Here is a 57,262-nt window from a genome sequence, read left to right on the forward strand (position 1 = left end):
GCTCGGCGCCGCCGGCCCGGCGCCCGTCGGCAGTCCCGCGCTGGTCGCGCGGCTGGCCCGGCTGGGCGGGGAGATGGCCGCCGCGGTGCCCGGCACCGCCCGCGTCGCCACCCACCCCGTCCCGGTACGCCTCGGCGAGGCCCGGACGGTCGACGGCGCGTTCCCGGTCCTCGTGCCGGTGGGGGCCGGCGCCCACCTCGCGGTCGACGCGGACGCCCGCGACCCGCGCGTCGGCGAGCTGCTGCGCGCCGTGGTGGTGCGGCTGCTCACCGCCGCCCCGGCCGGCGCCGTCCGGGTCGTCGGCATCGACCAGGCCGCCTTCGGCGCGGCCTTCCTGCCGCTGCGCCCGCTGCACGACGCCGGCGTGCTCGGTCCGGCGGCGACCACCGAGGCGGAGACGACCGCGCTGCTGGAGGCGGCGGAACGGCACGCCCGCGCCGCCCAGCGCAGCGCGCCGGAGGACCGTGAGCTGCTGGTGGTGGTCGCCGCGTCCGCGCCCGCGCCCCGGGAACTGGCCCGGCTGGCCGCGCTGACCCACGCCGGCCCGGCCGCGGCCGTGTGCGTCCTGCTGGCCGGGCATCCGCCGGCCGGGGCGACCACGGCGCCACCGCTGGGCGCCACCACCCAGCTGCGGCTCACCGAGCGCTACACCCTCGTGGGCGATCCGCCCGGGCGCCCGTTCAGCACCGACGGCAGTGGACTGGCCGCGCCGGTGGTGCTCGACGGCGACCCGTCGCACGCCGCGGTGACCGCGCTGGCCCGCCGCTACGCCGAGGCGGTCGACCAGGGCGCCGTCACCTTCGCCGACCTGCTCCCGGCCGAGCGCTGGACGTCCTCCGCCGCCGCCGGCCTGCGGACCACGCTCGGCCGGGCCGGCCGTCGGCCGCTGGCCGTCGCGTTCGACGACGCCACCCCGCACTGGCTGGTCGGCGGGCGCACCGGCGCCGGCAAGACGGTGCTGCTGCTCGACGTGCTCTACGGGCTGGCGGCCCGCTACTCCCCGGCCGAGCTGCGGCTGATGCTGCTCGACTTCAAGGAGGGGGTCAGCTTCACCGAGTTCGTGCCCACCGACCGCGACCCGTCCTGGCTGCCGCACGCCCGCGCGGTGGGCATCGAGTCCGACCGGGAGTACGGCGTGGCCGTCCTGCGCGAGCTGCGCGCCGAGCTGGGCCGCCGCGCCGACCTGCTCAAGCGCCACGGGGTCAGCCGGCTCGCCGACCTGCCGCCGAACGCCCGGCCGCCCCGGATCGTCACCGTCGTCGACGAGTTCCACGTGCTGTTCGCCGGCAACGACGCGCTGGCCCGGCAGGCCGTCGACCTGATCGAGGAGCTGGCCCGCAAGGGCCGCTCGTACGGCCTGCACCTGGTGCTGGCCAGCCAGAGCACCACCGGCATCGAGGCGCTCTACGGCCGGGCCGAGGCCATCTTCGGCCAGTTCCCGTTGCGCGTCGCGCTGCCCGGCGGGGACGCCGTGCTGGACCCGCGCAACGACGCGGCGCGCGGGCTCACCGTCGGCACCGCCGTGGTGAACACCTCCGCCGGCGCGCCCGGCGCGGACGTCGAGGTGCGGTTCCCCGACGCGCACGCCGCCTCGGCCGAGCTGGCGGCGCTGCGCCACGAGCTGCACGCGGCCCGACCCGACGGCTCCCACCCACCGGCGGTCTTCCGTGGCCACGAGACGCCCCGGCTCGCCGACGACCCCGCCTGGGCCGCGCTGGCGCCCGGCGCCGACCCGCCGTACGCGCTGGTGGGCCGCGTCGTCGACGTCGCCGGCAGCGCCGCCGGGTTCGCCCTCGACGCGAGCCCGGGCCGGCACCTGGCGGTGGTGGGCACCGCCGCCGGCGGCGCGGACGTGCTCCGGTCGGCGGCCCTCTCGCTGGCCCGGCAGCACGCTGCCGGCAGCGCCCGGTTCCTGTTCGCCCCGCTGGCGCCGGGCACCACCGACGTCGCCGACGACCTGGCCATGACGCTGGCCGCGGCCGGCCACCCGGTACGCCGGCTGGACGTCGACGGGTTGCGCGCCCACCTCGCCGAGGCGGCCGGCGGCGAGGCCCCGACGGCGGGCCGCACCTACCTGGTCGGGTTCGGGATGGACGCCGCCGCCGGCGTGCTGGGCGCGACCGACCCGGGCACGTTCCGCTCCGGGTACGACGACCTGCGCGCGGTGCTGCGCCACGGCCCGGCGCGCGGGGTGCACGTGCTCGGCTGGTGGCGCGGGCTGCGCCGGCTCGCCGACGACCTCGGCGGCAGCGGCCACCGCGACGACGTGACCGCCCTGGTCGCGCTGAACGTGCCGGCCGCCGACCTGGGCCTGCACCTCGGCACGCACGACCTCGCCTACACCCCACGGGAGGGCCGCGCCCTGCTGGTCGACCGGCACGAGCACCGCACCGCCCTGATCGTGCCGTTCGCCGGCGAGAGCGAACAACCATGACCGGGTTCGACGACTACGCGGCGCTGATCCGGGAGTTGTCCGGCCGGCAGCGCGGCGGGGAACGGGCGATCGCCGCCGAGGCGGAGCGCCGGCGAGGGCTGCAGGCCGGGGTGGACACGCTCGGGCAGCGGCTCGCCGCGCAGGGGCAGCGCCTGGAGCGGTTCGGGCAGGCGATCGGGGTGCCGATGAGTGCGGTTCCGGCCGAGGCGCCGGCCCCGGCGGTGCCGGCCGGTGGCGTGTCGGCGGGGCCGCCGACCGGCGCCGGACCGGGGGACGGGGTGACCGGCGGCGCAGCCGCCGCGCCGGGGCGGGCGGAGGTCGGGGCGTATCCCGCAGGGAGCGTGCCGGAGCCGCGGGCCGGTGACCCGGCGACGGAGCTGGCGGCGGCCGGCCGCCTCGCCGACGAGGCCGACCGGCACGGGCAGGAGGCCGAGGCGCTGGCCCGCACGCCGGTGCTGTTGCCCACCTGGTCGGCGCCCGCACGTGCGGTGGCGGTCTACGGCGGCTGCGCGCTGGTCGGCTCGCTGCTCATGCTGGGCGCGCTGGTCGGCTCGCCGCTGCCGGTGTCCGGGATGGACCTGGTGGCGGCGCTGTCCTGCGCGGGCGTGCCGCTGATGTCCTTCGTGGCCGGCCAGCTCGTGCTGGCCCGGTGGGGCCGCCCGGCGCTGGACGACGGCAGCGCCCCGGCCGGCCGCTACGTCCCGCTCGGCTTCGTGATCTGCGCCCTGGTCTCCCCGTCCCTGTTCTGCCTCTACCTCGTCCTGTTCCGCCTCCTCCGCTGACCCCCGCCGCCCTCGCCTCCCCGCCATCGACGAAGAGGTGGGGCGGACGGAGGGCGGTAGGCTGCGCGGTGGTCGGCAGGGTGGGACGCGGGGAGGGCTTGTGAGCGCGGCGGAGATCATCGCGAGGCTGGCGGCGGCGGCGCAGAAGCTGGACGAGGCCAAGGCCCGCACCGCGGCCGCCGCCCAGGACGCGGCGGAAGCGCGGGCGCTGGTGGCGGGCGCGCTGGAGGGGGCCACGGCCGGCCCGCTGATCGGGGTCATCGACGCGTACCGGCAGGCGCTGGCGCAGGCGGCGCAGGGCGGGGAGCCGGCGCGGCAGCACGTGCAGGAGACCATCGCGAAGGTCCAGGCACTCGGCAACTGAGCGCCGGACTCTGCGATACGGATCAGTGTCGTCAAACTGACCAGCCAGTCGATCGGCGACTTGCCTCGGGCTAGCGTCCACGAGTCCCTTTGGCGTCGATCGATGTGAGTGGCGGGCATGGCGGACATCATGCGAGCGGTGGCAACCCTGGCATGGCCACTTCTGGTGGTCGTGATCCTGATCTACCTTCTGCCCGCGGTGCGCCGGCTGCTGCGGGAGAGCCACTCGGTCGATGTCGAGGTGGGCGGTGCCAGGGTCAGTGTCCAGACCGCCTCGAACGAGACTCGCAAGCTCATCGAAGACCTGCAGGACCGGGTGAACGAACTGTCCGCACTGGTCGACCGCGGGCAGGAGCCGAGTGTCGAGCCCATGGGGAGCCATCCCGCTCCGCGGGGAATCCTCTGGGTCGACGACGAACCCGGCGGAAACCTGTACGAGCGGGCTCGGGCGACGGACGGTGGCTACGAGGTGGTGCAGGCGACCTCCACCGAGACGGCCTTGAAGCTGCTCGAAGGCATGACGCCGACCGTGATCGTCTCGGACGTGGGCCGCACCGAGAGCGGCCGCTTCAACCCAACCGCCGGGCTCGATCTGGTGCGCGAACTGCGTCGGCGTGGTGACCTGACGCCCGTCGTGTTCTACACCTCGCCGCGGGGCGTTGCCCTGGTCCGGCACGATGCGGAACTCCTCACCAATGTCAGTTGCACGGCCTCGCCGACCGAGTTGGCCCGGATCCTCGACATGTAGCCGCGTCGCATCGCCGGGTGCGGAATCCGGCCCGGGATGCCGGTTTGCGCGGAGGGCGCGACAACTGGTTACCGGCGCGTAACTTTCCATTGACGTGTGTGAAATCGGACACGCATCATCGTTCCCACGATCGATCGGATCCCACCCGTCCCTCCCGGGTCCCCCGGGTGCCTCCCCACCGGAGGTGCAGCCCATGCTGCTCCGAACGATCCTGGCCGCCACCACCGCCGCCACCGCCCTGCTCCTGCCGGCCACCGCCGCGCACGCCGCAGCCGAACCCACCACCCCGCCGGCCACGGCGTCCACCTCCACGGCGTCCACCGTGGACACCGTCACCGCCGCCGACCGGGCCGCCGCCGCGGCGGCCGACCCGGTCGTCGTGGTCGGCGGCCTGATCGGAATCTCCATCGCCTACGAGCCGATCGCCGCCCGGCTGCGGGCCGACGGCTACCGGGTCTCCATCTACCAACTGCCGAACCTCGGCTTCGGCGACATCCGCGAGTCCGCCCGGGCACTGTCGTCCTACGTGGACCAGGTCCGTGCCGCCACCGGCGCGAGCCGGGTCGACCTGGTCACCCACTCCGAGGGTGGCCTGGTCAGCCGCTGGTACGTCAAGTTCCTCGGCGGCTCCGCCAAGGTCGACCAGTACGTCAGCCTGGGCAGCCCGCAGTACGGCACCTACGTCGCCAACATCGTCAACTTCCTGGGGCTGGGCAGCTGTGCCGGCATCGTCGCCTGCCAGCAGATGACCATCGGGTCGAGCTTCCTCGCCGACCTCAACGCCGGTGACGACACGCCGGGCCCGGTCCGCTGGACCACGGTGCGCACCTGGCAGGACGAACTGGTCCGGCCGGTCGACAACGCGGCGCTCGCCGACGGCGCGACCAACATCCTGGTGCAGGCGTGGTGCCCGCTGCGGATCGTCGGGCACCTCGGCCTGGTCCTGGACGGCACCACCTACACGGCGGTGCGCCAGACGTTGGCCGGCGCGCAGATCCGGCCGAACTGCTTCGCCGTCTGACCCGTTCCGGGCCCGCCGACGGGCGGGCCCGGACCGGGACGCTCACCCCCGGTCGCGACCGAGGATCAGGTCGGACGCCCGCCAGGCCAGCGCGGTCACGGGGGCGCTGGTCCAGCCCGCCACCATCACCGGCAGCACCGACGCGTCGACCACCCGTAGCCCGTCGACGCCGCGCACCCGCAGCCGCGGATCCACCACGTGGTCGTCGTCCGGGCCCATCGCGCAGGTGCCGATGGCGTGGTAGCCGCAGTAGCCGTGCGCGACGGCCGCCGCGACGATCTCCTCGTCGGTCCGGGTGGCCGGCCCGGGCACCGTCTCCGCCCGGACCCGCCCGGCGATCGGCCCGGCGCCGAAGAACTCCCGCATCCGGCGGAACAGGTCGACCGCCACCCGCCGGTCGTGCGCGGTGGCCAGATAGTTCGCCACGATCGCCGGTGGGATGCGCGGGTCGGCGTCGGTGATCGCGAGGTGGCCCTCGCTGTCCGGCCGGGTCACCGTGCCCAGGCACATCACGCCGGGCTCCCGTTCCAGCTCCAGCGCCCGACCCGGACGCGGCGGGGCGGCGGAGAACGGCGCCATCAGCAGGTGGGCGTCCGGGCGGTCCAGCTCCGGCCGGGACTTCACGTGGGCCGCGACGTCGAGCACCGGCAGCGCGAGCGGGCCGCCCCGGGTGAGCAGCCAGCGCAGCGCCGCGCGGGCCTGCCCGAGCGGACTGCCGAGCCGGGCGTTGTAGCCGCCCGGCCCGGCGAGCCGGTGCTGCATCGCGACGGACCGGTGCTCCCGCAGGCCGGCGCCCACCCGACGCCGGTCGAGCAGCACCGGCACGCCGGCCGCGCGCAGGGTGTCCGCCGGCCCGATGCCGGAGACCTGCAACAGCTGCGGGGTGGCCAGGGCCCCGGCGGCGAGGATCACCTCGCCGGCCGCCCGGTGCTCGACCTCCCGGCCCCGGTGCGCGACCCGTACGCCGACCGCCCGGCCGCCCTCGACCAGCACGCGCAGCACGACCGCCTCGACCACGACGGTCAGGTTGGGTCGGCCGCGGCACGGGTGCAGGAACGCGTCGGCGGCGCTGACCCGGCGTCCGCCGTGGATGGTGGCGGTCGGGTAGCCGATCCGCTCGTCGTCGTCGGCGTCCAGGTCGTCCACCCGGCGCCAGCCCAGCCCGACGCCGGTCGCCACCATCTCCTCGGCGAGCGGGTCGGTGCCGGTGGCGACGGAGAGCCGCACCGGACCGCCGACGCCCCGGTGCGGCGCGGGGCCCAGCGGGTGGTCCTCCAGCCGCTGGAACACCTGTCGCATCGTGGACCAGCCCCAGCCCAGCGGCGCCAGCGCGTCCCAGTCCCGGGCCGCGCCCCGGCTCCAGATCATCCCGTTGACCGAGGTCGAACCACCGATCATCCGGCCGCGCTGCCAGGTCTCCCGCCGGCCGGGCCCGATCGTCGCCGGGTAGTGCCAGGCGGTGCGCGGGTCGTCCATCAACCGGGAGAACGCCTTCGGCACGCGGACGAACGGGCTGCGGTCCCAGCCCCCCGCCTCCAGCAGCAGCACCCGGGTGCCCGGGTCCTCGGAGAGCCGGTTGGCCAGCACGCACCCGGCCGCACCGGCGCCCACGACGACGTAGTCGAACTCGTCCACAGCGGACCCCCACTCATGAGAATCCTTCTGACGGTAGTTGCTCGATCACGCGCCGCAAAGGGCCGACCGGCTCAGGCCGCGTGCGCCAACGCCTCGAACTCGTCGTCGCTCAGCTCCACCTCGGCCGCCGCCACGTTCTCCTCCAGGTGCGCCACCGACGACGTACCCGGAATGGGCAGCATGACCGGCGAGCGCCGCAACAGCCAGGCCAGGGCGAGCTGCGCGGGGCTGGCGCCGTGGCCGGTCGAGATCGCGTCCAGCGGGCCACCGGGGCGGGCCAGGTTGCCGGTGGCGATCGGGAACCACGGGATGAACGCCAGGTCGTTGCGCTCGCAGTGGGTCAGCACGTCCTCGGCGCTGCGGTCGGCCAGGTTGTAGAGGTTCTGCACCGACACGATCGGGGTGACCGCCCGGGCCTGCTCGATCTGCTCGACGCTCACCTCGGAAAGCCCGATGTGCCGGATCTTGCCCTCCTGCTTGAGCAGCGCCAGCTCACCGAGCTGGTCGGCCAGCGGCACCTTCTCGTCGATCCGGTGCAGCTGGTAGAGCGGGATGCAGTCCAGCCCCAGGTGGCGCAGGCTCAGCTCGCACTGCTGGCGCAGGTACTCCGGGCGCCCCACCGGCCGCCAGTCGCCCGGACCGGAGCGGGTCAGCCCGGCCTTCGTCGCGACCACCAGGTCCTCGGCGTACGGGTGCAGCGCCTCCCGGATCAGCATCTCGCTGACGAACGGCCCGTACGAGTCCGCGGTGTCGATGAACGTCACGCCCAGCTCGTACGCGCGGCGCAGCACCCGCACCGCCTCGGCCGGGTCCTTCGGATCGCCCCAGACGCCCGGGCCGGTGAGCTGCATCGCCCCGTAGCCGAGGCGGTCGACCCGCAGGTCACCGCCGATCCGGTAGCTGCCCGACGCCTTCGCCGGCTGGGTGCTGGTGGCCATCACGGTCCTCCTGTGTCGCGGTCGGCGGGCGGTCACGCCGCCCGACCGTTCGACATTCCCCGAAACGGCCCGCCGATGCCCGCTCAGCCGAGGTGCCGCAGCACCACCAGCGCCTGGTCGTCCTCGGAGCCGGCCAGGTCGCGCAGCAACGCGTCCGCGATCGCCTCCGCCGGCTCGTCGCGCACCGCGACCAGCGCCCGGTGCAGCGCCCCGACGCCCTCGTCGTACGGCCGGCCGCGCCGCTCCACCAGCCCGTCCGTGTACGCCACCAGCAGGTCGCCGGGGCCGAACGGGATCGTGGTGACGGTCATCGGCCGGTCCACCATGCCCAGCGGCATCGCGTTCTCGGTCTGCACGGTGCGCGGCGGCGCGCCGGTGGGCAGCACCACCGGGTGCGGGTGGCCGGCGCGGGCCACCCGCGCGGTGCGGGCCCGCGGGTCGACCACCACGACCAGACAGGTGCCGAGGAAGCCGACGCCGAGCAGCTCGGTGAGCCGCAGGAACACCTCCTCCAGCGGCACGCCCAGCCGGATCAGCGTGTTCAGCATGGTGCGCAGCTGCGCCATGTCGGCGGCGGCCTCCACCTGGTGCCCGACCACGTCGCCGAGCACCACGGCCAGCCGGTCGCCCTCCTGCCGGACCAGGTCGTACCAGTCGCCGCCCAGGTGCAGGCCGCTCATCGCGGGCCGGTAGCGGGTGGCCACCTCCAGGCCGCGCGGGGTGGTCAGCGACGAGCTGCGCAGCCGGCCGGCCAGGCGGGTCACCAGGTTGTGCTCGGCGGCGGCCAGCCGGACCCGCTCCAGCGTCTGCTCGCACAGGTCGGCGACGGTGTCCAGCAGCGCCAGGTCGCTGTCGCGCAGCGGCCGTTCCCGTCGCCAACCGAAACCCAGCGCGGCGATCGGGCGGCGACCGGCGCCGAACAGCGGCAGCGCCACGGTGGTGACCAGGCCGTGCCCGCCGACCGGGTCGGCCAGCCCGGGGAACCGGGCGGCGAAGTCGGCCCGGTCGCGCAGCACGATGCGCTCCCCGTCGCGCAGCGCGCGCACGATCGGGCGCGGGTCGTCGACGGTCAGGTCGCGGAACGTGGCGGCCAGCGTGCCCGGCACGTCGCCGTGGTACCAGAGCCGGACCCGGCGGCCCTCGTCCCGCATGGCCAGCCCGGGCAGCTCCGCCCCGAGCGCGGTGGTGGCGGCGTCGAGGATCACCTCGATCGCCTCGGCGGTGGAGCGGGTCACGCTGAGCCGGGCGGCGAAGCCGGCCATCGCCTGTGCCGACCCGGTCAGCTCGGCCCGTTGCAGCGCCTGGCTGCACAACCCGGCCACCGCGTCGAGCAGGTTCCGCAGCGCCTCGTCCTCGGCGACCGGCCCGGCCCAGCGCACCTCCAGGGCGCCCAGCGCGGCACCGTCGCCGTAGCGCAGCGGCAGGCACAGCCCGGTGGTCCGGCCGTCGACGCCGGTCAGCGGCAGGGCCGCGTTGTCGCGTACCGCGCGGGCCAGCGGGGCCTCGGCGTCCACCGGCACCCGCTCGGCGGTGACGTCGCCGCCGGCCACGTCGAGCACGGTACGGCCGGGTCGGGCGAGCGCCACCCGCAGCGCGACCGCGTCCACCACGGCCGGCCCGACCGTGGTCACCACCTCCACGATGGCCTCGTGGCCACGCGCCGAGCTGAGCGCCCCGGCGAGCCGGGCCAGCGCCTCCGCCCGGCGCAGCGCCCGCTGCCGGTCGCTGACGTCGCGCGCCACGGTGGCCACGAACGCGGTGCCGTCCCGCCCGTCGCCGGTGGCGACGGTGAACGTCTGGTGGTCGACGTCGATCGCCTCGCCGGTGTCCCGGCGCACGAGGCGGCTCTCCGCCCGGTGGTGCCCCTCGCGCAACGCGGTCGGGATGAGCTCGGTGCGCCACAGCTCCCGCGCGTCCGGGGCGGCGAAGTCGACCAGGCCCAGCCCGTCCACCCGCTCCCGGTCACCGAGCCCGACCAGCGCCCGTCCGGCCGGGTTGACGTAGACGGTCCGGCCGTCCGGCGTGGCCACCGCGATGAAGTCGCCGGAGCGTTCCACCAGCGCCTGGAACAGCCGCAGCTCGGCCGGCGCGGCGCGGTCCGCCGCCCGCCGGCGCCTCGCCCGGGCCAGCGCCAGCGCCGTGCCGACCTGCCCGGCGACCAGCTCGACGAAGGCGCGGGCGTCGGCGTCGACCGGGCCGCCCGGGGCCAGCGCGGCGACCAGCACCCCGGCCGGGCGGTCGCCGTCCGGGTCGGGCACGGGCAGCAGGGCGACGACCGGCGCGGCCGACCCGCCGTCGGTGGACCGCGGCGGCAGCAGCCGGGGCATGCCGTCGGCCAGCACGGCGGCCACCGGCCACCCGTCGGCCGACGCCGGCGGAACCTCGACCCCGTCCGCGGCGGCCGGTCGTGGACCGTCCGGCCCGGCCAGGTGAAGCCGCACGAAGGGCAGCGCGGGAGTTCCGGCCAGCACCTTGACCGCCCGCCGGGCCACCTCGTCCGGGTCGCTCGCGTCGGACAGCGCCGTGGCCAGCGCGGCGAGCAGCCGCAGCCGCTGATCGCCGCGAACCGCGCCCGCGTCCGCGCCGGTGGCGGCGACGACGTCCGGCGACCGGGCGCCGTCCGGCGGGGTGATGCTCACCCGGGACCTCCGCTCGGGTGTGGGCGTCCGCAGTACCCGGAAACGTACCAGCGGCACGCCGCCGCGGGCGATCGTCGGACCGGTCCCCGTCGCGCGCGCGACGGGACGAACGGCCCGGCGGGTCGGCAACCGTCGCACCGTGGCCGCCAGTTGCCGCGACGCCACCCGGCGGCCGGGGCCGGCGTGCGAGGCTGGGCGGGACGGTGGTCAGGAGGTGCGCATGGGGGCGACGCCACGGCTCGACTTCGCGCTGGACACGTACGAATGCATCGTGCTCTACCCGGGTCCGTCCGGGCGGGCGCTGCCGGAGGAGACCGTGCAGCGGTTGCAGGCCGAGCACGTCCAGCACATGGGGGCGCTGCAGCGACGCGGCATCGTGCTGGTCGACGGCTCGGTGGACGGCCCGGCCCGGGAACCCGACCCGCCGATCGGCTTCGGCCTGGCCCGGACCGGTTCGGTGGACGACGTGCGCAGCGTGATGGAGGCCGATCCCGCGGTGCAGGCCGGGCTCTACCGGGTCGAGGTGCTCACCTTCCTCTGCCCCGCCGGCTCGCTGGAGTTCCCGCTGCTCAAGACCCAGAGCTGAGGGTCGCCGCGCACTGTCGCGCGGGCGACGGCGGCGGCGTCGCGGCGGTGCTACGGTCCGGCGCAGTGAGCCGCCCCGGCCCGTCCGGCGCCGCCGGCCCGGGTCGGTCGAGGAGCCGCCATGACCTCCGCCCCGGACCTGCCGCGCGCCACCGACCTGCTCCGCGAGCTGCTCGGCGACCGCCTGCTCACCCCGGCCGACGCCGGGTACCCCGACGCCGTGCGGCTGTGGAACGGTGCCCCGGCCGCCACGCCCGCCCTGGTGGCCCGCGTCGGCGACGCCGGGGAGGTCGCGCGCGCGGTTCGCGTCGCCGGGCGTTGCCACGTGCCGCTGTCGGTGCGTGCCGGCGGCCACGACTGGGCCGGCCGGGCCCTGCGCGACGGCGGCCTGGTCCTCGACCTCACCGCGCTGCGCCGGGTGGACCTCGACCCCGGGACCGGGGAGGTCACCGTGGGTGGCGGGGCGACGGCCGCCGACGTGCTCGCCGCCCTGCGACCGTACGACCGGGTCGTCGCCACCGGTGTGGTGCGCGCGGTCGGGCTGGCCGGGCTGACCCTGGCCGGCGGGTACGGCCCGCTCTGCGGCCGGTTCGGGTTGGCGCTGGACAACCTGCTCGGGGCCGAGGTGGTGCTCGCCGACGGCCGCCGGGTGACCGCCGACGCCACGCACGAGCCCGAGCTGTACTGGGCGTTGCGCGGCGGAGGCGGCAACTTCGGCGTGGTCACCGCGCTGCGCTACCGCACCCACCCGCTGGCCGCCGCGCTCGCCGGCATGCTGCTGTTCCCGCTGGACCAGGCGGCGGCGGTACTGCGCGGCTACGGCGAGGAGGTCCGCCGGGCGCCGGACGAGTTGACCGTGATGGCCGGCTTCCTGCCCGGCCCGGCGGGGGAGCCGGTGGTCTTCCTCGCCCCGGTGTTCACCGGCGCCGACGAGGCGGCGGGCCGGGCCGCGGTGGACCGGCTGCGGGCGCTCGGCACCCCGCTGGTCGACCAGGTCGCACCGCTGCCGTACGAGGACGTGCTGCGCATGTTCGACGGCGGGATGGCCGACGGCAACCACTACCTGCTGCGTACCCGGTGGTTGCCCCGGGTGGACGAGCCGGTGGTGGCCGCGCTGACCGCGGCGGCCGGCGCGGTCAGCTCGCCGTTCTCCGCGATCGCGCTGCACCACTTCCACGGCGCGGCGGCCCGGGTGGGGGTGGGGGAGACCGCGTTCGGGCTGCGCGCCGACCACCTGCTCGCCGAGATCATCGCGGTCTGGGCGCCGGGCGGCGACCCGGCGCCGCACCGGGCGTGGGCCGAGCACACCAGCGCGGCCCTGGCCCCGCACGCGTTGCCCGGCGGCTACCCGAACCTGCTCGCGCCGGAGGAGACCGACCGGGTCCGGCTGGCCTACGGGCCGAACTGGGACCGGCTGCGCCGGGCCAAGCGCCGCTACGACCCGCGTGGCGTCTTCTCGGCCGTGCCCACGCTGCCGCCGGCCGGCCCGCCCGCGCCCCGGGCCGGACAGGGGCGGCCGGATCCCCGGGAGCACCCGGCCGGACGGTGACGGCGAGCGGTACGATTTCCGCCGCGCGGTCGCCGATGCCCGCCACTCACGACGTCGCGGTGCGGTGCATCCACCGCCCGCCCGCGCGGGTTTCGCGCGTCGTTGGACAACTGTTCCTCAGTCCGCAAGGGGTCGGCCGGCAGGTCGACCCGGAGGAGAGACTAGCCTGATGGGCGTGACACGCCGCGCGAAGATCGTCTGCACTCTCGGCCCCGCCACCTCGTCCCCGGAGCGCATCCGGGGGCTCGTCGAGGCGGGCATGAACGTGGCGAGGCTCAACTTCAGCCACGGCAGTCACGCCGACCACGAGTCGGTCTACCGGATGGTCCGGGAGGCCGCCGAGGCCTCCGGCAAGCCGGTCGCCGTCCTCGCCGACCTCCAGGGTCCCAAGATCCGCCTCGGCCGCTTCGCCGACGGGCCGCACGAGTGGCGCACCGGCGACTCCGTCGTGATCACCAGTGACGAGATCGTCGGCACCAAGGAGCGGGTCTCCTGCACCTACCGCAAGCTGCCGCAGGAGGTGAAGCCGGGCGACCGGCTGCTGATCGACGACGGCCGGGTCGCGGTCGAGGTCAGCGACGTCACCGGCAACGACATCCGCTGCCTGGTCACCGAGGGCGGCCCGGTCTCCAACAACAAGGGCGTCTCGCTGCCCAACGTGGCGGTCAGCGTCCCGGCCATGTCCGACAAGGACGCCGAGGACCTGCGCTTCGCCCTCGGCCTCGGCGTCGACCTGGTCGCGCTGTCGTTCGTCCGCTCGGCGGAGGACATCAAGCTGGTCCACTCGATCATGGACGAGGAGGGTGTGCGCCGCCCGGTCCTCGCCAAGGTCGAGAAGCCGGAGGCGGTCGACCACCTGGAGGCGATCGTGCTCGCCTTCGACGGCGTCATGGTCGCCCGCGGCGACCTCGGCGTCGAGCTGCCGCTGGACCAGGTCCCGCTGGTGCAGAAGCGCGCCGTGCAGCTCTGCCGGGAGAACGCCAAGCCGGTCATCGTGGCCACCCAGATGCTCGACTCGATGATCGAGAACTCCCGACCCACCCGTGCCGAGGCCTCCGACGTGGCCAACGCGGTGCTCGACGGCGCGGACGCGGTGATGCTCTCCGGCGAGACCAGCGTCGGCAAGTACCCGGTGCTCACCGTCAGCACCATGGCGAAGATCGTCACCACCACCGAGGCCGGCTCGATCGCCGTCCCCCGGTTGCAGCACGACCCGCGTACGCACGGCGGCGCGCTGACCGTCGCCGCGTCCTCCATCGCCCGCGCCATCGGCGCCAAGGCCATGGTCGCGTTCTCGCAGACCGGCGACACCGTCAAGCGACTCAGCCGGCTGCACTGCGACCTGCCGCTGCTGGCCTTCACCCCGGTGCCGGAGGTGCGCAACCAGCTCGCGCTCTGCTGGGGCGTGGAGACGTTCCTGATGCCGTTCGTCGAGCACACGGACGACATGTTCCGCCAGGTCGACCAGGCGCTGCTCGGCCTCAACCGGGCCAACCCGGGCGACTACGTGGTGATCGTGGCGGGCAGCCCGCCCGGCACCCCCGGTTCCACCAACACGCTGCGGGTGCACCAGCTCGGTTCGCTCGTCGACGCGGCCTCGGCCCGGGCGCTCCAGTGAGCGCGAGGAGTGAGCCGGGTTTGCGAGCCCCGCAGTCGCGAACGAAGGTGGCGCAGTGAGTGACGCTCCGGTGGCGACCGGGCAGGCGGCGGTCGACCAGCTGCTGGAGGTGCTGGACCTGGCACAGACCGGCGAGATGGCCTTCCGCGGGATGAGCCCGCCGGTGGGCCCGCAGCGGGTCTACGGCGGTCAGGTCGCCGGCCAGGCGTTGGTCGCGGCCGGCCGCACGGTCGACCCGGAGCGGGCCGTGCACTCGCTGCACGGCTACTTCGTCCGGCCCGGCGACCCGGCCGAGCCGATCGACTACCAGGTGGAGAACGTCCGCGACGGCCGCTCCTTCTCGGTGCGCCGCTCGGTGGCGTTGCAGCACGACAAGCCGATCTTCTTCATGTCGGCGTCGTTCCAGCGGCAGGAGGAGGGGCTGGACCACCACGCCCCGCTCCCGCCCGACGTGCCCGCGCCGGACGACGTGCCGACCATGACCGACCGGCTGTCCCGCTACCCGGAACGGCTCGGCATCTGGGGTCAGATCCCGCGCCCGATCGACGTGCGCTACGTCGGCGAGCCCGGCTGGGTACGCCCCGGCGACCGGCCGGCGGAGCCGCACCAGCGGGTCTGGATGCGCATCGACGGCAAGCTGCCGGACGATCCGCTGCTGCACGCCTGCGCCCTCACGTACGCGTCCGACCTGACGCTGCTCGACTCGGTGCTGTCGGTGCACGGCGAGGTGTGGGGGCCGGGTGGTGTGGTGGGCGCCAGCCTCGACCACGCGCTCTGGTTCCACCGGCCGTTCCGTGCCGACGAGTGGTTCCTCTACGACTGCTGGAGCCCGTCGGCGTCGGGGGCCCGTGGCCTGGCCACCGGCCGGATGTTCACCACCGACGGCCGGCACATCGCCAGCGCCGTGCAGGAGGGGCTGCTGCGTCGGGTCGGCGGCTGAGCCGGCAACCGTGACCGATCGGCCGAGGGTCGGGAGTCCGGGCGGCTGAACCGGCGACTAACCTTGCCGGCATGCGTCTCTCCGCCCGGGTCGACTACGCCCTCCGTGCGGCCGCCGAGCTGGCCTCGGTCGCCGACGGCGCGGCCGTCGGGCGGAGTCGGCCGGTGACCGCCGAGCAGATCGCCCGCTCCCAGGACATCCCGCCGAAGTTCCTCGAGAGCATCCTGCTCCAGCTGCGCCGGGGCGGCATCGTGCACGCGCAGCGCGGCCCGGAGGGCGGCTACTGGCTGGCCCGGCCGGCGTCCGAGATCTCCCTGGCCGAGGTGATCCGCGTGATCGACGGCCCGCTCGCGCACGTGCGCGGGCAGCGTCCGGAGCAGCTCGGCTACCAGGGCGCGGCCCGTGCGCTGCAGGACGTCTGGATCGCGCTGCGGGCCAGCGAGCGGGAGATCCTGGAGCTGGTCACCATCGCCGACGTGGCCGCCGGCACGCTGCCCGGCCGGGTCAACGAGCTGGCCGCCGACCCGCGCGCCTGGAGCTGACGCCCGCCGCTGCGCTCCCGACCGCCCGCCCTCGGGGCCGTCCGGCGTGTTCCCACCAACCGGATGGGGGACTTGACCGGGACCCCCTCCGTGCCGCATTGTCGACCAAGTCGATAGGAGATACCGAAAAGTCAGGGGGCGCTCGTGCGCAAGCTGCTGGTCCTCGCCCTCGTCGGGCTCGCCGCGCAACTGGTCGACGGCGCTCTCGGCATGGCGTACGGGCTGACCTCCTCGACCCTGCTGCTCTTCGCCGGGGTCGCGCCGGCCGCCGCCTCCGCCTCGGTGCACCTGGCCGAGATCGGCACCACGCTCGCCGCCGGCGTCTCGCACTGGCGCTTCGGCAACGTCGACTGGAAGGTGGTCGGGCGCATCGCCCTGCCGGGCGCGCTCGGCGCGTTCGCCGGCGCCACCTTCCTCAGCTCCATCTCCACCGAGTCGGCCGCCCCCTGGATGGCCGCCATCCTGTTCACCCTCGGCGCGTACCTGCTGGTCCGCTTCTCCCGGCCGCTGCGCGCCAACCGCGCCGCCGGCCGGCTGCGCAGCCGCTTCCTGGCCCCGCTCGGGCTGGTCGCCGGCTTCGTCGACGCCACCGGCGGTGGCGGCTGGGGTCCGGTCGCCACCCCGGCGCTGCTGGTCTCCGGCCGGATGGAGCCGCGCAAGGTCATCGGCTCGGTGGACACCTCCGAGTTCGTGGTGGCGGGCGCGGCCAGCCTCGGCTTCCTGATCGGGCTCGGCTCCGAGGGCTTCCTGCTGCCCACCGTGGCCGCGCTGCTGGTCGGCGGCCTGATCGCCGCGCCGATCGCGGCCTGGCTGGTCCGCATCGTGCCCGCCCAGGTGCTCGGCGCCGTCATCGGCGGCGTGATCGTGCTGACCAACGCCCGCACCCTGCTGCGCGCCGGCGAGCTGGGCGGCCCGGTGCCGGCCCTGGTCTACGCGGCGCTCGGCGCCGGCTGGCTGGTCGCCGTGGTGCTGGCGGTACGCGCGCTGCGCCGTGCCCGCCGTGCCCGCGCCACGGTCGACGCGGCGCTCGCCGCCACTCCGGCCGCTCCGGCCGCTTCAGCCGTTCCCGCCGCTCCGGCCGTTCCCGTCGCCCCCGAGGCTGCCACCTCGCTCGACGAGCCGGGGGAGTCCCGCCGGCTCGCTGCCGCCGTCGAGAGCTGACGCGGCCGGCTCCGGCCCGCGCCTGGTGATCCGGGCCGGGCGGGAGCGGCGTCTCCCGGGGCGATCCCGCCACGACAAGCTCCCGGCTGAACACCCGCCGGCGCGGCCTCCGTCGGCGCGTCGCCGGTCGAGACCTCAATCCCTTTCGAGCGATATACCGCTGGGACATATTCATGACTCAGCGGTATATCGCCTCTCCATCGTCGGCCGTGGACGGCGGTTACCGCGAGTGACGGACCGCCAGCCGGCAATCCGACCCGTGGCCGGGGCGGACGGCGGACGGGACGCGTTCACCGTCACCGGCCAGCGGCCGGCGGGAGTCAGCGGCCGGCGGGAGTCAGCGGCCGGCGGTCTCCGCCTCCGGCGAGGGGCCGGGGGCGCCGGCCTTGTCGGGAGAGCGGCTTGTCGGGTGTGCGGCGATGCCCTAACCTGACGGAACGCGGAGCCTAGTTACCGACGTCGATGTCCGGCGTCGGCCGTCGCGTCAGCGCGCGTAGTCTCTCGCCGGCCCGGGCAGGTCGGCGCCCTCGCGTGCCTGACCTCCGCGAAAGGCATCCCCGTGCATCCCACCACCCCACGCCGTCGGCTCGCGCTGCTCGCCGCGGCCTCGGCGCTCACCCTGACGGCCGGCGCGCTCACCACGGTGACCGCCGCCGCGGCGGCCCTTGCCTGCCGGATCGACTACCGGATCACCAACCAGTGGAGCGGCGGCTTCGGCGCCGACGTCACCGTGACCAACCTCGGCGACCCGGTGAACGGCTGGACGCTCGCCTGGAGCTTCGCCGCCGGCCAGCAGGTCGTCCAGGCCTGGAACGCCACGGTCAGCCAGTCCGGCGCCCAGGTCACCGCCCGCGACGCCGGCTACAACGCGGCGATCGGCACCGGCGGCACCGCGAGCTTCGGCTTCAACGGCTCGTGGAACAACGCCGCCAACCCCGTGCCGAGCGCGTTCACGCTCAACGGCACCACCTGCACCGGCGCGACCCCGACCACACCTCCGCCCACCACACCACCCCCCACCACGACGCCTCCACCGACCACGCCACCGGCCGGCGCCAAGCAGATGGAGAAGCTCGACCGAGGGCTGATCAGCGTCCGCTCCGGCAGCGGGAACCTGGTCTCCTGGCGGCTGCTCGGCACCGAGACCACTGGCGTGTCGTTCAACCTCTACCGGGGCGGCACGAAGGTCAACGGCAGCCCGATCACCGGCGCCACCACCTACCTGGACGCCGGCGCGGCCGCCGGGTCCGCGTACACCGTGCGGGCCGTGGTGGACGGCGCCGAGCAGGCGGCGTCCGCCCCGGCGCTGCAGTTCGCCAACGGCTATCTCGACGTGCCGATCCAGCCGCCGCCCGGCGGCACCACGCCGGGCGGCGAGGCGTACACCTACTCCGCCAACGACGCGAGCGTGGGCGACCTCGACGGCGACGGCCGCTACGAGTTCGTGCTCAAGTGGGACCCGTCGAACAGCAAGGACAACTCGCAGTCCGGCTACACCGGCACCGTCTACGTCGACGCGTACACCCTCACCGGCGCCCGGCTGTGGCGCCTCGACCTGGGCCGAAACATCCGCGCCGGCGCCCACTACACCCAGTTCCAGGTGTACGACTACGACGGCGACGGGGACGCCGAGGTGGCCATGAAGACCGCCGACGGCACCCGCTCCGGCACCGGCCAGGTGATCGGGAACGCCTCCGCCGACCACCGCAACTCCAGCGGCTACGTGCTCGCCGGCCCCGAGTACCTGACCATGTTCGACGGCCGCACCGGCGCCGCCCTGTCCACAGTCGACTACGACCCGCCGCGCGGCACCGTCTCGTCCTGGGGTGACTCCTACGGCAACCGGGTGGACCGGTTCCTCGCCGCCACCGCCTACCTGGACGGGCAGCGCCCCTCGCTGGTCATGGCGCGCGGCTACTACACCCGGGCGGTGATCGCCGCCTGGGACTTCCGCGACGGCACGCTGCGCGGGCGGTGGACGTTCGACTCCAACGCGTCCGGCAACGGCGCCGCCGCCGGTCAGGGCAACCACAACCTGTCCGTCGCCGACGTGGACGGCGACGGCCGCCAGGAGATCGTGTACGGCGCTGCCACGATCGACGACAACGGCCGGCTGCTCTACTCCACCGGCAACGGTCACGGCGACGCGCTGCACGTCGGCGACCTCGACCCGGCCCGCGCCGGCCTGGAGGTGTTCAAGGTCGACGAGGACGCCAGCAAGCCCAGCTCGTGGATGGCCGACGCGCGTACCGGGCAGATCCTCTGGCAGACCGCGCCCGACGGCGACAACGGCCGGGGTGTCTCCGACGACGTCTGGGCCGGCAGCCCCGGCGCGGAGTCCTGGTCGTCGGCGGTCGACGGCCTGCTCAACACCCGGGGTCAGAACGTCGGCCGCAAGCCGTCGTCGGCGAACTTCCTGATCTGGTGGGACGGCGATCCGGTCCGCGAGCTGCTCGACGGCACCAAGGTCGACAAGTACGGCACCGGCGGCGAGACCCGCCTGCTCACCGGCGGCAACGTCGCGTCGAACAACGGCACCAAGTCCACCCCGGCACTCTCCGGTGACATCCTCGGCGACTGGCGCGAGGAGGTGGTCTGGCGCACCGCCGACAGCACCGCGCTGCGGATCTACAGCACACCGGTCACCACCGGTCTGCGGCTGCCCACCCTGATGCACGACCCGCAGTATCGGGTGGCCGTGGCCTGGCAGAACACCGCCTACAACCAACCGCCGCACCCGGGATTCCACCTCGGCGACGGCATGAGCACACCGGCCGCGCCGGACATCTACCTGCGCTGACGGAAAAGCAGGCACCGGGCCGCCGGCCGCGGAATCCGCTCGGCCGGCGACCCGGTGCACCACACCGCGGCATTCCCGACCCGTCCCGACCGGGAATGCCGTACCACCACCGGGGACAAAGCTATGCGTCCCACGCGACGGGGCGGTGACGTGGCTATGAAGAGCGTGTTTCAGCCCTCCCGGCGCAGGCCACCCGCGACCTTCTCCGCGATCAACTCGAACGAGCGGACCCGGTCCGCCACGTCGTAGACCATCGTGGTCAGCATCAACTCGTCCGCGCCGGTGCGCTCCACCAGCGCACCGAGCTGCCCGGCCACCGTCTCCGGCGAGCCGGTCGCCTGGCCGTCGCGGCGCTGCGCCACGAACTCCCGCTCGAACTCCGAGTACGGGTAGGCCGCCGCCTCCTCCGGCGTGACCAGCGGCTCCGGCCGCCCCGACCGCAGCTTCAGGAACGACAGCCCGGCCGGCCCGGCCAGCCACTCGGCCCGCTCGTCGGTCTCCGCGCAGACCGCGTTGACCGCCACCATCGCGTACGGCCGGTCCAGCCACTGCGACGGCCGGAAGTGCTGCCGGTAGAGCTGCAACGCCGGGATCGTGTTCTGCGCGCTGAAGTGGTGCGCGAACGAGAACGGCAACCCGAGCAGGCCGGCGAGCTGGGCGCTGAACCCGCTGGACCCGAGCAGCCACACCTGCGGCGACTGCCCCCGACCCGGCGTCGCGGTGATCGGCCCCGGCTCGGCGCCGGAGAAGTAGTTCATCAGGTCGGCCAGCTCACGCGGGAAGTGCTCCGCGGACAGGCCCTCCATGGTGCGGCGCAGCGCCAGCGCGGTCACCTGGTCGGTACCGGGCGCCCGGCCGATGCCCAGGTCGATCCGGCCCGGGTGCAGCGCCTCCAGGGTGCCGAACTGCTCGGCCACCACCAGCGGCGCGTGGTTGGGCAGCATCACCCCGCCCGAACCCAGCCGGATCGTGCTGGTGTTCGCGGCCAGGTGCGCGAGCAGCACCGCCGGCGCCGAACTCGCGATCGCCGGCATGTTGTGGTGCTCCGCCACCCAGAACCGGCGGTAGCCCAGCTCCTCGGTGCGGCGGGCCAGCTCGGTGGTGTGCCGCAGCGCCTCACCGGCGCTGCCGGTCGCGGCCACCGGGGCAAGGTCAAGGACAGACATCGGTACGTCGATCACGGGTGGGTGCAACCTGCCGAGTGCCGGAATTGTTCCCTCGGGTGCGCTACCCCATACCCCGGGCCTGCTCGAAGATCAGACTGGTCTGGGTGTGCTGCACCACCGGGTCCACCGCCAGGTGGTCGAGCACGAAGTCGCGCAGCGCGTCACCCGAGGCCGCCCGCACGTGCAGCACGTAGTCCTCCGCGCCCGCGACGTGGAACACCGACACCACCCCCGGCAGCCGCACCGACCGGGCCCGGAACGCGTCCACCGCGGCCCGCTCGTGCGCCGTCAGCCGCACCGACACCAGCGCCTGCAACGGCAGGCCCACCGCCGCCGGGTCGACCTCGGCGTGGAACCCGCGGATCGCCCCGCACTCGCGCAGCGCCCGGGTCCGCGTCAGGCACGTCGAGGGCGCCACCCCCACCCGCTCCGCGAGCGCGTTGTTGGGCAGCCGCCCGTCGGTCGCCAGTTCGGTGAGGATCGCGCGGTCGACGTCGTCCAGGCCGGCGAACGGCCGTACATCATTCGGTGCGGCAGGCATGCCGCCATCTTTCACCGAACTCAGGCGAGACGAAAGCGTGATTCGCAGAATCTTGTTCGCTCCTCTTGCCTCGAAGCGTCGTCATGTTCGACGCTTCCCGCCATGACTTCCGTGGACACCGCAGCCGTGCACGCCGGACGCGACGACCTCGCCGGGCTCGGCGTCCACGTCCCGCCCATCGACCTCTCCACCACCAACCCGCTGCCCTCCGTCGCCGGCGGCGGCGACGACTACGAGACGCTCGCCACCGGCGGCACCCTCCCGGCCGGCGGCAGCGCCGTCTACCAGCGCCTCTGGAACCCCACGGTGGCCCGCTTCGAGACCGCGCTCGCCCAGCTCGAGGGCACCGCCGAGGCGGTCGCGTTCGCCAGCGGCATGGCCGCGCTCACCGCCACGCTGCTGGCCGCCACCCGCGACGGGAACCGCCACGTCGTCGCCGTCCGCCCCCTCTACGGCGGCACCGACCACGTCCTCGCCACCGGCCTGCTCGGCACCGAGGTCACCTGGGCCCGCGCGGGCGAGGTCGCCGCCGCGATCCGCCCCGACACCGCAGTGGTCGTCGTCGAGACCCCCGCCAACCCCACCCTCGACCTGGTCGACATCGCCGCGCTCGCCACCGCCGCCGGCGACGTCCCGCTGCTGGTCGACAACACCGTCGCCACCCCGGTGCTCCAGCGACCCGCCCGCCACGGCGCCGCCCTCGTGCTGCACAGCGCCACCAAGAGCATCGGTGGACACGGCGACGTCCTCGCCGGCGTCGTCGCCTGCGCGCCCGAGTGGGCCGCCCGGCTGCGCCAGGTCCGCGCCGTCACCGGGGCCGTCCTGCACCCGCTCGGCGCGTACCTGCTGCACCGCGGCCTGCAGACCCTGCCGCTGCGGGTCCGCGCCCAGCAGGCCGGCGCCGAGAAGCTCGCCGCCTGGCTCGCCGGCCACCCCGCCGTCGAGCGCGTGCACCACCCGTCGTTGCACGACCCGGCCGGGCTGGTCGGCCGCCAGATGTCCGGCACCGGCAGCCTGCTCGCCTTCGAGGTACGCGGCGGCGCGCCCGCCGCCGCCGTGGTCGCCGGCGCCTGCGAGCTGATCACCCACGCGGTGTCGCTCGGCGGCGTCGACACGCTGATCCAGCACCCGGCCTCGCTCACCCACCGGCCGGTCGAGGGCGACGCGAAGCCGTGCGGCGGGCTGCTGCGCGTCTCGGTCGGGCTGGAGGACCCGGAGGACCTGCGGGCGGATCTGGCGCGGGCGCTGGCCACGATCTGAGGCCCGGCCGCGTCACCGGCGCCTCGGGTTGACCTGGCGCGGGCGCTGGCTCCAGCTGCGGCCCCAGCCGCATCGCCGGCGCCGTCCGGTCAGGACTTCGGGCCGACGTGGCGGTCCAGGGCGGCGACGGCCTCGCGGCGGGCCACCGACAGGGAGTTGCGGCGGTTCATCCGCCAGGCGATGCCGAGCAGGTCGAGCGCCCACTGGCAGAGGCCCATGATGTCGGTGGACTCGTTGACGAACATGTAGCGCGGATAGACGTATTTCTTGCCGCGCACGGTCACCCGGTTGCTGACCCGGCAGCCGTCGGAGTGGAAAAGACCGCGTAGGAAGTCGCCGGGGTGTGCCTGGATGATGGGTCGCTGCCAGTCAGCCAGGACGATTGGGCGCTCGTGCTTCTTGCCCGGCCCGTGCTGCGGGAACAGGCACGGCCAGTGCGTGCCGTAGCTCTGCACGGCGACGCAGCCCTGTTTCTGCACCCGCTGCACGGACGTGGCCATGACCGCCCGCATCGCGTCCTCGCAGGCGGCGATCAGGTTCGGCCAGTCGTCGGCGCAGAAGACGCGCAGGACCGGTACCCGGCCCACGACGAGGTGGCCGTCGCCCAGGTAGAGGCCGAGGAGATAGGCGTACTGCGCCGGATCTGGCGGATCGTCGACACCTGCTCGGCAGCGGAAACACCGCTCCGCCGTGCTCCGCTGCCTCGGCTCGGGGCGGTCCACGCACCAGTGCCGGACGGTGGGGTAGGACAACCCGACCGCACGAGCGGCCTCGGCGACGGTCGCTCCGGCGAGATAGAGACTTCGTGCGCGAGCGCGGATCTCGGGTGGATGCACCAGGCAATCTTCGAACGCCTGTATGACAATTTGTGCCCCCGGTGGGATTCGAACCCACACTGTATGCAGTTTGAGTGCATGGCCTCTGCCGGTTGGGCTACGGGAGCTTCTGTAGTTCGGCTCCAACAGGTTACCCACTAGGCTAGGGGCGGCGACACCCGGCACGGCGGGTGTCAGGTTCGAACCGGTGGGAGTGGCTCGTGGGCGAGATGCAGACGGATGCCGAGCGCAAGCGCGTTCTGATCGCCGAGGACGAGGCGCTCATCCGGCTGGACCTGGCCGAGATGCTGGTCGAGGAGGGCTACGAGGTCGTCGGCGAGGCCGGTGACGGCGAGACCGCCGTCAAGCTCGCCGAGGAGCTGAAGCCGGACCTGGTCATCCTCGACATCAAGATGCCGATCATGGACGGGCTGGCCGCCGCCGAGCGGATCGCCGGCGCGCGCATCGCCCCCGTGATCATCCTGACCGCGTTCAGCCAGCGGGACCTGGTCGAGCGGGCCCGGGCGGCCGGCGCGATGGCCTACCTGGTCAAGCCGTTCCAGAAGAGCGACCTGGTGCCGGCGGTGGAGATCGCGCTGTCCCGCTACTCGGAGATCGCCGCGCTGGAGGCGGAGGTCGCCGGCCTGACCGACCGGCTGGAGATCCGCAAGACCGTCGAGCGGGCCAAGGGCGCGCTGATGACGACGTACGGGATGACCGAGCCGCAGGCGTTCAAGTGGATCCAGCGCACCGCGATGGACCACCGGATGACCATGAAGGAGGTCGCCGAGCGGATCCTCGCCGAGACCGCGGGCGGCGAGGTGGCGCAGCCCGCCTCCTGACCCGTCGTCGGGTTACCGGGGTCGGCGGCGGTCGATACGATCGCCGGCATGCGACGACCGGCGGCGGTGCTCGGCCTGCTCGTGGCGCTGCTGGCCGCGTGTCACGCCGCCGACCGGCCCGCGCCGGAGCCGCTGCGCCCGGCCTGGCAGCAGGTCGACCTGCCGCTGCCGGCCGGCCTCTCCGGTCGGGAGGTGTTGCGTGACGCCGCGGCCTGCGCGGGGCGGTGGTTCGTCGTCGGGGCGGTGCGGGACCCGGACGGGACGCCGCATCCGGCCGCCTGGTCGAGTGTGGACGGCGTCGCCTGGACGCCGCTGCGTCCGGTGCCGCGCAGCGCGTACGGGGCGGAGAACGTGCTGACCGCGGTGGGCTGCCGGGACGGCCGGCCGGTGGCGGTGGGTGGTCGTAGCGGCGGGGTGCACGGCAATCCCCGGATCAGCACCTGGCGCCAGGACCGGGACGGTTCGCTGGTCGAGGTGCCGGCGGAGTTCGAGGTGTTCGGCGGCCCGGACGCGGTGAACGTGGGTCGGGTCGCGGGCGGGCCGGGCGGTTGGTTGATCTCCGGGAACCGGGCCACCGGCGCGGCGGCCTGGGTGTCGCCGGACGCCTCGGAGTTCCGGCTGGTCAGCGGTGTGCCGGGGCTGGTCGCCGACGGTTCGGGCCGGCCCTGGGCGGCCGACGGCGCGGCGACCGGGTCGGGGTGGCTCATGGTGGGCTCGGTGCTGCCGTCGGGGCGTACCGGATCGGACGCGGCGGTCTGGACCTCGCCGGACGGGTCGTCCTGGCGGCGTGCGGTGCTCCCCGGCGGCGGCGTGGACCAGGACCTGCAACGGGTGGTCCGGCTGGGCGACCGGTCGGTGGCGTTGGGCCGGCGGGGCGACGGCGTGGGCGCGTGGGTGGGAGAGGGCGACGCCTGGCGGCCGACCGGCGGTCCGGCGGGCGGGGGCGCGGACCGGCCCGCCCGGGTGTGGGGGTTGGCGGCGCGCGGCGACGGCGTGTTCGCGGTGCTCGCCGGTCCGGCGGAGGGCGCGGGCTGGTTCTCGCCGGACGGTGACCGGTGGTTGCCGGTGGCGCTGCCGGCGGCGGTTCCGGGGGGCAGCGACCGGTCGGTGGCGGTCGCGGCGGCGGGTGACGACGCCCTGCTGCTGGTGGACGACGGTGGCCGGGCGCGGGTGTGGTCCGCGCGGGGCTCGTGGCACCCCGCGTGACGTTCTCACCAGCGTGTTTCCGGTCGGTGTCGGATGTCCGATCGTCCCACCCCGTGATCCGGTGTGTTACACCACAGCTGTGAATCCGGCCACTCAACGTAACGGTTAGGTCAACCCCGCTTCTCAGGTCTACCTTCGCCCCCCGCTGGTGGGATAACGTCCCGGCCCAGACCGGGATCGCGGTCGGTCCGGCCAGCCCTCGCAAGGTCCAATTCGCGCTGGGTGGTTTCCGGGCCTTCGGACGGAGGAGGGTACGAGCCGTGAGGCAGAAGCTCGCACGGGTGCTCGGTGGTGTGGCCATCGGCGCGCTCGTTTTCAGTGGCGCGGCCTGCAAGGCTGACAGTGGTAGCGATGCGGGGGGCAGCAAGGCCGCCTGCGACCTGAAGATCGGCTTCTTCGGCCCGCTGACCGGCGACGCCGCGGGTCTCGGTATCCACATGCGCAACGGCACCAAGCTGGCCATCGACCAGTACAACAAGGACAACGCGGACTGCAAGGTCAACCTGGAGGAGTACGACTCCCAGGGTGACCCGGCCAAGGCTCCGGCCCTGGCCCAGAAGGCGGCCGGCGACACCAAGGTCGTCGGCGTGGTCGGTCCGGCGTTCTCGGGTGAGTCGGAGGTGGCCGACCCGATCTTCGACGAGGCCGGTCTGCCGATCATCACGCCGTCGGCCACCCGGCCGAGCCTGAGCACCAAGGGCTGGAAGATCTTCCACCGGGGCGTCGGCAACGACACCTCGCAGGGTCCGGCGGCCGGCCGGTACATCAAGGACGTCCTGAAGGCCGAGAAGGTCTACGTGGTGGACGACCAGTCCGCGTACGGCGCGGGTCTGGTGGACGAGGTGAAGAAGGTTCTCGGCGCGGTTGCCGGCGAGGACAAGATCCAGGTCAAGCAGACCAACTTCTCCGCCGTGGTCACCAAGATCCAGGCCAGTGGCGCGAACGTCCTCTTCTTCGGTGGCTACTACACCGAGGCCGGCCTGCTGCTCAAGCAGCTCAAGGGCGCGGGCTGGAAGGGCACGATGGTCGCCGGTGACGGTGTCAACGACGCCAACTTCATCAAGGTCGCCGGCCAGCAGGTCGCCGAGGGCACGATCCTCACCTGCCCGTGCGCCCCGGCCACCGCGGCCAAGGGCTCGTTCGTGACCGACTACAAGGCCGCGTTCGACAACGCCGAGCCGGGCACCTACGCCGACGTGTCGTACGACATCACCAAGATCATGCTGGCGGGCATCAAGGACGGCAAGGGCACCCGCGCCGACCTGCTGAGCTTCATCAAGTCCTACAACAAGGCCGGTGACGCCACCGGCGTGACCTACAAGTTCGAGTCCACCGGTGAGCTGGACCCGGCGCAGGTCATCGTGTGGGCGTTCAAGGTGAACGCGGGCAAGGTCGTCCCCGACATCGAGATCCCCAAGAGCTGACCGGTTCATCCGGTCCTGTCACGGGACACCAGGCGTGCGGCCGGGAGTGAGTTTCTCCCGGCCGCACCGCTTGGCCGCACAGTTGGAGCCCCCATTTGAACTTCGATGAGCTCTTCGGGAACTTCCCGGCGCTGACCATCACCGGCCTGGAGCAGGGCGCGATCTACGCGCTCATCGCCCTCGGCTACACCCTGGTGTACGGCGTTCTACGCTTGATCAACTTTGCTCACTCCGAGGTCTTCATGGTCGGTACCTTTTCCGCCCTGTGGACCTGGCAGGCCCTCGGCTACGACCAGAACTCGGCCGCCCCGGCGCTCGGCCCGCTGATCCTGGCGGTCGTCGCCGGTCTCGCGGTGGCGATGGTCGCCGCGGCCGCCACCGCGGTCACCGTCGAGCTGGTGGCCTACCGGCCGCTGCGCAAGCGCAACGCGCCGCCGCTGGCCTTCCTCATCACCGCCATCGGCGCCTCGTTCGTGCTCGCCGAGTCCTTCGGCATCGGCACCAGCCGCGCGCCGTTCGGCATGGCGACGATGATCCCGCAGGAGCCGGTGTTCACCGTCTTCGGCGCCGCGGTGACCAACCTCCAGTTGGTGATCCTCGGCGTCACGCTGGTCATGATGGTGGCGCTGGACCAGTTCGTGAACCGCAGCCGGCTGGGCCGCGGCATCCGCGCGGTGGCCCAGGACGCCGACACCGCCGCTCTGATGGGCGTCAACAAGAACCGGGTCATCCTGCTGGTCTTCGTGCTCGGCGGTCTGATGGCCGGCGTGGGCGCGCTGCTGTGGGATCTGCGGTTCAGCTACACCAAGTTCAACATCGGCTTCCTGATCGGGCTCAAGGCTTTCGCGGCCGCGGTGCTCGGCGGCATCGGCAACCTCCGCGGCGCGCTGCTCGGCGGCCTGCTGCTCGGGGTGGCGGAGAACTACGCCGCCGGCCTGTTCGGCGGCGACTGGAAGGACTTCACCGGCTTCGTGCTGCTGATCGTGCTGCTGATGTTCCGGCCGACCGGTCTGCTCGGCGAATCTCTCGGGAGGGCGCGCGCATGACCGCCACCGTGGACAAGAAGCGGACCGCGGGCTTCAAGACCCGCTGGGCCGCCATGCCCAGGCAGGTGCGCTGGGCGGCGATCGCCGCGCTGATCGTGCTGCTCTACATCCTGCCCAACAAGTGGTTCTACGAGTACCTGGGCTTCCCGATCGGCAGCGAGTACTTCGCCCTCTACACCACCCGCTCGGACTTCGCCGGGGTGCTCTTCGACACCGCCGTGTTCGTGCTGCTCGCCGTGGGCCTCAACGTGGTGGTCGGGTTCGCCGGCCTGCTCGACCTGGGCTACTTCGGCTTCTACGCGCTCGGCGCGTACACGGTGGCGTTGCTCACCTCGCCGGAGAGCCGGTTCGGCACGAACTGGCCGTGGCTGGCGGCGGTGCCGCTGGCGGTGATGGTGGCGATGATCTCCGGCGTGATCCTCGGCGGCCCGACACTGCGGTTGCGCGGTGACTACCTGGCCATCGTGACGCTCGGCTTCGCCGAGATGATCCGGCTGTACGCGGCCCGCCAGGACGGCCTCCTCCAGGGCCAGCGGGGCATCCCGGCGATCCCGCACCCGCCGGGCAACGGCAGCGACGGCAAGGCGCTGTTCGGGGTGGTCGACTCCCGGCCGTACTACTGGCTCATGCTGACGCTGATCCTGGTCGTGCTGGTGCTGATCCGGAACCTGGCCAACAGCCGGGTGGGTCGGGCCTGGGTGGCCATCCGCGAGGACGAGGACGCCGCCGAGGTGATGGGCGTGCCCACGTTCAAGTACAAGCTGTGGGCGTTCGCCATCGGCGCGGCGGTGGCCGGCCTGACCGGCGCGGTCTTCGCCGGCAAGCAGACGTTCATCAACTCGGACCAGTTCGTGCTGGAGAGTTCCATCCTGGTGCTCGCCGCGGTGATCCTCGGCGGCGCCGGCAACATCAAGGGCGCCATCGTCGGCGGCGCGGTCACCTGGTACCTGCCGGAGTGGCTGCGCGGCGTCGGCGACCTCCTCGGGCTGGAGTTCGACGCGGCCGAGTACCGGATCCTGGTGTTCGGCATCGTGGTCATCGTCATGATGATCTTCCGGCCGCAGGGTCTGGTGCCCAACCGGCGGCGGGCGGCCGAGCTCGCCGACCGGCGCAAGGAAGCGGTTCCCCAGGAGACGGTGCCCAATGAGTGAGCCGCAGATGCACAGCGAGCGGGATCAGACCAGCGAGCGGGACATCGCCGACGACGGCCGGAGCACGGTCGGCACCCCGCCCGAGTCCGGGTCGGACACCCCGGTCGAGACCAACCCGGGCGACACCGCCCCGGCGGGCCGGGAGCCGCTGCTGGAGGTCGACCACGTCACGCTCCGCTTCGGCGGCGTGGTGGCGCTCAACGACGTCGCGTTCACCCTGTACAAGGGGGAGATCCTCGGCCTGATCGGCCCGAACGGCGCCGGCAAGACCACCTGCTTCAACGCGATGACCGGCGTCTACCGGCCCACCGAGGGCGAGATCCGGTTCGCCGGGCAGCGGATCAACGGCAAGCGCCGGAGCTGGATCACCAAGGCGGGCATCGCCCGGACGTTCCAGAACATCCGGCTGTTCCCGGAGATGACCGCGCTGGAGAACGTGATGGTGGGCGCGGACGCCCACCACAAGACCAGCGTGATCTCCGCGATGCTGCGGCTGCCGCGGCACTGGCGGGAGGAGCGGGAGGGCCGGGACAAGGCCCACGAGCTGCTGCGCTTCGTCGGTATCGAGCGCCGCGCCGGCGATCTGGCGCGCAACCTCTCGTACGGCGAGCAGCGCCGGCTGGAGATCGCGCGGGCCCTGGCCACCGACCCGAAACTGCTCTGCCTGGACGAGCCGGCAGCCGGCTTCACCCCGGCGGAGAAGGAGGAACTGCTCGGGTTGATCCGGAAGATCCGCGACAATGGCACCACGGTGCTGCTGATCGAGCACGACATGCGACTCGTCATGGGCGTGACCGACCGGATCGTGGTGCTGGAGTTCGGCAAGAAGATCGCCGAGGGCCTGCCGGCCGCGGTCCGCGAGGATCCGAAGGTGATCGCCGCGTACCTGGGGGTGCCGACCGATGCTGCTTGAGATCAACGACCTGACCCTGCTGTACGGGCGGATCCAGGCCCTGCACGGGATCAGCCTGCACGTCGACGAGGGTGAGGTGGTGGCCCTGATCGGCGCGAACGGCGCCGGCAAGACCACCACCATGCGGGCCATCTCCGGGCTGCGCCCGGTGGCCGAGGGCTCGATCGTCTTCAACGGCACCGACGTCACCCGGATGCGGGCCGACCTGCGGGTGATCCGGGGCATCGGGCAGGCGCCCGAGGGTCGGGGAGTCTTCCCCGGCATGACGGTCATCGAGAACCTGGAGATGGGCGCGTACACCCGCCGGGACCGCGCGGGCATCGCCGAGGATCTGAAGATGGTCATGGACCTCTTCCCCCGGCTGCACGAGCGACGCAAGCAGGCCGGCGGCACGCTCTCCGGTGGCGAGCAGCAGATGCTGGCGGTGGGCCGGGCACTGATGGCCCGCCCGAAGCTGCTGCTGCTGGACGAGCCCTCGATGGGTCTCGCGCCGATGCTGATCCAGCAGATCTTCGAGATCATCACCCGGATCAACGAGCAGGGCACCACCATCCTGCTGGTCGAGCAGAACGCCCAGCAGGCGCTCTCCCGCGCCCACCGGGCCTACGTGCTGGAGACCGGCCGGATCGTCAAGGAGGGCACCGGCCAGGATCTCCTGCACGACCAGGCGGTCAAGGACGCGTACCTCGGCGTGGCCTGAGGTCGTACCGGTCGACGGCCGGTCGTCCCCGTGGGGGCGACCGGCCGTCGTGTTCCCGGTGCCGCCGGCCACGGGTTGTCGGGGCCACGGACTAGAGTCGCTGCCGTGACAGCTACGACGCCGCGCCTGCTCCTCGTCGACGGACACTCCCTGGCATACCGGGCCTTCTTCGCCCTGCCGGTGGAAAACTTCTCCACCACGACGGGGCAGCCGACCAACGCCGTCTACGGCTTCACCTCCATGCTGATCAACGTGCTCCGCGACGAGCAGCCGACGCACATCGTGGTCGCCTTCGACGTCTCCCGCCGATCCTTCCGCACCGACCGCTACGCGGAGTACAAGGCCGGCCGCAGTGAGACCCCGACCGACTTCAAGGGCCAGGTCAGCCTGGTCAAGGAGGTGCTCGCCGCGCTGCGCGTGCCGGTGGTCGAGAAGGAGGGCTTCGAGGCCGACGACGTGATCGCCACGCTCGCCTGCCAGGCCCGCGACCAGGGCATGGACGTGCTGATCACCACCGGCGACCGGGACGCGTTCCAGCTCGTCGGCGACCGGGTCACCGTGCTCTACCCGCGCAAGGGCGTCTCCGACCTGGCCCGGATGGACCCGGCCGCGGTCGAGGCGAAGTACGGCGTCACGCCGGACCGCTACCGCGACCTGGCCGCGCTGGTCGGCGAGACCAGTGACAACCTGCCCGGCGTGCCCGGCGTCGGGCCGAAGACCGCGGCCAAGTGGATCAATCTCTACGGCGGCGTCGAGGGCGTGGTGGCCCGGGCCGACGAGATCAAGGGCAAGGCCGGCGACAGCCTGCGCGAGCGCCTGGCCGACGTGATCCGCAACTACGAGATCAACTGCCTGGTCTCCGACCTGGAGCTGCCGGTGCGCCCGGAGGACGCCCGCTGGCAGGGCTGGGACCGGGAGGCCGTGCACCAGGTCTTCGACACGCTCCAGTTCCGCATCCTGCGCGACCGGCTCTACCAGTACCTGGAGGCGGTCGAGCCGGAGGCGGAGGCCGGCTTCGAGCTGGCCGGTGAGGTGCTCACCGAGCCGGGCGCGGTCGCGGGCTGGCTGGACTCGCACGCCGGCGCGGGCGCGCCCGTCGGTCTGGCGGTCACCCTCGACACCGGTCCCAACCGTCGGCACACCGCCACCGTGACCGGGATGGCGCTGGCCACCGCCGGTGGCGCCGCGGCCTGGTTCGACCCGAGCGGCCTGGGCGCCGACGACGAGAGCGCCCTGGCCGGCTGGCTCGCCGACGCGACGCGCCCGAAGGTGCTGCACGACAGCAAGCCGGCGGTGCTGGCGTTCGCCGCGCACGGCTGGGACCTGCAGGGCATCGCCCGCGACACGCAGATCGCGGCCTACCTGGCCCGCCCCGACCAGCGGTCCTACGACCTCACCGACCTGGCGCTGCGCTACCTGCACCGCGAGCTGCGCGTCGACGCCCCGGAGACCGGCCAGCTCACGCTCGACGGGTTCGGCGACGACGGCGCGGCCGAGCAGAACCTGATGCTCCAGGCCCGGGCCACCCTCGACCTGGCCGACGCGATCGACGCCGAGCTGTCCCGCGACGGCGAGCAGTCCGCCCGGCTGATGGCCGGCGTGGAGCTGCCGCTGATGCGGGTCCTCGCCACCATGGAGCGCACCGGCATCGCCGCCGACACCGACTATCTCTCCGAGCTGGAGGCGCACTTCGCCGCCGAGGTGAAGGCCGCCGCCCAGGCCGCCTACGAGGTGGTCGGCCGGGAGTTCAACCTCGGCTCGCCGAAGCAGCTGCAGGAGATCCTCTTCACCGAGCTGGGCCTGCCCAAGACCAAGCGGATCAAGACCGGCTACACCACCGACGCCGACGCGTTGCAGTGGCTCTACGCGCAGACCGAGCACCCGCTGCTGCACCACCTGCTGCGGCACCGCGACGTCGCCAAGCTCAAGTCGACGGTCGACGGGCTGCTCAAGTCGGTCTCCGACGACGGCCGGATCCACACCACGTTCAACCAGACCGTGGCGGCGACCGGGCGGCTCTCCTCGACCGAGCCGAACCTGCAGAACATCCCCATCCGCACCGAGGAGGGCCGGCGGATCCGCCGGGCCTTCGTGGTCGGCGAGGGCTACGAGTCCCTGCTGACCGCCGACTACAGCCAGATCGAGATGCGGATCATGGCGCACCTGTCCTCGGACGACGCGCTGATCGAGGCGTTCAACTCCGGGCACGACTTCCACGCGGCGACCGCCTCGTCGGTCTTCACCGTCGAGGTCGACCAGGTCACCGCCGATCAGCGGCGCAAGATCAAGGCGATGAACTACGGCCTGGCATACGGGCTGAGCGCGTTCGGCCTCTCCCAGCAGCTCGGCATCACCGCCGAGGAGGCGCGCGGGCTGATGGAGAACTACTTCGCCGGGTTCGGCGGGGTCCGCGACTACCTCCAGGAGGTGGTGGCCCGGGCCCGGCAGGACGGCTACACCTCCACCATCCTGGGTCGCCGCCGCTACCTGCCCGACCTGGTCAGCGACAACCGGCAGCGCCGGGAGATGGCCGAGCGGATGGCGCTCAACGCCCCGATCCAGGGCTCGGCCGCCGACATCATCAAGGTCGCCATGCTGCGCGTCGACGCCGCGCTGCGCGAGGCCGGGCTGCGGTCCCGGATGCTGTTGCAGGTGCACGACGAGTTGGTCTTCGAGGTCGCACCGGGGGAGCGCGAGGCGCTGGAGGTGCTGGTGCGCCGGGAGATGGGCCAGGCACACCCGCTCTCGGTCCCGATGGAGGTGTCGGTCGGCGACGGCCGCGACTGGAACAGCGCCGACCACTGACCCCACCGCCCGTGCGATCCGGACACCCACCCCTTGATCACGGCACGTGCGGTGGAGACGGAAGCAGAGGCTGGGGTGTGGGCGCGGCGGCTTGAAGGGCGGCGGCCAGGCGGTCGCGGACGGCCACCTGGGCGGCGATCCGGGCGTCCAGTACGGCCAGACGCTGCCGCCCGACCCGCAGTCCGGCCGGAGACGACGGCGCGGAGGCCAGGTCCCCGTCCAGGCAGGGCAGGAAGACCCGCACGTCGTCCAGCGTCAGCCCGGCGTCGAGCAGGTGACGGATGTTGCGGACCCGGGTGACCACCGCTTCGTCGTACTCGCGGTAGCCGTTCGCCGCCCGGACCGAGGCGATGAGCCCGTGTTCCTCGTAGTGCCGCAGGGCACGCGGCGTGCAGCCCGTCGCTTTCGCCACCGCGCCGATCCGCACCGCCGCCACCGTCCTCTCACGCGACCACCGCGCCCCCGTCCACCGGCAGCACCACGCCGGTGACGAAGTCGGCCTCCGGCTCGCACAGCCGCCGGATCGCCCAGGCTACGTCCTCCGGGCGGCCGATCCGGCCCGCCGGTGTGTGGGCGAGTTGCCAGTCCCGCACCGCCGCGCGCCGCTCGGGGGACAGGCCACTGTGCACCCCGATCGGGGTGTCGATCGCGCCGGGCGCCACGGCCACCACCCGGACGCCGCGCGGCGCGAGTTCCACCGCCCAGCTGCGGGTCAGCGAGTCCAGCGCGGCCTTGCCGGCCGCGTACACCGAACTGCCCGGCCAGGCGCGCAGGCCGACGGACGTGGTGACGTTGACCAGCACGCCGCGTGTCGCGGCGAGCGCCTCGACGGCGGCGTGCGCCAGCCGAATGGGCGCGAGGAGGTTCGTCTCCAGTTGCCGCCGGGCGGCGTCCTCGTCCAGTTCCGCCAGCGGCCCGCCGCCGGCCACGCCCGCGTTGTTGACCAGGACGTCCAGTCGGCCGTACCGGTCGAGCGCGGCGCCGACGATCCGGCCGGGCCCGTCGGGCGCGGTGACGTCGGCGGCCAGCGGTGTGACAGCCGGCCGGCCGGCGGCGGTCTCCGACAGCGGCGCGGCGCGCCGGCCGACGGCGACGACGGCGTACCCGGACGTGGCGAAGGCGTGTGCGGTGGCCCGGCCGATGCCGGTGCCCGCACCGGTGACCACGGCGACGCGTGGCGTGCGGCGTTCCATGCCGGCATCGTCCGACCCTGCCGCCTGCGGCAGGGTCAAGTCAGAGGCCGAGCAGCGCGGGCATCGCGTTGACCGCGCCGTGCACCACGAGAAGCGGCCACATCCGGCGGTACCGGGACCACAGGTAGCCGAGGAACAGCCCCATCACGCCCTGGTTCACGATCACCGATGCCAGGTCGACGCCGGGGCGGCCGCTGCCTTGGATGGCCACGTGCCACGCGGCCCAGACCAGCGACGCGAGCACGATCGCCGGCCAGCGGCCCAGCAGCGACTCCCACCGGGTCTGCAGCCACCGCCGGTAGAACACCTCCTCCAGCACCGCGTTCACCGCGAAGCCCACCAGCAGCACGACGACCAGCTCGACCACGGTGACGGTGCGCCCCCATTCACTGGCCGGCACGGCCAGCGGCGTCGCGTAGCTGAGCACCAGCCACACCGCCACCGGCAGCGCCGGACCCCACCGGTGGGCGGCGTCCGCCGGGGCCGGCCCGGGCCGCCACCGCGGCGGCCGCCGGCGCGCGGCCAGGAACACCCCGACCGGTACGCCGAGCAGCAGCGCGAGCTTCAGCACGGAGTACGCGGGCTCGCCGCCCAGCAGCGGCATGACGGCGGCGAACGCGACGCCGGCCAGCAGCAGCGGCACCGCCTCGCGGTACGGCGCGACCGGGTCCGGCCATCGCGGGTCGGCGGCGGGCGGGATCAGCCGGATCAGGGCGATGCCGACCAGCGCCGGTATCCACCGGTTCCACATGGGCACGGTGCCGTCGTGGTCGGCGCTGTACCTGACGCCGGTGTTGCCGGTCGCCACCAGCACGAGCGCCGCGACGGCGACCAGCCCGAGGCCCGCCACGAGGACCGCCCGTCCGGCACGGGGATGACGGCCGTCGATCGAGGTGCCTGTCGTCATCGCCGGCACGGTACCAACACGCCGCGAGCGACCAGGCGGGCTCAGCCCTTGAGCGGGTCGTGCCCCCAGTTCATCAGCGACCAGCGCCAGCGGGTGTCCCGGACGTCGCCGGAGGGCCGCTGGGCGAGGTGCCGGTGGACGTACCCGATCACCTTGCGCATGTGCTTGTAGTCGGCCGCGGTCAGGTCGGCGCGCTTGCGGCGCAGCAGGTCGACGATCCTGCGGCCGGAGTCGTGCCCGACGGATTCGCCGCCCTGGGTGCCCTTCTTGTGCCAGCCGACGTGCTTGGACTCGTCGCTCTCCAGCCAGCGGGTCAGCTCGGCGGGCTTCATGTTCACCGCGTCGGTGAACTCCCGGTAGGTCTGCTGCGGATCCTCAGCGCGACTCATGGCGCAGCACCTCCGGGCGGTGGGCGACGTCGCGGCCCGAGTCGTCGTTGACGATCCGGTACTGCGGCTGCTCCGGCGAGGCGTCCACCGCGTGCCCGCGGACGTGGGTGCGCTCGGTCAGCTTCTCCTTGACGACCCCGTACGCCCGGCCGCTGTGGCTGGCCCAGGAGACGTGGTCGCCGGCGCGGAACTCCATCTCGGCCATGCCGGCCGGTTACCCGCCGGCACCAGCGGCTAACGGCACGGTCAGGGCCGGATCTCCGCGATCGGCAGCTTGATGGCGAAGGGCTCGTCAGCTCGATCACCTCGCTGCCGTCGGTCACCAGCTCGTACTGGCGCTCGCCGCCCGGGCCGATCCGGTCACCGAGGCGGTAGGCGTAGAGGTGCATCGGATCCTGCTCGATCCGCCAGTAGAACGGGATGCCGGCGGCGGCGTACTCGCCCGGCTTGGCGAACCGGTCGACCCGCCGGGTGCCGGGGGAGACGATCTCGACGGCCAGGACGACGTCCGCCGCTCGCGGCAGGGACCGGTCGCTGCCCAGTCCGGCGTCACACAGCAGCACGTCCGGTTGCCGGCTGGTGTTCGAACTGAGCCCGACACCGACGGACTGGGCAACCCGCAGATGAACCGGGGCGTGCGACCGCAGCCAGAGGCCGCGTCCGCCAGGCGTCAGGTGGCCGGCTTCTCGGCGACGAAGATCGCGGTGCCGGGGAAGAGCCGGCCGCGCAGCGGGCTCCACTGGCCCCAGATCCCCTCGTGCCCGGCCGGCCACTCCGGTTCCACCAGGTCGAGCAGGCGGAAGCCGGCGCCGACCAGCTCCCGGATCCGGTCGCCGAGCGTGCGGTGCTGCTCCACGTACGTGGCCAGGCCGCGCTCGTCCTGCTCGACGTACGGGGACCGGTCGAAGTACGAGTGCACGGCGGTCAGCCCGCCCTCGCCCGGGTCGTCGAGGAAGATCCAGCGCATCGGGTGGGTGACCGAGAAGACCCACCGGCCGCCCGGGCGCAGCACCCGGGCCACCTCGCGCATCGCCGCGGCGGAGTCGTCCACGAACGGGATCGCCCCGAACGCGGTGCAGACGGTGTCGAAGGCGGCGTCGGCGAACGGCAGCGCGAGCGCGTCGGCCTGCACCAGCGGCACGCGTACCCCGGTCCGGTCGGCGGCCTCGGCGGCGTGCCGCAACATGCCGGCGGAGAGGTCCAGGGCGACCGGTCGGGCGCCCTGCGCGGCCAGCCAGCGGGCGGCGGCGGCCGCGCCGGCGCCGAGTTCGAGGATCCGCCGGCCGGCGACGTCGCCGAGCAGCCGCGCGTCGGCCTCGCGCAGCCCCTCCGGGCACCAGACGAAGTCCGTCTCGCCGAGGAACGCGCCGTGCTCGGCCTGGTAGGCGTCGGCGTCGGTGTCCCACCAGCCCCGGTTGGCGCGGCGGATCTCGGCGGCGTCGACCCGCCGGCGGGTCACCCTGTCGTCGTCCACCCGTCCACGCTAGGGCCGAGCGGGGCGCCGGATCCGGTCGGGGTCGGCGTGTTGCGGGTGGGGAAGATGTGACGGACGAGACAGCTGTGGCACCTTACCGCGCGAAATCTCCGCTTTCGCAGCGGATGAGGTCGCACGGACCCGGGAGGGCTTGCACGCTGTGGTAATGCAGCGGGTAGGCTAGACGATGCGCTCGCGGATCGTGTGCCTCGGCAGGGAGCAGGTGCGCGGTCACCGGAGCCACTAATGATCTTCTCGCGTCGATCGTTCGGTGTGCCCCGCGACGGATCCGCTGGCGCGGAAGAGTCACCGCGACACCCATGCCCGCTGTGACAACCCATCCGACCGGAGCAACCGCCCACATGACGAGCAGCATCGAGGCCCCCTCGAGCGCCAACAAGGTCACGCACGACGATCTCGGTTCCGAGGAGGCTTTCCTCGCCGCGATCGACGAGACCATCAAGTACTTCAACGACGGCGACATTGTCGAAGGCACCGTCGTCAAGGTCGATCGGGACGAGGTCCTGCTCGACATCGGCTACAAGACCGAGGGCGTCATCCCCTCTCGGGAGCTGTCGATCAAGCACGACGTGGACCCCGCCGAGGTCGTCTCGGTCGGTGACCACATCGAGGCCCTCGTCCTCCAGAAGGAGGACAAGGAGGGTCGGCTGATCCTCTCCAAGAAGCGGGCGCAGTACGAGCGGGCCTGGGGCACGATCGAGAAGATCAAGGACGAGGACGGCGTCGTCCGCGGCTCGGTCATCGAGGTCGTCAAGGGTGGTCTCATCCTCGACATCGGCCTGCGCGGCTTCCTGCCCGCGTCGCTGGTCGAGATGCGGCGGGTGCGTGACCTGCAGCCGTACGTCGGCCGCGAGCTCGAGGCCAAGATCATCGAGCTGGACAAGAACCGCAACAACGTGGTCCTGTCCCGCCGGGCCTGGCTGGAGCAGACGCAGTCCGAGGTGCGCACCGAGTTCCTCAACAAGCTCCAGAAGGGGCAGGTCCGCAAGGGCGTCGTCTCCTCGATCGTCAACTTCGGCGCGTTCGTCGACCTGGGCGGCGTGGACGGCCTGGTGCACGTCTCCGAGCTGTCCTGGAAGCACATCGACCACCCGTCCGAGGTCGTCGAGGTGGGCCAGGAGGTCGAGGTCGAGGTCCTGGACGTCGACCTGGACCGCGAGCGGGTCTCGCTGTCGCTGAAGGCGACCCAGGAGGACCCGTGGCGTCAGTTCGCCCGCACCCACGCGATCCAGCAGATCGTGCCGGGTAAGGTCACCAAGCTGGTGCCGTTCGGCGCCTTCGTCCGGGTGGACGACGGCATCGAGGGCCTGGTCCACATCTCCGAGCTGGCCGAGCGCCACGTGGAGATCCCCGAGCAGGTCGTGCAGGTCGGCTCCGAGGTCATGGTCAAGGTCATCGACATCGACCTGGAGCGCCGCCGGATCTCGCTGTCGCTCAAGCAGGCCAACGAGGGCTTCGTCGAGGGCGAGGAGCACTTCGACCCGACCCTCTACGGCATGGCCGCGACCTACGACGACCAGGGCAACTACATCTACCCCGAGGGCTTCGACCCGGAGACGGGTGAGTGGCTCGAGGGTTACGACAAGCAGCGCGAGACCTGGGAGCAGCAGTACGCCGAGGCGCGTCAGCGCTGGGAGGCCCACACCAAGCAGGTGCAGACCTCCCGCGCCGCCGACGCCGAGGCCGCCGCCAACCCGGCTCCGGCCACGACCAGCGCCACCACCACCTCGACCTCGGCCCCGAGCCGTCAGGCCGAGGAGCCGGCCGGCACGCTGGCCACCGACGAGGCGCTCGCCGCGCTGCGGGAGAAGCTCGCCGGCGGCAAGTGACCGGTCGCTGACGTCGGTCCACCCTCGGGCGGGTCGGCAGGTCGCCTCCGACGAACGGGCCCCGTCCCCGCGTTCCGCACCAGCGGAGCGCCGGGGGCGGGGTCCGCTCCGTTTCCGGCGACGACCGGATCCGGTCGTCGCCGGCGGGGTCCGGTTGGCACGCGGACGGGCATCCGGTTGACTGTCCGGGTGCTGAGGGTGGGGTTGACGGGCGGAATCGGATCCGGCAAGAGCGCGGTGGCGCGCCGGTTGGCCGCGCTCGGCGCGGTGGTCGTCGACGCGGACCGGATCGCCCGCGAGGTCGTCGCCCCGGGCACCGAGGGGTTGGCCGAGGTGGTCGCCGCCTTCTCCGACCGGGTCCTGGACGCCGACGGGGCGCTGGACCGGGCCGCCCTCGGCGCCGTGGTCTTCGGCGACGAGGCGGCCCGCCGCAGGCTGGAGGCGATCACCCACCCCCGGGTACGGGCGCGGACCGCCGAGCTGGTCGCCGCCGCTCCCGCCGACGCGGTGGTGGTCAACGACGTGCCCCTGCTGGTGGAGGTGGGGCTGGCGCCCACGTACCACCTGGTGCTGGTGGTGCAGACGGCGGTGGCGACCCGGTTGGCGCGGTTGTCCCGCGACCGGGGCATGGACCCGGCCGAGGCCGAGCGGCGGATCGCCGCGCAGGCCGACGACGCCCGCCGGCGGGCGGTGGCGGACGCGCTGCTCACCAATGACGGCACGCTGGCCGAGCTGCACGACGCGGTGGACCGCCTCTGGCACGAGCGCCTGCTGCCCTACGAGCGCAACCTCCGGGCGCGGCACGCGGTGCGGCCCGGTCCGCCGGCGCCGACCGGGCCCGACCCGACCTGGCCCGAGCAGTACGCGCGGCTGGCCGCCCGGATCCGGCACGCGGTCGGCGGCGACGTCCGGGTCGACCACGTCGGCTCCACCGCCGTGCCCGGGCTGGCCGCGCCCGACGTCATCGACATCCAGCTGACGGTGCCGTCGCTGGAGGAGGCGGACGGGCCGCTCGCCGACCGGCTGGCCGAGGCCGGTTTCCCCCGCCTGCCGGGGGAGTGGTGGGACGCGCCGCGCCGGCCCGACCGGGTGCACTGGGCGAAGCGGCTGCACGGCAGCGCGGACCCCGGTCGTCCGGTGCTGCTGCACCTGCGCGCGGCCGGCTCCGCCGGCTGGCGGTACGCGCTGCTGATGCGCGACCACCTTCGCGCCGACCCCGGGCGGCGGGCCGACTACCTCCAGGTCAAGCGGGATCTGGCGGCCACCGCGCCGGCGGGCGCCGAGCAGGGCACGCTCGGCGATCCCTGGTTCGACGAGGAGCACCTGCGGGCCGAGGAGTGGGCCGCGCAGACCGGCTGGCGCCCCTGAGGCGGCGCCTGTCCCGCCCGGCGGTCAGCGTGCGGACGGCGCGGCCGTCGGGCCGGCGCCCGGTCTCCGTCCGGGGGTGAGGTCGAGCCGGACCCAGACGCCCCGGCCGGTACGCAGCTCCACCCGGCGCGGCAGCCCGCCCCGGTCGAGCCACCAGCGCCGGCCGCCCGGGACCTCGACGACGTCCACCACGTGGTCGGCCAGCCGGTCCTCGCGGATCCGGACCGCCGCCGCGGCGGGCGCGCGGGTGGCGGCCCGCAGCGTGGCGTCGACCAGCCGGTCCAGGTCGTCGGCGGCCGGCCGGGCGGTGGCCGTGAGCAGCCCGGTCGGCACCGGCGTCGGTGGCGTGCCCGGACCGTCGGGGGACCCGGGTGTCTGTGCCACCCGCCCCGGCCGGATCCACCGCAGCGACCGGCGGCCGGTGTCCTCGTCGCTCACCGCCAGGTAGGCCGACGGCGCCGCCCAGCTCAGCGTGCCGGCGCCGCCCAGGTTGGCGGACGGGCCGAGCGGGGCGGCCACGGTCACCGCCGCGCCACCGGCGGCACGCAGTCGGGCGGGCAGCCGGGCCAGCCGGTCGGCCTCGTCGTCGGTGAGCGCCCGGGGCTGCCCGGGGGGCCCGCCGAGCGCGTCCACCGGGCGCAGGGTGGGTCGGTCGACGCGAACCAGGTCGACGGTGACGGGGGCGCCGTCGGGCAGCCGGCCGGTCAGCCGGTGCAGGCGGGCGTCCGGGTCGATCCAGAGCGTCGGCGCGGGGGCGCCCGACGGCGTGGCGCCGCCGGCCAGCGGGGCCTGGACCACGTCCACCGGCACGCCCCCGAGGGTCTCCCGGCGCAGCCAGCGACCGTTCGGTCCGGCCGGGTCGACCCGGTCCGCACCGAGTGAGAGCAGGAGGTCGCGTACGGCCGCCAGGCCCCGCCCGGCGGGCGGCTCGCGGAGCCGCCAGCGGTCGACCGGCGGGACCAGCGGCGGGCGCGCGGGTGTGGGCAGCGCGCTCGGGTCGGGGCGGACCAGCAGCGTCGACGCGGTGGCCTGGGCCAGCCCGCGGTCGGCGCCCGCGCCGGGCCCGCCGACGTCCAGGTAGACCAGCGGCCGGGCCCAGTCGACCCAGCCGAGCAGTTCGACGCGGTCGCCGCCGGCGCCGACGGCGACCCGCACGCCGGCGCGGACGTCCCGCAGGTTGCCGACCCGTAGCGCGGCCACCCGATCGGCCTCGTCCGCGCTCAGCGCACGGGCCGCCCCGGGTCGGTCGGCCGGCTCCGGCGAGCCGCCCGGCAGGCCGGCGACGAGGACGGCCGCGGAGGCCGCGGCGGCCGCCACGAGCGCGGCCAACGCGACGCGCCGCCGGCCCGGTGGATCGGGCGGGTCGGCCCTGCCGTCCGTCTCCGGGTCGTCGTCGGGGCCGGCGGACCGGGCAAACAACCGGCCGGTGCCGGCGTCGGTCCGCCGACGGCGACCGGCGACCGTGGCCGGTCGTGCCGGGGCGTTGGTCCGGCCGCGCCGGTGCCCCCGGCCCGGCTCGCGTGGTACGGCCTGGTCGCCGCCGCCGCGTGCGGTGGGCCGGTGGGGGACTCTCTCGGTGCGCGGCCGGCCCGGTTCCGCGGCCGGGGTGGGCGCGCCGGTGTCCGGGGTGTGATCGCCTCGCGGCCGGCGCTCGGGAGAGGTCTCCACACGTGGAGAACGCGGCGGTGGGGTTTCGGTGACGAGCAGGGGCGCTCGCGGCGGCCGGTCAGCGCCGTCGGCGCGACCACCGTGGGCGCGCACGCCGGTCGTCCCGGGTGCTGCGGCCCTGGCGCCGGGGGCGGCCGGGCCCCCGGAGGGGGCGGCCACCGGCCCGGGCGGCCGCCGCGAGCGGCCTACGGTACGAGGGTAGACCGGTGAGATGAGCCACACAATGGGAATATCGAAGCCGATCAGGGACGGTCCGTGGTCGTCGGGGGAAGTGTCGGACCGCGGGCGTACGGTTGGTGTCATGGCGCTCGACATTCCCCGGCTCGACGGCCGCTTCCAGGTCGTCAGCGAGTTCCAGCCGGCCGGCGACCAGCCGGCAGCCATCGACGACCTTGAGCGTCGGGTGCGCCGCGGCGACCGCAACACGGTGCTGCTCGGCGCGACCGGCACCGGCAAGAGCGCCACCACGGCGTGGCTGGTCGAGCGGCTGCAGCGGCCCACCCTGGTGCTCGCCCCGAACAAGACCCTCGCCGCCCAGCTCGCCAAGGAGTTCGGCGAGCTGCTGCCGCACAACGCGGTCGAATACTTCGTCTCCTACTACGACTACTACCAGCCCGAGGCCTACATCCCGCAGACCGACACCTACATCGAGAAGGACTCCTCGATCAACGAGGAGGTCGAGCGGCTGCGGCACTCGGCGACCATGTCGCTGCTCACCCGGCGCGACGTCATCGTCGTCGCCACCGTCTCGGCGATCTACGGCCTGGGCACGCCGGAGGAATACCTCGACCGCGCGGTGCGGGCCAAGGTGGGCCAGGAGCTCGACCGCGACCAGCTGCTGCGGCGGCTGGTCGACATCCAGTACACGCGCAACGACATGGCCTTCCAGCGCGGCACCTTCCGGGTCCGCGGCGACACGCTGGAGATCATCCCGGCCTACGAGGAGCTGGCCGTCCGGATCGAGCTGTTCGGCGACGAGATCGAGAAGCTCTACTACCTCAACCCGTTGACCGGTGACGTGGTCCGTGAGGTGGACAGCCTGGTGATCTTCCCGGCGACGCACTACGCCGCCGGTCCGGAGCGGATGGAGCGGGCCATCCGCGACATCGAGGCCGAGCTGGCCGAGCGGCTGGCCGAGCTGGAGCGCCAGGGCAAGCTGCTGGAGGCGCAGCGGCTGCGCATGCGCACCACCTACGACATCGAGATGATGCGCCAGGTCGGCTTCTGCTCCGGCATCGAGAACTACTCGATGCACATGGACGGCCGGCTGCCCGGCAGCCCGCCGCACTGCCTGCTCGACTACTTCCCCGACGACTTCCTCACCGTGGTCGACGAGTCGCACGTGACCATCCCGCAGATCGGCGGGATGTACGAGGGCGACGCCTCCCGCAAGCGGATGCTGATCGACCACGGCTTCCGGCTGCCCAGCGCCGCCGACAACCGGCCGCTGCGGTTCGACGAATACCTGGAGCGGGTCGGCCAGTCGGTCTTCCTCTCCGCCACCCCCGGCCCGTGGGAGCTGGAGCAGGCCCAGGGCGAGTTCGTCGAGCAGGTGATCCGGCCCACCGGCCTGATCGACCCCGAGGTGGTGGTGAAGCCCACCAAGGGGCAGATCGACGACCTCATGCACGAGATCAAGCTGCGCACCGAGCGCGACGAGCGGGTGCTGGTCACCACGCTGACCAAGAAGATGGCCGAGGATCTCTCCGACTACCTGCTGGAGAACGGCATCCGGGTGCGTTACCTGCACTCCGAGGTCGACACGCTGCGCCGGGTCGAGCTGCTGCGCGAGCTGCGCAAGGGCGACTACGACGTGCTGGTCGGCATCAACCTGCTCCGGGAGGGCCTCGACCTGCCCGAGGTCTCCCTGGTGGCGATCCTCGACGCCGACAAGGAGGGGTTCCTGCGCAGCGGCCGGTCGCTGATCCAGACGATCGGCCGCGCGGCCCGTAACGTCTCCGGCCAGGTCCACATGTACGCCGACAAGATCACCCCGTCGATGGCGAACGCGATCGACGAGACCAACCGCCGCCGGGCCAAGCAGATCGCGCACAACGAGGCCCACGGGATCAGCCCGGAGCCGCTGCGCAAGAAGATCCACGACATCCTCGACGACATCTACCGCGAGGCGGAGGACACCGAGAACGCCACGGTCGGCGGGGCCGCCCGGCAGTTGTCCCGGGGCAAGGCGCCGGTGAAGGAGACGCGCAGCCGTGGGGGTCGGGGCGGTGCGGCGACGCCGTCGCGCGAGGGCATGGCCCGGGCCGACCTGGCCAACCTCATCCAGGAGCTCAACGACCAGATGCTCGCGGCCGCGCGGGAGCTGCAGTTCGAGCTGGCCGCCCGGATCCGGGACGAGGTCTCCGACCTCAAGAAGGAGTTGCGCGGGATGGACGCCGCCGGGGTGCGGTGACCGGCACGCCGGCGCGGGGAGGGGTGCGATGCTGACCGAGGCCGTCGTCGGGCTGCCCGATCCCCGGCTGCGTCCGTGGGTCGACCGCTACCTCGGCTACCGGGAGGTCGCGTCCACCCCGCTGGTGCGCCGGGAGGTCGCGGGCGCCTTCGTGGTGCTGATCCTCGGCTGGGCCGACCCCCTCGACGTCGCCGACCCGCGCGCCGTCGGTCGGGGGGTCTCCGGCAGCGCCTTCCTGGCCGGCCCGTTCGACGGCTGGTGCGTCACCCGCACCACCGGGACCGGCGCGGGCGTGCAGGTGGTGCTGAGCGCGCCGGCCGCCCGGCGGTTCCTCGGGGTGCCCCTGGGTGAGCTGGCCAACCGGGCGGTCCCGGTCGACGGGGTCGGCGGCTGGCTGGTCCGGCTCCGCGACGAGCTGGCCGCCGAGGCGGCCTGGCCGGCGCGTTTCGCCCGGCTCGACGCCGCCCTCGCCGCGCGGCTGGCGGCCACCGACCCGGTCGACGGTCGCCTGCTGAGGGCCTGGCGGCGCCTCGACCGCACCGGCGGAGCGGTGAGCGTCGGCGCTCTGGCCGACGAGGTCGACTGGTCCCGCCGCCATCTGGCGGTGCGGTTCCGGCGCGAGTTCGGGTTGCCGCCGAAGACCGTCGCCCGCCTCCTGCGCTTCGAGCGCGCGTACGCCAGCCTGGGCCGCACCCTGTGCGCGGCGCCGGCCGCCGGCCCGCACGGGACGGGGTGGGCGGAGCGGGCGGCCCGGTGGGGCTACTACGACCAGTCGCACCTGATCCGGGAGTTCCAGGAGTTCGCCGGCGCCACACCCGCGGCGCTGGTCCGGACCGGATCGCATTCGTCCAATCCCGGGTGACCCGGCGGGCGGCAGACTGACCGGCATGCGAAGCATCTATCCGGTCCTGCGCTATCCCGACGTCCGCGCCGGCGTCGACTTCCTCCGGTCGGCGTTCGGCCTCACCGTCCACGAGCTGCACGAGGGGCCTGACGGCACGATCCGCCACGCCCAACTCGGTCACGGCGACGACCTGGTCATGGTCGGGCCGGGGCCCGCGCCGGCGAGCCGGCCGGCCGACGACGACTACCGCGTCTACGTGGCGGTCGACGACGTCGACGCGCACCACGAGCAGGCCCGCGCCGCCGGCGCGGAGATCGTCCGGGCGCCGTTCGACACCGACTACGGCTCCCGCGACTACGCCGCCCGCGACGTGGCCGGCGTGGTCTGGTCCTTCGGCACCTACCGTCCCTGACCGCGTCCCGCACGGTAGCTCTGCGCGAGCGAGGTATTGCCGTGTGTGATGGTCATGCGTACGCTCCCACCCTGGGAGGCGCGCATGCCGTTGTCAGCAAGTCCTGTCGTCCGGAGGGTGCGGCTCGGCGTCGAGCTGCGCCGGCTGCGTCGGCGTGAGTCGATGACGCTGGAGCAGGTGTGCGCCCGGCTCGGCTGGGCGTCCACATCGAAGCTGTCCCGCATCGAGCTGGGTCAGAGCCGGCCCGACCTGGCCGACGTCCTCGACCTGCTCGACGTCTACGCGGTGCCACCGCACCAGCGCGACGAGCTGATCGTCATCGCCCGCGACGCCGCCACCGGCCGCGGCTGGTCCAAGGCGTTGGGCGAGATGGGTGAGCGGCAGCGGGCGTACGCCGAGCTGGAGGCGGGCGCCGAGCGCATCGTCGAGTACCAGCCGGCGCTCGTGCCCGGGCTGTTGCAGACCCCGGCGTACGCCCGGCTGCGGGTGACCGCCGGCGCGCTGCTCGCCGACGGCGTGGACGTGGAGGCCGACGTCCGCGCCCGGGCGGTGCGCCAGGAGCTGCTGGTGCGGTCGGACCCGCCGCACTACACCGCGCTGATCGACGAGCGGGCCTGCGACCCGGGCGGCCTGCCGGCCGACGTGTGGCGGGACCAGCTGCGGCACCTGCTGACGCTGGCCGAGCGGCCGCACGTCACCGTCCGCGTGCTGCCGCGCGGCGCCTCGCCCGGCGACGACCTGCACCCGCTGGCGCCCTTCTCCTACTACGCCTATCCCGACCCGGCCGACCCTCGCACGGTGCTGGTGGAGACGCTCACCACGGACCTGCGCCTGGTCGCCGAGACCGACGTGGCCCGCTACGAGCAGGTGATCGAGCGGCTGCTCGCGGCGGCGTTGACCGGGGAGGCGACGGCCGAGCTGCTGGCCCGCCGGCTCGGGGCCGCGCCGGTGCCCCGGCCCCGGGACCCGCACGAGCTGGAGTGACGCCGCGCGCCCACCGGGCCCGGCGCCCCCGATGCCCGTCGGGACCGGTGGCCGCGCGTCGCGCGCAGGCTATGTGAGGGGTACGACAGATCAGGCGGGCACGTCGACGAAGTGCTCGACCAGCGGCGGGCCGGCGAAGTACGGGCCGATCAGCCCTCGCCACTGCGCGAACCGCTCGGTCTGCCGGAAGTTCACGTCGTGCGCCTCGACCGAGTCCCACTCGACCAGCAGCACGAACCGGGTGGGGGACTCCACGCCGCGGGTCATCCGCACGGAGCGGCACCCCTCGGCGCCGGCGAGGACCGGACGGGCCTTCGCGTAGGCGGCGGCGAAGTCGTCCTCGTTTCCGGGCGTCACGTCGATCAGCGCGACCTCAAGAACCATGACCGCAGCCTTTCATGCCGGGCGCCCACCGGTACGCTCCGGGGGCGCTCCGGCGGGCCGCATCCCTCCATGGCGGCGCCGGCAGCGGGGGAGGACACATGCTCGACTGGCTCACCGGCACCGCGTTCACCGTCCTGGGCGCGGGCACCACCTGGGCCGAGCTGCTCGGCTTCGTCACCGGCGTGGTGAACGTCTGGCTGGTGACCCGCCAGCACATCGCGAACTGGCCGGTCGGCATCGCGAACGTGCTGCTGCTGATGGTGCTGTTCTGGACCGCCGGCCTGTACGCCGACGCCGGCCTCCAGCTCGTCTACGTGGCGCTCGGTGTCTACGGCTGGTGGCACTGGCTGGTCGGCGGCGAGCGGCGCAGCCGGTTGACGGTCGCCCGCACGCGGCGGCGGGAGTGGTGGGCGCTGGGCGCGGCCGGGGTGCTGCTCACCGCCGGCCTGTGGGCGCTGCTGGACCGGGCCACCGACTCCACCGTCCCGCTCGCCGACGCGGTCACCACGGCGCTGTCGCTGCTGGCCACCTACGGTCAGACCCGCAAGCTGGTGGAGAGCTGGTGGCTGTGGATCGCCGCCGACCTGATCTACATACCGCTCTACGCGTACAAGGGACTGTGGCTGACCGGCGGGCTGTACCTGATCTTCCTGGCGCTCTGCGTGGTGGGGTTGCGGGCCTGGCGGGCGGACCTGCGGCGGCGTGCGGCGGCCACGCCGGTGCCACCCGGCCCCGCGCCGGTGGCGGCATGAGCGGGCCTGCCGGCGACCGACGGCCGTTTCGGCACGGCCTGGTGGTCGGCAAGTTCTATCCGCCGCACGCCGGGCACCACGCGCTGGTCGAGGCGGCCGCCGCCCGCTGCGCCGCGGTGACCGTGGTGGTGGCGCCGTCGAGCCGGGAGTCGATCCCGCTGGAGCTGAGGTTGGCCTGGCTGCGCGAGAACCACGCCGACACCCCGTGGGTGCGCTTCGTCGGCCGGTACGACGACCACCCCGTCGACTACGCGGATCCGGCGGTCTGGGACCTGCACTGCGCGGTGTTCGCCGACGCGCTCGGCGGCGAGCCGGTGGACGCCGTCTTCTCCTCCGAGGCGTACGGCGAGGAACTGGCCCGCCGGTTCGACGCGGTCGCGGTCGCCGTGGACCCGGGGCGTCGGGCCGTACCGGTGTCCGGCACCGCGGTGCGCGCGGACCCGGCGGCGCACTGGCGATGGCTGAGCCCGCCGGTGCGGGCGTGGCTGGTCCGCCGGGTGGTGGTGGTCGGCGCCGAGTCCACCGGCACCACGACCATGGCGCGGGCGCTGGCCGCCCACTACCGGACCGCCTGGGTGCCGGAGTACGGCCGCGAGCTGACCGAGCGCAAGCTCGCCGCGCTGCGCCGGTCCCGCCCGGAGGCGACGGTCGTCGACGTGAGCTGGGACCGGGATGACTTCGTCGAGGTGGTCCGCGAGCAGCAGGCCGCCGAGGACGCGGCGGCCCGGCTCAGCGGTCCGCTGCTGTTCTGCGACACCGACGCCCGGGCCACCGCGATCTGGGAGGAGCGTTACCTCGGGTCGTCCTCGGCCCGGGTCCGGGCGGCCGCCCGTCGCCCGGCGCTGTACCTGCTCACCGACGACGCCGGAGTGCCGTTCGACGACGACGGCCTGCGCGACGGGGAGCACCTGCGGGCGTGGATGACCGGGCGGTTCCGGGCCGAGCTGGCCGGGTGCGGGGCGCCGGTGGTCGAGCTGCGTGGCGGGCACGAGGAGCGGCTGGCCACGGCGGTGACCGCGTGCGACGCGCTGCTCGCCGCCGGCTGGTCGTTCACCGATCCGGTGCTGCCCGCGCGCCCCTGACGGCTCCCGCTTCCCGGACTGCCTGCCCGGCTCGGCTTCGGCTGGCCCGGGTCCCGCTGGCCGGGGCCCGGCTGCCGCTCGTCTGCCTCCCGCCTGAACCGGCTCCCGGATCCGCGCGGAGCCCGCGACCGAGAGGCCCGCAAAGAGCGATATACCTCAGAGGCATATCTATGCCTCTGAGGTATATCGCTCTTGACTGATCGGGTCACCCCAGGGCGACACGCTGACGCCTGCTTCCGGCCGTTCACCTAGCCTCCTAGGACGCACTGCGCGACGTGACGTGAGTCAGGGCACGCGACAGGCCCGATCGGACGCCCGGAGATGCGGCACCTGGGGGTGATGGTGAACAATGGCGGCCGAGGAGGGGAGTATTCCCCCGCGACGGAGTCGTCAGCACGGAAGAGCGCCGGCACCCCCCGGTGGTTCGACCCGGCTCCGTCGGTCGGGACCACCAGGCCCCGGCGGAAGAGACCTCCGACAGTCACCAGAGTCAGCGTCGACGCACCCCGGCCCCACACCCGGCGTACGGTGTGCCCGACGCTGCGTGTCTGCCGGAGGATGGATTTGAACGTGTCCGCATTGGTGTGGGCGGTAACCCTGACCGCGATGATCGCGGTCCTGCTCGCCGACCTGTTCATCATCGGTCGCCGCCCGCACGAGCCCAGCGTCCGGGAGTCGAGCCTCTGGGTCGGCTTCTACGTGGCGCTGGCGCTGGTCTTCGGCGCGGTGCTCTGGGCGACCTCCGGGGCGAGTGTCGCCGGCCAGTTCTACACCGGCTGGCTCACCGAGTACAGCCTCTCGGTGGACAACCTCTTCGTCTTCGTGATCATCATGGCCCGCTTCGGGGTGCCCCGGCAGTACCAGCAGAAGGTGCTGCTCATCGGCATCCTGCTGGCGCTGGTGATGCGCGGTGGCTTCATCGCCGCGGGCGCCGCGTTGATCTCCCAGTTCTCCTGGGTGTTCTACATCTTCGGCGCCTTCCTCATCTACACGGCGATCAACCTGGCCCGGCAGGGCGAGCCGGACGAGGACGAGTTCAGCGAGAACCTGCTGATCCGGTGGAGCCGCAAGGCGTTGCCGCTGTCCCGGGACTTCGACGGGGCGCGGATGACCACCCGGGAGAACGGGCGGCGGCTGTTCACCCCGATGCTGATCGTGATGATCGCGATCGGCACCACCGACCTGATCTTCGCGCTCGACTCGATCCCGGCGATCTTCGGCATCACCCAGGAGCCCTACCTCGTCTTCACCGCCAACGTCTTCGCGCTGATGGGGCTGCGGCAGCTCTACTTCCTGCTCGGCGGGCTGCTCGACCGGCTCATCTACCTCAGCTACGGGCTGGCCGTGGTGCTCGGCTTCATCGGCGTCAAGCTGGTCCTGGAGGCGCTGGCCGACAACAACCTGCCGTTCATCAACGGCGGTGAGCACGTGGCCTGGGCGCCGCACATCCCGATCTGGCTGTCGCTGACCGTCATCCTCGGCACGCTGGCCGTCGCCACGGTGGCGAGCCTGGTCAAGTCGTCCCGCGACCGGCGGCGCGAGCTGGCCGAGGCGCGTAGCTGACCGGTGCGTACGTCAGGGGCGTCCCCGCCGGTCGGGGGCGTCCCTGATCCGTCCGCCCGGTCAGACCCGGTGGGCGCCGACGAGGGTGGCGACCCGGGCCTCCGGCAGTTCCTCCTCGACCACCCGGCGGGTGCGGTAGCAGGCGTGCAGCATCCGGCGTCGGCCGTCGTGCGGCTCGGCCGAGACGATGCCGACGTGGTGGATGCGCCGGCCGGGGCGGGCGAAGAAGTAGAGATCGCCCGGACGCTCGTCGTCCAACGCCAGCGGGGTGGTGGCCTCGGCCTGGTCGTCGGCGTCCCGGGGGAGGGTGGTCCCGTACCGCCGCCAGGCCAGGTGCACCAGGCCGGAGCAGTCGATGCCGTCGGTGGACAGGCCGCCCCAGACGTAGACGAGGTCCCGCAGCCGTTCGGCGACCGCGAGCACCTCCTTGGCCTCCGGCCGTTCGCCGGGCAGCGGCACCAGGTCGCCCTCCGGCGCCCAGAGCGGGTCGACCCCGCCGGGCGCGCGGACCGGCCGCCAGCCGTCCACCGGTCGCCCGGCCGAGGCGAGGTGGGTGCCGAGGACCACGCCGGGAAGCGCCGGTGGTCCGTCCGGGGCGGCGCGCAGCGCGGTGCGGACGACGTCGACCACCAGCGTGCCGGCGGTCGGCGCGGCGTCGACGGGCCCGACGAGGTGGGCGGTGCGCAGCCAACCCGGGTAGCCGCGGACGTCGAGCTTGGCGGCCGGCTGCCCGAGCGCGACCACCCGGGCCCAGCCGTCCGGCCGGACCTCGGTGACCAGCACCGGCTCGCCGAGCAGCAGCTGGGTCAGGACGCAGTCGCCGACCTGCTGCTCGGTGTCCATCGCGGCGATCCAGGCGGCGACGTCAGGTGGGTCGGCCAGGGCGGGGCGGTCGATCGCGCGGACCGCCTCGGGTGCGGTCCACAGGGTCGCCACCGCGACCCGTACGACGGCCTGGTGGCCCGGCTGAGGCGCCATGTGCACCCCTCCTCCCACGCTTCTCCGGGCGACCCTATGAAAAATTCCAACGACACTCAACCGCGGCTTTGAACCTTAGCTTCACTCACGTCGGTGATCCCGAGCCCCGGCGCGTCCGGCAGCAGCACGGTCGAGCCCTCGTACCGGAGCCCGCCGCCGACCGGCGACCAGGCGAGCCACCAGGCGGCGTCGAGGTCCGACACGGCCGTGGTGCCGTACGCGGCCACCAGGCTGGCGGCCGCGCCCACGCCGACCGGACCCTCCATCATCGAGCCGACGATCGTGCCCATGCCGTGCGCGGCGGCCAGGTCGAGCAGCGTGCGGGCCGGCTGGAGCCCGCCGCACTTGGCCAGCTTGACGTTGACCATGTCGGCCGCCCGGCGGCGGATCACCTCGACCAGGTCGCGTACGTCGAAGACCGACTCGTCGGCGAGGATCGGCAGGTCCACCCGGTCACTGACCCAGGCCAGCCCGTCCAGGTCGCGGCGGTGCACCGGCTGCTCGACCAGTTCGACGTCGAGCCCGGCGTCCTCGATGCCGCGGATCACCCGGACCGCCTCGCGGGGCGTCCAGCCCTGGTTGGCGTCCAGCCGGATCCGGACGTCCGGGCCGACGGCGGCGCGCACCGAACGGACCCGGTCCAGGTCGCCGAGAGCGTCGGTGCCGACCTTCAGCTTGAGCACGGTGAACCCCTCGGCCCGCCGCCGGCCGGCCGCCGTGGCCAGGTCGACCGCGTCGCCGGCGGCCAGCGTGACGTCCGTCGGGACGCGCAGCGCGGTGCCGCCGAGCAGCCGCACCAGGGGTACGCCGAGTCGCCGCGCGGCCAGGTCGTGCAGCGCCACGTCGACGGCCGCCTTCGCCGACTCGTTGCCCACCACGGCCCCGCGCACCTGCGCGCACCGGGCCTGGAGGTCGTCCGCGTCGCGACCGGTCAGCAGCGGCGCGAGCAGTTCGCGGACGCACGCCTCGGCCCCGGCGACCGACGCGCCGGTGACCTGCCACACCTGCGGGGCCTCGCCGAAACCCGAGCGACCGTCGCCGTCGATCACCTCGACGACCAGGGTTTCCACGGTGGTGGTGCGGCGCAGCGCGGTGACGAACGGGGTGTGTAAGGGGGCCGAGAGCCGGTGGGTGCGTACCGCGGCGATCGTCATGTGGGGCACCCTATAGGCAACTGGCAGCGAGCAGGGGAGGGCCGATGACCGGGCGGGACTGGGAGCTGGTGGGCGCGCCGAACGCCCGCGACCTGGGCGGGTTGCCGACGACGGACGGGCGGCGGGTCCGCGCCGGGCGGCTCCTGCGCACCGCGGCGCTGGGCCGGCTCACCGACGACGACCTGCCGGTGCTGGGCAAGCTCGGTGTGGCCTGCGTGGTGGACCTGCGCGACGCCGACGAGCAGGCGGTGGCCCCGCCGGACCGGCTGGTGGGCGAGCCCCGGCGGGTGCACCTGCCGGTCTACGACGCGGCGCACCCGGTGTTCACGTACGTCTCGGCCGTGCTCCAGGGCCACGACCTGAACGCGTACGCGGCGCTGGCCACCGAGGGCATGCCGGGGGCGATGACGGCGATCTACCGCTGGTTCGTCACCGGGGAGTCGGCCCGGGCCGGGTTCGGCGCCGCGGTGCGGCTGGCCGCGGACGGTGCGAACCTGCCGCTGCTGTTCCACTGCTCGGCCGGAAAGGACCGGACGGGCTGGCTGTCGGTGGTGCTGCTGACCGCGCTGGGGGTGCCGGAGCCGGCCATCCGGGCCGACTACCTGCGGCACAACGAGCTGACCGAGAGCCTGCGCGAGGTGCTGCTGACGGCCATGACGCGCCGTCGGCCGGACCTGGACCCGGCGGTGGCCCGGCCGCTGCTGGAGGTGCGCCCCGAGTATCTCGACGCCGCCTACGACGAGGTGCGCCGGGTGCACGGCACGTTCGAGGCGTACCTGCGTGACGGGCTGGGCGTGACCGACGAGGTCCGGGCGGGGTTGCGGGCGGGGCTGCTGGAGTAGGACCTCAGCCGGCCAGCTCGTGCCGGGCGTCCCACACCCGTGCGGAGACGTGCGCGATGAGCCGGCAGGCGTCGTCCTCGACCTGCTCGCCGTCCGCGCCGCCGTCGGCCAGGTCGGTGGTCGTGCACACCACGACGGTGTACGGCGGCGCGTCGTCCGGGAAGACCACGCCGGCGCCGTGGCGGACACCGCGTACCCAACCGTTCTTGTGTGCGATGCGGGTGCCGTCGGGCAGGCCGGCGGCCAGGTCCTCGCGGTGTTCCTGGGCGACGAGCACGTCGAGCATGGCGGCGCAGCCGGCCGGCGAGGCCAGCGGGCCGGGCCGGTTCGCGCCCAGCGCCAGCTCGCCGAGGAGGGCGGCCAGGTCGGCGGCGGTGACCAGGTTGTCGATGCCGGCGTCGCGGGCCGCGAAGTCCTCGATGCCGCGGCCGGTGACGCTGTGCCGCGCGCCGGCCAGCGCCCACGCCTGCGCGACGGCGGGCAGGCCGACCTGGCCGATGCAGATGTTGGTGGCCAGGTTGCTGGAACGAACGATCATGCGTTCGGCCAGCCAGCGCAGCGGGGCGGCGCCGCCGACGCGGTCCCAGACCGCCTCGTCGTTGTCGTAGTCGCGGGCGTTGGTGAAGCGGGGCGCGCCGGGCAGCGCGGAGTCGAAGGAGTTGCGCACCGGCAGCGGCGCGTCCAGGTCGAGCCGGCCGGCTTCGGCGGCGCGGTGCAGCGCCACCAGGACGGCGACCTTCATGGTGCTCGCCGCGTAGTGGGTGGCGTCGGCCCGCCGGGTCCAGGTGGGCCGCGCGCCGGGGCGGCCCACGTACGCGGAGACGGTGCCGGGCACCTTGTCCAGGTGCGCGTCGAGGTCCTCCCAGATCATGGAGTGACCGTAGCGGATCTTCGGCGCGCGCGGGGCAGCGGCACGGCCGGGTCCGGGGCTAGCGTGCGGACATGACGACCGCCCTGTACGACGACATCGCGGACTGGTACGAGGAGTACGCCACCGTCGGTTCCGCGGCCTACATGGACCGGGTCCGATCGGTGCTGGCGGAGCTGTTGGGCGCCGGCCCCGGGCGGTGCCTGGACCTGTGCTGCGGCACCGGTGCGCACGCGGCCGAGTTGCACCGGCTCGGCTGGTCGCCGGTGGGGGTGGACCTGTCGACCGGACAACTGCGGCACGCCCGCTCCCGGCTGCCGGTGGCCGGTGCCGACGCCACCGCCCTGCCGCTGGCCGACGGCGCCCTGCCGGCCGTGGTCTGCGTGCTGGCGCACACCGACATGCCGGACTATCCGGCCGCGATCGCGGAGGCGGCCCGGGTGCTGGCCCCGGGCGGCCGGCTGGTGCACATAGGGGTGCATCCCTGCTTCGTGGGCGCCTTCGCGGATCGGTCCGAGCCGGGGCGGATCGTGATCGACGGCGGCTACGCCACCCGGGAGCGCACGACCCGGTCCTGGAACGCGAGCGGGGTGCGGGCCCGGGTGGGCGCCTGGCACCTGCCCCTGGCCGACCTGCTCACCGCCGTCGCCGCCGCCGGCCTGGTGCTCGACGAGGTGGTCGAGTCCGGCTCCGGCCCGGTCCCCGACATCCTGGCCCTGCGCGCCACCAGACCCCGCTGACGGCCACCCGTCAGCGGTGCCCACCCGTCCCGCTGCCCGGCTCCCCGCTGTCTCCGCGATTGCCTCCCGCTCCGCCACGGCCTTTCCTGCCCCGTCCTTTCCTCCCCCGGCCACGGGGTTCGGCTCCGTCCTGCCAGCTCCCGCCCGTCGTGCCATTCACCCGTCCAGCAGTCGCAACGGCGCGGTGACCGGGGCCAGGAACCGGCCGCCCCCGGCGTTTCGCCGCGGAACGCGTCTCCGCCTCTCGCACCCCATCGCGGCCCCCTTCCGTTCAGCCCCGCCCCCCGCCTCACCGGTTCGTTCCCTCCCACAAGGCGACTCCGATACCACATATCGAGACACGCGGAGATCTTGGAAGGAAAGCGCCCCTATGGGGGCCATTTCGTACCAAGATCTCGCCCCCACCCCGTCGATCATGAGGTTGGCGGCAGAGTTGATCTCCGAAATCGCCGCCAACTTCATGATCGACGGGGTGACGGGTGACGGGTGACGGGTGACGGGTGACGGGTGACGGGTGACGGGTGACGGGTGACGGGGAAAGGGGGAGCCCGGTCCGCCGGGGTGGCGGGCCGGGCTCCGGGTGGGGCGTCGGGCTGGTGGGTCAGCCGGCGTGCTTGCGGCGGGCGGCCATCCGGCCCCGCTGCGTCTGGTCCAGGATCACCTTGCGGATGCGCACCGAGGTCGGGGTGACCTCGACGCACTCGTCCTCGCGGCAGAACTCCAGGGCCTGCTCCAACGACAGCTTGCGCGGCGGGATCAGCTTCTCGGTCTCGTCGGAGGTCGAGGCCCGCATGTTGGTGAGCTTCTTCTCCTTGGTGATGTTGACGTCCATGTCGTCGGAGCGGGAGTTCTCCCCGACGATCATGCCCTCGTACACCTCGGTGGTCGGCTCGACGAAGAGCTGGCCGCGCTCCTGCAGGTTGATCATGGCGAACGAGGTGACCGCGCCGGCGCGGTCGGCCACCAGCGAGCCGTTGTTGCGGGTGCGCAGCTCGCCGAACCACGGCTCGTAGGACTCGAAGACGTGGTGCAGGATGCCGGTGCCCCGGGTGTCGGTGAGGAACTCGGTGCGGAAGCCGATCAGGCCGCGCGCCGGCACCAGCCACTCCATCCGGATCCAGCCGGTGCCGTGGTTGACCAGCTGCTCCATCCGGCCCTTGCGGGTGGCGAGGAGCTGGGTGATCGCGCCCAGGTATTCCTCCGGCGCGTCGATGGTGAGCCGCTCGACCGGCTCGCAGGTCTTGCCGTCGATCTCCTTGGTGACGACCTGCGGCTTGCCGACGGTCAGCTCGTAGGACTCGCGGCGCATCTGCTCGACCAGGATGGCCAGCGCCAGCTCACCACGGCCCTGCACCTCCCAGGCGTCCGGCCGCTCGGTGGGCAGCACCCGCAGCGAGACGTTGCCGATCAGCTCCTTGTCGAGCCGGTCCTTGACCATCCGGGCGGTGACCTTGGAGCCCTTGACCCGGCCGACCAGCGGCGAGGTGTTGGTGCCGATGGTCATCGAGATGGCCGGCTCGTCGACGGTGATCAGCGGCAGCGGGATCGGGTTCTCGGCGTCGGCCAGCGTCTCCCCGATCATGATCTCGGGGATGCCGGCGACGGCGATGATGTCGCCCGGTCCGGCCGACTCGGCCGGCTTGCGCTCCAGGCCCTCGGTCATCAGCAGCTCGGAGATGCGGACCCGCTGGGTGCTGCCGTCGGTGCGGCACCAGGCCACGGTCTGGCCCTTGCTGATCGTGCCCTGGCGGACCCGGCACAGCGCGAGCCGGC

The 57,262-nt window shown here is 73.8% G+C and carries 49 protein-coding genes, 1 tRNA gene and 2 pseudogenes (2 of these 52 running past the window's edge); 32 read left to right on the plus strand and 20 right to left on the minus strand.

The window, feature by feature from the left end:
• The 5 genes from CO540_RS28690 to CO540_RS28710 all read left to right on the plus strand — a co-directional run.
• Window positions 1-2,434 carry the 3' portion of an FtsK/SpoIIIE domain-containing protein gene (locus CO540_RS28690; protein ID WP_099164332.1) on the plus strand. It extends 83 nt beyond the left edge of the window, so the window shows 2,434 of its 2,517 coding nt (coding positions 84-2,517); its start codon lies off the left edge, out of view; the stop codon is at window positions 2,432-2,434.
• On the plus strand, window positions 2,431-3,216 hold the full coding sequence (locus tag CO540_RS28695) for a hypothetical protein (RefSeq protein ID WP_099164333.1): 786 nt from the start codon (window positions 2,431-2,433) through the stop codon (window positions 3,214-3,216). The genes CO540_RS28690 and CO540_RS28695 overlap by 4 nt, the downstream gene beginning before the upstream one ends.
• A 100-nt stretch (window positions 3,217-3,316) precedes the next feature.
• The gene (locus CO540_RS28700) at window positions 3,317-3,580 is read left to right on the plus strand and encodes a DUF6244 family protein (RefSeq protein WP_091573340.1); all 264 of its coding nucleotides are present in this window, start codon (window positions 3,317-3,319) and stop codon (window positions 3,578-3,580) included.
• 117 nt (window positions 3,581-3,697) lie between these two features.
• Entirely contained in the window at window positions 3,698-4,327 is a 630-nt protein-coding gene (locus CO540_RS28705) for a response regulator (RefSeq protein ID WP_099164334.1), read from the plus strand.
• A 193-nt stretch (window positions 4,328-4,520) separates the two neighbouring features.
• A complete protein-coding gene (locus CO540_RS28710) occupies window positions 4,521-5,348 on the plus strand; it encodes an alpha/beta fold hydrolase (RefSeq protein WP_099165007.1) in 828 nt (275 codons plus the stop codon).
• A 42-nt stretch (window positions 5,349-5,390) separates the two neighbouring features.
• On the opposite strand, the gene CO540_RS28715 is transcribed toward CO540_RS28710, so the two are convergent.
• From CO540_RS28715 to CO540_RS28725, 3 genes are all read right to left on the minus strand, one after another.
• A complete protein-coding gene (locus tag CO540_RS28715) occupies window positions 5,391-6,983 on the minus strand; it encodes a GMC family oxidoreductase (protein WP_099164335.1) in 1,593 nt (530 codons plus the stop codon).
• A 71-nt stretch (window positions 6,984-7,054) separates the two neighbouring features.
• The gene (locus CO540_RS28720; RefSeq protein WP_099164336.1) at window positions 7,055-7,921 is read right to left on the minus strand and encodes an aldo/keto reductase; all 867 of its coding nucleotides are present in this window, start codon (window positions 7,919-7,921) and stop codon (window positions 7,055-7,057) included.
• A gap of 83 nt (window positions 7,922-8,004) precedes the next feature.
• Window positions 8,005-10,560 carry a SpoIIE family protein phosphatase gene (locus CO540_RS28725; protein WP_099164337.1) on the minus strand — a complete coding sequence of 852 codons (2,556 nt, stop codon included), beginning with the start codon at window positions 10,558-10,560 and terminating at the stop codon, window positions 8,005-8,007.
• A 220-nt stretch (window positions 10,561-10,780) separates the two neighbouring features.
• Here CO540_RS28725 and CO540_RS28730 point away from each other — a divergent pair, with 220 nt between their 5' ends.
• The 7 genes from CO540_RS28730 (at window position 10,781) to CO540_RS28760 (ending at window position 19,755) form a co-directional block, all read left to right on the plus strand.
• On the plus strand, window positions 10,781-11,146 hold the full coding sequence (locus CO540_RS28730; protein ID WP_091573345.1) for a YciI family protein: 366 nt from the start codon (window positions 10,781-10,783) through the stop codon (window positions 11,144-11,146).
• A gap of 120 nt (window positions 11,147-11,266) precedes the next feature.
• On the plus strand, window positions 11,267-12,694 hold the full coding sequence (locus tag CO540_RS28735) for an FAD-binding oxidoreductase (protein ID WP_099164338.1): 1,428 nt from the start codon (window positions 11,267-11,269) through the stop codon (window positions 12,692-12,694).
• Between the two features lie 169 nt (window positions 12,695-12,863).
• Complete coding sequence (gene pyk / locus CO540_RS28740; protein ID WP_099164339.1) at window positions 12,864-14,312, plus strand: pyruvate kinase; 1,449 nt, start codon at window positions 12,864-12,866, stop codon at window positions 14,310-14,312.
• A 70-nt stretch (window positions 14,313-14,382) separates the two neighbouring features.
• The gene (locus CO540_RS28745; protein ID WP_091573348.1) at window positions 14,383-15,252 is read left to right on the plus strand and encodes an acyl-CoA thioesterase II; all 870 of its coding nucleotides are present in this window, start codon (window positions 14,383-14,385) and stop codon (window positions 15,250-15,252) included.
• Between the two features lie 71 nt (window positions 15,253-15,323).
• On the plus strand, window positions 15,324-15,794 hold the full coding sequence (locus CO540_RS28750; protein ID WP_099164340.1) for an Rrf2 family transcriptional regulator: 471 nt from the start codon (window positions 15,324-15,326) through the stop codon (window positions 15,792-15,794).
• Between the two features lie 144 nt (window positions 15,795-15,938).
• Window positions 15,939-16,955 (plus strand): sulfite exporter TauE/SafE family protein, encoded by a 1,017-nt coding sequence (locus CO540_RS28755; RefSeq protein WP_099164341.1) that lies wholly within the window; start codon window positions 15,939-15,941, stop codon window positions 16,953-16,955.
• A gap of 559 nt (window positions 16,956-17,514) precedes the next feature.
• Window positions 17,515-19,755, plus strand: a complete 2,241-nt coding sequence (locus tag CO540_RS28760) for a cellulose binding domain-containing protein (RefSeq protein WP_099164342.1) — start codon at window positions 17,515-17,517, stop codon at window positions 19,753-19,755.
• Between the two features lie 170 nt (window positions 19,756-19,925).
• Here CO540_RS28760 and CO540_RS28765 read toward each other — a convergent pair whose 3' ends face one another.
• Complete coding sequence (locus CO540_RS28765) at window positions 19,926-20,921, minus strand: LLM class flavin-dependent oxidoreductase (protein ID WP_172967959.1); 996 nt, start codon at window positions 20,919-20,921, stop codon at window positions 19,926-19,928.
• A gap of 61 nt (window positions 20,922-20,982) precedes the next feature.
• Entirely contained in the window at window positions 20,983-21,462 is a 480-nt protein-coding gene (locus CO540_RS28770; RefSeq protein ID WP_098748120.1) for an Lrp/AsnC family transcriptional regulator, read from the minus strand.
• A gap of 102 nt (window positions 21,463-21,564) precedes the next feature.
• On the opposite strand from CO540_RS28770, the gene CO540_RS28775 reads away from it, so the two are divergent.
• Entirely contained in the window at window positions 21,565-22,722 is a 1,158-nt protein-coding gene (locus CO540_RS28775) for a PLP-dependent aspartate aminotransferase family protein (RefSeq protein ID WP_099164344.1), read from the plus strand.
• 89 nt (window positions 22,723-22,811) lie between these two features.
• Here CO540_RS28775 and CO540_RS28780 read toward each other — a convergent pair whose 3' ends face one another.
• Window positions 22,812-23,618 carry a transcriptional regulator gene (locus CO540_RS28780; RefSeq protein WP_371682252.1) on the minus strand — a complete coding sequence of 269 codons (807 nt, stop codon included), beginning with the start codon at window positions 23,616-23,618 and terminating at the stop codon, window positions 22,812-22,814.
• Window positions 23,592-23,665, minus strand: a tRNA-Leu gene (locus CO540_RS28785). The genes CO540_RS28780 and CO540_RS28785 overlap by 27 nt, the downstream gene beginning before the upstream one ends.
• 93 nt (window positions 23,666-23,758) lie before the next feature.
• Here CO540_RS28785 and CO540_RS28790 point away from each other — a divergent pair.
• The 8 genes from CO540_RS28790 (at window position 23,759) to polA (ending at window position 33,624) form a co-directional block, all read left to right on the plus strand.
• Complete coding sequence (locus CO540_RS28790) at window positions 23,759-24,379, plus strand: ANTAR domain-containing response regulator (RefSeq protein WP_091573355.1); 621 nt, start codon at window positions 23,759-23,761, stop codon at window positions 24,377-24,379.
• 48 nt (window positions 24,380-24,427) lie between these two features.
• Complete coding sequence (locus tag CO540_RS28795; RefSeq protein WP_099164346.1) at window positions 24,428-25,585, plus strand: hypothetical protein; 1,158 nt, start codon at window positions 24,428-24,430, stop codon at window positions 25,583-25,585.
• Between the two features lie 260 nt (window positions 25,586-25,845).
• Entirely contained in the window at window positions 25,846-27,009 is a 1,164-nt protein-coding gene (locus CO540_RS28800; protein WP_099164347.1) for a branched-chain amino acid ABC transporter substrate-binding protein, read from the plus strand.
• 95 nt (window positions 27,010-27,104) lie between these two features.
• Window positions 27,105-28,055, plus strand: a complete 951-nt coding sequence (locus tag CO540_RS28805) for a branched-chain amino acid ABC transporter permease (RefSeq protein WP_099164348.1) — start codon at window positions 27,105-27,107, stop codon at window positions 28,053-28,055.
• Window positions 28,052-29,206, plus strand: a complete 1,155-nt coding sequence (locus tag CO540_RS28810; RefSeq protein ID WP_099164349.1) for a branched-chain amino acid ABC transporter permease — start codon at window positions 28,052-28,054, stop codon at window positions 29,204-29,206. The genes CO540_RS28805 and CO540_RS28810 overlap by 4 nt, the downstream gene beginning before the upstream one ends.
• Entirely contained in the window at window positions 29,199-30,119 is a 921-nt protein-coding gene (locus tag CO540_RS28815; protein WP_172967960.1) for an ABC transporter ATP-binding protein, read from the plus strand. Before CO540_RS28810 ends, CO540_RS28815 begins: the two co-directional genes overlap by 8 nt.
• A complete protein-coding gene (locus tag CO540_RS28820) occupies window positions 30,109-30,819 on the plus strand; it encodes an ABC transporter ATP-binding protein (RefSeq protein ID WP_099164351.1) in 711 nt (236 codons plus the stop codon). The genes CO540_RS28815 and CO540_RS28820 overlap by 11 nt, the downstream gene beginning before the upstream one ends.
• A gap of 105 nt (window positions 30,820-30,924) precedes the next feature.
• On the plus strand, window positions 30,925-33,624 hold the full coding sequence (polA, locus tag CO540_RS28825; protein ID WP_099164352.1) for a DNA polymerase I: 2,700 nt from the start codon (window positions 30,925-30,927) through the stop codon (window positions 33,622-33,624).
• 37 nt (window positions 33,625-33,661) lie between these two features.
• Here polA and CO540_RS28830 read toward each other — a convergent pair whose 3' ends face one another.
• The 7 genes and pseudogenes from CO540_RS28830 to CO540_RS28860 all read right to left on the minus strand — a co-directional run bounded on the left by CO540_RS28830 (window position 33,662) and on the right by CO540_RS28860 (window position 37,587).
• Window positions 33,662-34,036 carry a MerR family transcriptional regulator gene (locus tag CO540_RS28830; RefSeq protein ID WP_253866264.1) on the minus strand — a complete coding sequence of 125 codons (375 nt, stop codon included), beginning with the start codon at window positions 34,034-34,036 and terminating at the stop codon, window positions 33,662-33,664.
• Between the two features lie 31 nt (window positions 34,037-34,067).
• Complete coding sequence (locus tag CO540_RS28835) at window positions 34,068-34,817, minus strand: SDR family NAD(P)-dependent oxidoreductase (protein WP_099164354.1); 750 nt, start codon at window positions 34,815-34,817, stop codon at window positions 34,068-34,070.
• A gap of 40 nt (window positions 34,818-34,857) precedes the next feature.
• Entirely contained in the window at window positions 34,858-35,724 is an 867-nt protein-coding gene (locus tag CO540_RS28840) for a CPBP family intramembrane glutamic endopeptidase (protein WP_099164355.1), read from the minus strand.
• 44 nt (window positions 35,725-35,768) lie between these two features.
• Window positions 35,769-36,113 (minus strand): annotated as a pseudogene (locus tag CO540_RS28845) (DUF3140 domain-containing protein); the annotation flags it as partial.
• A complete protein-coding gene (locus tag CO540_RS28850; RefSeq protein ID WP_099164357.1) occupies window positions 36,100-36,318 on the minus strand; it encodes a DUF2945 domain-containing protein in 219 nt (72 codons plus the stop codon). The gene CO540_RS28850 and the pseudogene CO540_RS28845, both read right to left, overlap by 14 nt.
• 187 nt (window positions 36,319-36,505) lie before the next feature.
• A pseudogene (locus CO540_RS28855) lies at window positions 36,506-36,886 on the minus strand (Uma2 family endonuclease); the annotation flags it as partial.
• Entirely contained in the window at window positions 36,784-37,587 is an 804-nt protein-coding gene (locus tag CO540_RS28860; RefSeq protein WP_099164358.1) for a class I SAM-dependent methyltransferase, read from the minus strand. The gene CO540_RS28860 and the pseudogene CO540_RS28855, both read right to left, overlap by 103 nt.
• Before the next feature lie 320 nt (window positions 37,588-37,907).
• Here CO540_RS28860 and rpsA point away from each other — a divergent pair, with 320 nt between their 5' ends.
• Window positions 37,908-39,437, plus strand: coding sequence for a 30S ribosomal protein S1 (rpsA, locus tag CO540_RS28865; RefSeq protein ID WP_091573367.1), 1,530 nt, complete (start codon window positions 37,908-37,910; stop codon window positions 39,435-39,437).
• 189 nt (window positions 39,438-39,626) lie between these two features.
• Window positions 39,627-40,805 carry a dephospho-CoA kinase gene (coaE, locus tag CO540_RS28870; protein ID WP_099164359.1) on the plus strand — a complete coding sequence of 393 codons (1,179 nt, stop codon included), beginning with the start codon at window positions 39,627-39,629 and terminating at the stop codon, window positions 40,803-40,805.
• A gap of 24 nt (window positions 40,806-40,829) precedes the next feature.
• Here the strand turns inward: coaE and CO540_RS28875 are convergent, their stop codons facing one another.
• On the minus strand, window positions 40,830-42,224 hold the full coding sequence (locus CO540_RS28875; RefSeq protein ID WP_253866266.1) for a hypothetical protein: 1,395 nt from the start codon (window positions 42,222-42,224) through the stop codon (window positions 40,830-40,832).
• Between the two features lie 550 nt (window positions 42,225-42,774).
• On the opposite strand from CO540_RS28875, the gene uvrB reads away from it, so the two are divergent.
• The 4 genes from uvrB (at window position 42,775) to CO540_RS28895 (ending at window position 47,126) form a co-directional block, all read left to right on the plus strand.
• Complete coding sequence (gene uvrB, locus CO540_RS28880) at window positions 42,775-44,886, plus strand: excinuclease ABC subunit UvrB (RefSeq protein WP_091573370.1); 2,112 nt, start codon at window positions 42,775-42,777, stop codon at window positions 44,884-44,886.
• Between the two features lie 28 nt (window positions 44,887-44,914).
• Window positions 44,915-45,748 (plus strand): AraC family transcriptional regulator, encoded by an 834-nt coding sequence (locus tag CO540_RS28885; protein WP_099164361.1) that lies wholly within the window; start codon window positions 44,915-44,917, stop codon window positions 45,746-45,748.
• 25 nt (window positions 45,749-45,773) lie between these two features.
• On the plus strand, window positions 45,774-46,142 hold the full coding sequence (locus CO540_RS28890; protein ID WP_099164362.1) for a VOC family protein: 369 nt from the start codon (window positions 45,774-45,776) through the stop codon (window positions 46,140-46,142).
• Between the two features lie 84 nt (window positions 46,143-46,226).
• Window positions 46,227-47,126, plus strand: coding sequence for a DUF5753 domain-containing protein (locus CO540_RS28895; protein WP_099164363.1), 900 nt, complete (start codon window positions 46,227-46,229; stop codon window positions 47,124-47,126).
• Between the two features lie 90 nt (window positions 47,127-47,216).
• On the opposite strand, the gene CO540_RS28900 is transcribed toward CO540_RS28895, so the two are convergent.
• Window positions 47,217-47,510: an antibiotic biosynthesis monooxygenase gene (locus CO540_RS28900; RefSeq protein WP_091573374.1), complete on the minus strand. Its 294-nt coding sequence runs from the start codon at window positions 47,508-47,510 to the stop codon at window positions 47,217-47,219.
• 98 nt (window positions 47,511-47,608) lie between these two features.
• Between CO540_RS28900 and pnuC the strand changes: the two genes are divergently transcribed.
• The 3 genes from pnuC (at window position 47,609) to CO540_RS28915 (ending at window position 50,907) form a co-directional block, all read left to right on the plus strand.
• A complete protein-coding gene (gene pnuC, locus CO540_RS28905) occupies window positions 47,609-48,262 on the plus strand; it encodes a nicotinamide riboside transporter PnuC (protein ID WP_099164364.1) in 654 nt (217 codons plus the stop codon).
• Window positions 48,259-49,344, plus strand: coding sequence for an AAA family ATPase (locus CO540_RS28910; RefSeq protein ID WP_099164365.1), 1,086 nt, complete (start codon window positions 48,259-48,261; stop codon window positions 49,342-49,344). The genes pnuC and CO540_RS28910 overlap by 4 nt, the downstream gene beginning before the upstream one ends.
• Window positions 49,345-49,908: 564 nt before the next feature.
• On the plus strand, window positions 49,909-50,907 hold the full coding sequence (locus CO540_RS28915) for a TerC family protein (RefSeq protein ID WP_099164366.1): 999 nt from the start codon (window positions 49,909-49,911) through the stop codon (window positions 50,905-50,907).
• A gap of 60 nt (window positions 50,908-50,967) precedes the next feature.
• On the opposite strand, the gene CO540_RS28920 is transcribed toward CO540_RS28915, so the two are convergent.
• Window positions 50,968-51,885, minus strand: a complete 918-nt coding sequence (locus CO540_RS28920; RefSeq protein WP_099164367.1) for an NlpC/P60 family protein — start codon at window positions 51,883-51,885, stop codon at window positions 50,968-50,970.
• A gap of 56 nt (window positions 51,886-51,941) precedes the next feature.
• The gene (locus CO540_RS28925) at window positions 51,942-53,039 is read right to left on the minus strand and encodes a mandelate racemase/muconate lactonizing enzyme family protein (RefSeq protein WP_099164368.1); all 1,098 of its coding nucleotides are present in this window, start codon (window positions 53,037-53,039) and stop codon (window positions 51,942-51,944) included.
• Window positions 53,040-53,083: 44 nt separating this feature from the next.
• Here CO540_RS28925 and CO540_RS28930 point away from each other — a divergent pair, with 44 nt between their 5' ends.
• Window positions 53,084-53,881, plus strand: coding sequence for a tyrosine-protein phosphatase (locus CO540_RS28930; protein WP_099164369.1), 798 nt, complete (start codon window positions 53,084-53,086; stop codon window positions 53,879-53,881).
• Between the two features lie 4 nt (window positions 53,882-53,885).
• Here CO540_RS28930 and CO540_RS28935 read toward each other — a convergent pair whose 3' ends face one another.
• Window positions 53,886-54,752 (minus strand): serine hydrolase, encoded by an 867-nt coding sequence (locus tag CO540_RS28935; RefSeq protein ID WP_099164370.1) that lies wholly within the window; start codon window positions 54,750-54,752, stop codon window positions 53,886-53,888.
• A 71-nt stretch (window positions 54,753-54,823) separates the two neighbouring features.
• On the opposite strand from CO540_RS28935, the gene CO540_RS28940 reads away from it, so the two are divergent.
• Window positions 54,824-55,489, plus strand: coding sequence for a class I SAM-dependent methyltransferase (locus tag CO540_RS28940; protein WP_099164371.1), 666 nt, complete (start codon window positions 54,824-54,826; stop codon window positions 55,487-55,489).
• Window positions 55,490-56,090: 601 nt separating this feature from the next.
• On the opposite strand, the gene typA is transcribed toward CO540_RS28940, so the two are convergent.
• Window positions 56,091-57,262, minus strand: the 3' portion of a protein-coding gene (gene typA, locus CO540_RS28945) for a translational GTPase TypA (RefSeq protein WP_091573382.1). 694 nt of this gene lie beyond the right edge of the window; the window shows 1,172 of its 1,866 coding nt (coding positions 695-1,866); its start codon lies beyond the right edge, outside the window; it ends in the stop codon at window positions 56,091-56,093.

This window comes from Micromonospora sp. WMMA2032 (genome assembly GCF_002688545.1).
GTDB lineage: Bacteria > Actinomycetota > Actinomycetes > Mycobacteriales > Micromonosporaceae > Micromonospora > Micromonospora sediminicola.

Excerpts from the sequence above, each read along its gene's own strand:
- pnuC (WP_099164364.1), top strand. The coding sequence starts at position 47,609 with ATGCTCGACTGGCTCACCGGCACCGCGTTCACCGTCCTGGGCGCGGGC.
- CO540_RS28850 (WP_099164357.1), bottom strand. The coding sequence starts at position 36,318 with ATGGCCGAGATGGAGTTCCGCGCCGGCGACCACGTCTCCTGGGCCAGC.
- CO540_RS28925 (WP_099164368.1), bottom strand. The coding sequence starts at position 53,039 with ATGACGATCGCCGCGGTACGCACCCACCGGCTCTCGGCCCCCTTACAC.
- CO540_RS28900 (WP_091573374.1), bottom strand. The coding sequence starts at position 47,510 with ATGGTTCTTGAGGTCGCGCTGATCGACGTGACGCCCGGAAACGAGGAC.
- CO540_RS28840 (WP_099164355.1), bottom strand. The coding sequence starts at position 35,724 with ATGACGACAGGCACCTCGATCGACGGCCGTCATCCCCGTGCCGGACGG.
- CO540_RS28710 (WP_099165007.1), top strand. The coding sequence starts at position 4,521 with ATGCTGCTCCGAACGATCCTGGCCGCCACCACCGCCGCCACCGCCCTG.
- CO540_RS28775 (WP_099164344.1), top strand. The coding sequence starts at position 21,565 with ATGACTTCCGTGGACACCGCAGCCGTGCACGCCGGACGCGACGACCTC.
- pyk (WP_099164339.1), top strand. The coding sequence starts at position 12,864 with ATGGGCGTGACACGCCGCGCGAAGATCGTCTGCACTCTCGGCCCCGCC.
- uvrB (WP_091573370.1), top strand. The coding sequence starts at position 42,775 with ATGGCGCTCGACATTCCCCGGCTCGACGGCCGCTTCCAGGTCGTCAGC.
- CO540_RS28920 (WP_099164367.1), bottom strand. The coding sequence starts at position 51,885 with ATGGCGCCTCAGCCGGGCCACCAGGCCGTCGTACGGGTCGCGGTGGCG.
- CO540_RS28890 (WP_099164362.1), top strand. The coding sequence starts at position 45,774 with ATGCGAAGCATCTATCCGGTCCTGCGCTATCCCGACGTCCGCGCCGGC.
- CO540_RS28935 (WP_099164370.1), bottom strand. The coding sequence starts at position 54,752 with ATGATCTGGGAGGACCTCGACGCGCACCTGGACAAGGTGCCCGGCACC.
- CO540_RS28940 (WP_099164371.1), top strand. The coding sequence starts at position 54,824 with ATGACGACCGCCCTGTACGACGACATCGCGGACTGGTACGAGGAGTAC.
- CO540_RS28730 (WP_091573345.1), top strand. The coding sequence starts at position 10,781 with ATGGGGGCGACGCCACGGCTCGACTTCGCGCTGGACACGTACGAATGC.
- CO540_RS28885 (WP_099164361.1), top strand. The coding sequence starts at position 44,915 with ATGCTGACCGAGGCCGTCGTCGGGCTGCCCGATCCCCGGCTGCGTCCG.
- CO540_RS28820 (WP_099164351.1), top strand. The coding sequence starts at position 30,109 with ATGCTGCTTGAGATCAACGACCTGACCCTGCTGTACGGGCGGATCCAG.
- CO540_RS28895 (WP_099164363.1), top strand. The coding sequence starts at position 46,227 with ATGCCGTTGTCAGCAAGTCCTGTCGTCCGGAGGGTGCGGCTCGGCGTC.
- CO540_RS28720 (WP_099164336.1), bottom strand. The coding sequence starts at position 7,921 with ATGGCCACCAGCACCCAGCCGGCGAAGGCGTCGGGCAGCTACCGGATC.
- CO540_RS28750 (WP_099164340.1), top strand. The coding sequence starts at position 15,324 with ATGCGTCTCTCCGCCCGGGTCGACTACGCCCTCCGTGCGGCCGCCGAG.
- CO540_RS28795 (WP_099164346.1), top strand. The coding sequence starts at position 24,428 with ATGCGACGACCGGCGGCGGTGCTCGGCCTGCTCGTGGCGCTGCTGGCC.
- CO540_RS28910 (WP_099164365.1), top strand. The coding sequence starts at position 48,259 with ATGAGCGGGCCTGCCGGCGACCGACGGCCGTTTCGGCACGGCCTGGTG.
- CO540_RS28705 (WP_099164334.1), top strand. The coding sequence starts at position 3,698 with ATGGCGGACATCATGCGAGCGGTGGCAACCCTGGCATGGCCACTTCTG.
- CO540_RS28765 (WP_172967959.1), bottom strand. The coding sequence starts at position 20,921 with ATGTCTGTCCTTGACCTTGCCCCGGTGGCCGCGACCGGCAGCGCCGGT.
- CO540_RS28930 (WP_099164369.1), top strand. The coding sequence starts at position 53,084 with ATGACCGGGCGGGACTGGGAGCTGGTGGGCGCGCCGAACGCCCGCGAC.
- CO540_RS28835 (WP_099164354.1), bottom strand. The coding sequence starts at position 34,817 with ATGGAACGCCGCACGCCACGCGTCGCCGTGGTCACCGGTGCGGGCACC.
- CO540_RS28815 (WP_172967960.1), top strand. The coding sequence starts at position 29,199 with ATGAGTGAGCCGCAGATGCACAGCGAGCGGGATCAGACCAGCGAGCGG.
- CO540_RS28735 (WP_099164338.1), top strand. The coding sequence starts at position 11,267 with ATGACCTCCGCCCCGGACCTGCCGCGCGCCACCGACCTGCTCCGCGAG.
- CO540_RS28695 (WP_099164333.1), top strand. The coding sequence starts at position 2,431 with ATGACCGGGTTCGACGACTACGCGGCGCTGATCCGGGAGTTGTCCGGC.
- CO540_RS28770 (WP_098748120.1), bottom strand. The coding sequence starts at position 21,462 with ATGCCTGCCGCACCGAATGATGTACGGCCGTTCGCCGGCCTGGACGAC.
- rpsA (WP_091573367.1), top strand. The coding sequence starts at position 37,908 with ATGCCCGCTGTGACAACCCATCCGACCGGAGCAACCGCCCACATGACG.
- CO540_RS28810 (WP_099164349.1), top strand. The coding sequence starts at position 28,052 with ATGACCGCCACCGTGGACAAGAAGCGGACCGCGGGCTTCAAGACCCGC.